Genomic DNA, 55,544 nt, shown 5'->3' on the forward strand with positions numbered 1-55,544 from the left:
GGCCCTCGGCAGCGGCGCGCCAGGTCTCGTCGGCGATGTCGATGCTGTCGGCAACGAGGTAATGGGCAATGCCGGCGTCATCCAGCGCGCGCTTCATCGGCGCGACTTCAGGCGGCGGCGGGGGCAGGCGCTTGCCGCTCAGCTCGCCGAGCTGGGTCTGGGCTCTCGCTGCCTTGTCGCTGGCGCGGGTGTAGTCGGCGCGCAGGCGCTCGCGCTCGCTGGCCAGCTCCTGCATCTTGGCCGTCAGCGCGGCGGCGTCGGCCTCGACGTCGGCCAGTGCCTTGAGTTCGTCCTCACGCTTGACCAGCGCTTCGGCCGGCCGCTCGGCTTCACGGGCGGCATCGAACGAAGCCCGCGCTTCGCGGCGCTCGCCGTCCAGCGCCTTCATGCGCTCCTTGGCCGTTTCCTGCGCGGTGAACAGGCCATGCAAGGCCGCGCGCTTCTCGCTCAGCGCCTTCGCGTCGCCCGAGGCGAACAGGCGCTGGCGGTGCAGCTCGCGCGCATCGCGGGTGATGCGCTCACGCGCCTCGCTCCAGCGCAGCACGGGCAGCACCTCGGTGGCCAGGCGTTCGCGCTCCTGGATCTTGAGCTGGTACTGGCGGTGGCTGTTGACGCGGTTGGCCAAGTCGCTGAGCTGGGCCTGGGTATGCGCCAGCTCGGCGCCGGCCTGCTCCACTTCCTTGCCCAGCTGCTGCTGGTGGCTGCGCGCCTGCTCATAGCGGTCCAGCACCTCCTGGTCGCCGAAGACCTCGAAGACGAGGCGCAGCAGTTCCTTGGGAGACAGCTCGCAAAGGCGGTCGGTCTGGCCCTGCTCCAGCGCCAGCACGCGGCCGATGGCGCGCGTCAGGCCAGCCGCTTCGAGCCGCTTCTTCCACGCCTCGATGCCCAGCCAGTCGCGGTCGCCGCGCTCGGCCAGTTGCTCGATCTCATGCACGCCGTCGAGGATGACGTAGCGGCGCACCCAGTCGCCGCCATGGCGTTCGATGCGGCAGGCCAGCGTGACCTGGTCGGCATACAGCAGCGACGACGCGAACGGCCGGCTGCTGTTCTGGCGCGAACGCGGGCGGTTGTCCACCAGCGCGCGCAGCCAGGCCGTCTCGGCGTTGGCGTGGCGGGCGTAGGTCTTGTAGGTGCGGCCGCCGGAACACTCCAGACCCAGCAGCGTGCGCATGGCGTCCAGCAGCGTGGTCTTGCCCGAGCCGTTGGGGCCGGCGATGGTGATGATGGCGCCGTCGAGCGGCAGCGTGACGCGCTGGCAGTAGTCCCAGTGCAGCAGTTCAAGCGATTGCAGGTGGAACATCAGTCGTCGAGTTCTTGTTGTTCTGCTTCTTCGGCGCGCGGCAGCGGATGGCCGGCGCGGGCCAGCACGTCGCCGAGCGCACCGTCGAGGATGCGGGGTGCCAGCAGGTCGTAGTCGATCAGCAGGTCCAGCAGCGGACCTTCGGCAATGTCCTCGCCGCGGCGCGTGACGAAGCCGTGGCGCTCCAGCAGCTTGAGGTTGGTGTCCAGGCGCAGCTTCTTGCCGAGCTGGTCACCGAAGTCGGCCAGCAGGCTGCGGTAGCTGATCAGCGGCGCGACGCTGGCGGCCTGCGGCATGGGTTTGTCGGTGGCGAAGAATTCGCCCTGGCCGGCATGGATGGCGTCGCTGCGGGCCACCTGGCGCTGGCGCTTGGGCAGGACGATGAGCGACCACAGCACGACGAGCAGCGCCACGCCGTCGCGCGGCAGGTCGAGGTTGTTGTTGGCGGCCAGGCCCATCTCGCCGAACACGGCGCTCTCGGCCGGGCGCAGCAGCGCGACCGAGATGTGGTCGGCATGCACGTTGTCCACCAGGCGCAGGCCCACGCCGGCCAGGCGGGCGCCGAGCTGGTTCCACAGCTCGGTGTCGATCAGCGCGCGGCGCACGAGGGGGTGGCTGCGCGGCAGCCAGCGGCGCGCGAGCAGCTGGGCCGCGAGTTGCGCGGAGTCGTCGAGGGCTTGGCTCATGAGGAAGAAGATTCAGGTGAGAGGACGCCGCGGCTCATCCATTTGACGAACTCGTCGTCGACGGGGCCTTGCTCGGCGGACCAGCGCACCGACCAGGGCTGGCGGGCCATGTCGCCGGTAGCGCCCTTGAGGTGGCGGGCCTGGGCATCGCCCAGCAGCGGCAGCAACTGGGCGCGGTAGGCAGCGCGGGCATAGCTGTCGCCCAGGATGGCCGGCGCCAGGTCGCGTTCCACGGGGTCGGCGGCGGCCCAGGTGGTCAGCAGGGCCTGCATCTGGTCCATGTCGGGCGGCAGCTGCATCACGGCCAGCTCGCCGGTCGGCGCGGCCTGGCCTTGCGGCAGCACGGCGGCTTCGGCAGGCTTGGGCCGGTCGCGCTCGAACTCGGCCTCGGCGGTGTCGACGAGGTCGTACTGGGCAACCAGCACCGGGTGCACCGGCCGTTCCCAGGCGCCATTCAGCAGGGTGGCCAGGTCGCCCTGGCTCTGCAGCCAGCGGCGCACATCGGTCGTCGTGATGCCGGTGGAGCCCAGCGTCACTCGCTGGCGGTCTGCCTGCTGCAGGGCTCGGTTGAACTGGCTGGCCATCGCCAGCAGCCGTGCCTGGGCCAGGCCCAGCTCGCGGGCCAGGCGCTCCAGGCGGGCGTCGCCGGCGGCCTCGGCCTGGGCAATGATGGCGCCGAGGGCTTCGCCGGCACGGTCCACCAGCGTCAACGCCTTCTCGAAACGGGTGCGGGCCCGACGCAAGGCGAACTCGCTGCCGCTGGCGATGGCGTCGGCGAACTCGTCGTAGAGCCGCGAGAGCTGGGCCAGCAGATGCTGCAGCTGGGCCGGCTGCAAGGTGCCGAGCTGGTGGGCGCCAGCGACGCCGGCCAGCAGCGAGGCCAGGTCGCCGTCGGGCGCCTGCTCCTGCGTCAGCGGCTGCAGCAGGCCGACGAGCTGCTGGGCCAGCGGCGTGACGGCATAAGTCTGGGCGGTGGCGTCCCAGGCCAGCAGCTCGGCCTCGCGCAGGCGCTTGAGCACGTTGTCCAGCACCTCGTCGCGCAGCACGTGGAAGGCCTGGTTCAGCGCCTCGCGGGTCAGGCGCGACTCGCGCAAGGCCATCAGCTCGAAGAACACCCACAGCCGCAGCCGGGTGACGCCCGCCGGGCCCTGGAACAGCGCCCGCAGCGCAACCTGCAAGGCGTCGTGTCGTTCGAGCTGCCACCACAGCAGCGCGTCCGCCGGCACGGCGCCGTCGCGGAAGTAGTCCTCCACGCGGTCGGGGCGCAGCGCGTCGTCGGTGTCCAGGGGTGATATCAGCATGGGGCGCGGATTATCGACGGCGCCTCAGATGCCTCTCGCCGCCGACAAACTAGGGGGTGTCGACGGCTTTGACAGCCACGCGACGTCGTCAGATGCCGTGGCAGCACCGCGCCCATGCAGCCGTCCCGATGGCACCGAACTTGCGTAGTCTCCTGCAACAACCGGAGGAGATGCCATGACCCGCCACTCGCTGCTCGCCATCGCTGCTTTAGCCCTGGCCGCGGCCGCGCCTCAGGCCCAGGCTGCCCTCGTCATCGACTACGCCAACTTCACTGGCGCCTGCGGCTCGACGCTGACCTGCGTCGGCGCTACGGCCCCCACCGGTGGCGGCGACCTGCGGTTGACGCCAGCGGCCGCCTTTGTCGGCGGCGCCGGTTACAGCACGACGGCCATCTCCCTCGGCGCCGGCGCGACCTTCAGCACCAGCTTCCAGTTCCGCATGAGCGAAGCCGGGGGTATCGACCCTGCCGACGGTTTCACCTTCGTGGTAGCCAAGGCCACTGCGGGCCTGGGCGGGCTGGGCGGCGGAATGGGCTACGCTGGCGTGGGCAACAGCGTCGCCATCGAGTTCGATACCTATGACAACGGCGAAGTAGGCGGCAGCAACCATGTGGCCGTGGACGTCAACGGTTCGCTGGCCAGCCTGGTGACGGCCTCGCCCTACGGCAACAGCAACTGCCACCTCGGCAACCACCTGGCGGCCGGCTGCATGAGCAACGGCAAGGTCTGGTCGGCCTTCGTCAACTACGACGGCACGACGCAGAAGCTCAACGTCAGCGTCCAGGAAGCCGGTTCTGCGCTGATTCAACTCATCACCGACTTCAGCATCGACATTTCCGGTGCCCTGGGCACCAACGACGCCTTCGTCGGCTTCACGGCCGCCACCGGCTCAGGTATCGAGAATCACGACATCCTGAACTGGCAACTGGCCAACGACACCTCCATCGTCGGCCCCGGCAACCGCCTGCCCGAGCCGGCCAGTCTGGCCCTCCTGAGCCTGGCCGGCGTTGCCGCCCTGGCCGCCAGCCGCCGTCGCCGCCAGGCCTGATCGACGTTCGAGTTTTGCGAATGCCGGCGTCAAGCCGGCTGAAACCAGGCCCGCTCAAGCGGGCCTACGCTTTGGGGCATGCAAAACACTCGCCTGCCCAGCTTCTTCCTGTCCCACGGCGGTGGCCCTTGGCCCTTCATGGACGGTGACTATCGCCGCGCCCACGCCAAGCTGGAAGCTTCGCTGCAAGCCTTGCCCGCCACGCTGCCGGCCAAGCCGAAGGCCATCCTGATGCTGTCGGCCCACTGGGAAGAGGCCGCCTTCACGGTCATGACCTCGCCAGCGCCCGGCATGCTCTACGACTACGGCGGCTTCCCGGCCCACACCTACGAGGTGGTCTATCCGGCCCCCGGTGACCCGGTGTTGGCCGAACGCGTCGTCGCGCTGATCCAGGCGGCCGGCCTGCCCGCCGCACGCGACGCCCAGCGCGGCTTCGACCATGGCGCCTTCTGCACGCTGGTGCCCATGTACCCGGACGCCGACGTGCCCGTCGTGCAGCTGTCGCTCAAGCGCGGCCTGAACCCGGCCGAGCACCTTGCCCTGGGCCGGGCGCTGGCACCGCTGCGCGACGAAGGCGTCCTCATCCTCGGCAGCGGCTTCAGCTTCCACAACCTGCGCCTCTACGGCGCGGCGGGCCGCGAACCGTCGGTCGCTTTCGACGCCTGGCTGCAGGCCGCCGTGCCCTCGCCGGACGGCCGCGCCGAGCGCCTGCAGGCCTGGGCCCAGGCCCCCGCCGCCCGCCTCGCCCATCCGCGCGAAGAACACCTGCTGCCGCTGATGGTGGCGGCCGGCGCCGCCGAGGGCGAAGCCGGCGCCTGCAGCTATCACGAGACGGAGTTCATGGGCGGCGTGACCGCGTCCAGCTTCCGCTTCGGCTAGGGCGGGAATGCGCTTGACCTGACGACTGCCGTCACCCTGAGGCTGATGGCTTTTCCCTTCTGGAGAGGCCATGACAGACGAAACCTTCCTGGCAGCCATCGCCAGCGGCGCACTGCCCGCCAGCGACTTCGGCCATCTGCAGCATCTGCGGCTGGCCAGGTTGCATCTACAAAGCGCGCCGCTGGAGGTCGCCATCGAGCGCACCTGCGCCGACATCGCCCGCTTCGCGGCCCACCATGGCGCCCAAGCCAAGTTCCACCGCACCATCACCGAGGCCCTGCTGCGGCTGATGGCAGCCCACGGTCCCAACGATGCGGCCCTGCTGGACGACGCGAGGGGTCTGTTGGCGCGCCACTATTCGCCGACACTGTTGGCCAGCCCGGAGGCGCGGTTGCGCTTCCTTCCACCCGACCTGCTGCCCCTGCCCGCATGAGCCCGCCACTGACGCTCGGTCGCCTGGCCCGCGCCACCGGCCTGGCGCGCTCCTCACTGCTGCATTACGAAGCCCTGGGGCTGCTGAAGCCACTCGCCCGCAGCGAGAGTGGCTATCGGCTCTATGGCGAGGCCGAGGTGCAGCGGCTGCAGGCCATCCGCCGCTACCGCGACGCCGGCCTGTCCCTGCAGGCCATCCAGCAGCTGCTGTCCCGCCCCGCTGCCGGCGGGCCTGCCGCCCTGCTGGAGCAACGCCTGCTCGCGCTGAGCGACGAGGTGCAGCGACTGCGCGAGCAGCAGCAGGAACTGGCCCGGCTGCTCGCCATGCCGGAATTCCATGCACGCCGAAAGGCCCGCGGCAAGGTCGACTGGGTCGCGCTGCTGCGCCAGGCCGGCTTCAGCGACGCGGACATGCGCCGCTGGCACGCTGGCTTCGAGACTGCGGCGCCCGACCAGCACGAGGCTTTCCTGAACTCACTCGGGCTGTCGCCGGCGGAAGTCGCTGCGATTCGTCAAGCGGCTGCGTGATTGCGAGCCGCGGCGTCCGCGACACTGGGGCCATGAGAAACGCGCTGATAGCCCAACTCGTCGCCTGCCATCGCGAAGGCGGCCAGCTCAAAGCCGCCGACTGGGTCGACGCCGTCCGCGACGAAGCCGACGCCTACGCAGTGCAGGACGGCGTCGCGCTGGCCCTGGGTTGGCGCTTCGACCGCTGGAAGTCCGGCGGTGCCAGCGCTCAGGGGCCGTTCAGCCATTCGCCCGTGAATCCCGTGGCGGGCACGGCCCTGCTGGGCGTCGAGGCCGAAGTGGCGCTGCACGTCAACGCGGATGGCGCGCCCGAAGCCATGTGCATCGCCGTGGAACTGGTCGCCTCGCGCTGGGAAGAAGGGCTGGACGCGCCAGCCCTGCTGCGCATGGCCGATCACCAGTCCAATGCCGGCCTGCTGCTCGGCGCCTGGCAGCCCTTTCGCACACTGGACTGGGGCCAGCTCGAATGGCGCCTGGCCCTGGAAGGCCAGCCCGACATCGTCCGCCGCGGTGGCCATTCTCTGAACTACCCGGCCGGCGTGCTGCCCGCGTGGTTCCGTCATGCCACGCGAAACGGCGCCACTGTCGCTGCGGGAACCGTCGTGACGACGGGCGCCTGGGGTGGCCTGCATGCCCTCACCGGCCCGGCCCACGGCAGCCTCGTCATCGAGGGCCTGGGCGAACTCAGCTTTTCAGCAGCGGCGTGAAGACCGCGGCGAAGGCCGCGATGTTGATGACGACCGTCGCCCAGTAGAGGCGCCGGAACGCCGGCTTCACGCTCTTGTGGCGCAGCACCTGCTGGGCCAGCAGCGCCCCCGGCCAACCGCAGGCCAGGGACAGCCCGTGCAGCGTGTTCTCGCCCACACGCCAGTCACCGCGCCGGGCGGCACGCTTGTCGAGCGCATAGACGATGAAGGTCGCCATGCTCATGGCGGAGTAGAGGCCCCAGAGCCAGTTGGGCACACCCCACAGCAGGTGCACGGTGAGCACAAAGCCGGCAAAGGCCGGCACCAGCAGCAACACCCGGCCGCGATCACGCGGCGTGGCGGGCGGCGGTGGCGCCTTGATGGGCCGCACGGCCAGTGCGCGCGGCTTGCCCTGGGCGTCACGGCCCGTCTGGAAGCTCAACCTCTCGCCCACCACCGGCCGCTGCGGGCGGGCCGCAAAGGCCTGGATGTGCACGAAGAGGCGGGCCGCGCCGCCATCGGGCGCGATGAAGCCATAGCCCTTGGCGTCGTCCCACTGGACGAGGGTGCCGGTCTGTCTGTCGCTGGAGCTCATCATGAAAAAAGGGCCCGCACAGCGGGCCCTCCATCATCGCCGGGCGGCAACTGCCGCCGCGGGATCAGCGGCCGAAGCCACCCTTGCGCGGGCCACTCGGCGGACGGCGGTCGCCGAAGGCCGGCTTGGCACCGAAGCTGGGCTTGGCGCCCGGCTGGAAGGGGCGATCGCCGCGCGGTGCGAAACCACGGTCGTCACGGGGCGCGAAGCCGCGGTCTTCACGCGGCTGGAAGCCACGCTCGTCGCGGTTGGCAAAACCACGGTCATCACGCGGCTGGAAGCCACGGTCTTCACGGGGTTGGAAACCACGCTCGTCACGCGGCTGGAAGGCCGGGGCGTCGCCACGCGGTGCGAAACCACGCTGGTCGCCACGCGGGGCGAAGCCGCGGTCGTCACGGGGCGCGAAGCCACGGTCCTGGCCGCCGGCACCATGATTGAAAGGCTTGCCACCACCATGGAAGGGGCGGCCACCGTCTTCACGACGGAAGGGCTTGTTGCCGAAGCTCGGACGGCCACCGCCGAAGTTGCCACGCGGGCCACGGTCGTCGAAGCTGCCAGCCGGACGCGGCGGGAAGATGCGCGGCTCTTGCGTCTTGGGCTCGAGGCCTTCGATTTGCTGCACCGGAATCGTCTGCGTCGTGAACTGCTGGATGCGGCGGATCATGGACACGTCGTCGCGCAGGCCCAGCGTGATGGCCAGACCCTGGCGACCGGCACGGCCGGTGCGGCCGATGCGGTGGACATAGTCCTCGGCCTTCATCGGCAGGCCGTAGTTGATGACGTGGCTGATGGTCGGCACGTCGATGCCGCGGGCGGCGACGTCGGTGGCCACCAGCACGCGCACCTGCTTGCTGCGCAGGGCCTGCAGCACGCGGTTGCGCTTGCCTTGGGGCATGGCGCCGTGCAGCGGGGCGACCGAGTGGCCGATCTCGGCCAGGCGCTCGGACAGCCAGTCGGCGTCACGCTGGGTGCTGGTGAACACAACGGCCTGCTCCATTTCCGGCAGCGCCAGGATGGATTCCAGCAGCTGGTCCTTGTGATGGGGGTTGTCAGCCCAGTGCAGGCGCTGTTCGATGTTCTCGTGCGTGTCGGTGTGGTTGGCAACCTCGATGCGCTGCGGATCCTTCAACAGGTTCTGCGCAAGGCGGCCGACGTGGCCAGCGAAGGTGGCGCTGAACATCACCGTCTGACGCTCGGCCGGCGTGTTGCCAGCGATCATCGTGATGTCGTCGATGAAACCCATGTCCAGCATGCGGTCGGCTTCGTCCAGCACCAGCATCTCGACATTGCCCAGCACGCACTTGCCGGAATTGATGTGGTCGATCAGGCGGCCGGGGGTCGCGATCAGGATGTCCAGGGGGCCAGTCAGCTGGCGGATCTGCAGCGGGTAAGGCATGCCGCCCAGCACCGTCGCGACCTTCAGGCCGGGAATGAAGCGACCGTAGGTCTGTGCAGCCTTGGCGACCTGCATGGCCAGCTCACGGGTGGGAGCCAGCACCAGGATCTTGGGGCCGTAGATCTTGCCCTTTTCGCGCCGCTTGCTGTCGTCACCGCGGGCGGCCAGGATCTTTTCCAGCGCCGGCAGGATGAAGGCAGCGGTCTTGCCCGAGCCGGTGCGCGCCGAGACCATCAAGTCCTTGTTGGCGATGGCAGCGGGGATGGCGAGCGTCTGCACGTCGGTGGCGTTCTCGTAGCCGGAATCTTTCACGGCCTTCAGGACCACTTCGTTCAGGCCCAGGGTATCGAAACTCATGTCGTTCTTTCAGTCAAAGCCCATCCATGCCGCCCGGAAAACAGTGAGGGCAGACACGCGGGCGCTGAACAGACCATGCCGTTCAGCAGTCAAAGTCGCTGGGAGAAAGCTCGTGTCGGGCGGCTCGGGCTGCTGGTTGCAGTCGGGTGCGGCACGGGGGAACAGTCAAAGCGACGGCTTCATCGCCGCCGACCGATCCACGAGGGGTGTTCGAGAAGCCGTATGAACTACGGGCCGAACGAGGTCAGAGGAGACGTACGAAGCTCGGTTGGAACCGAGCGAAGCTGCGACTGTAGCACAGATCAGGGTTTTCACGGAACTCACCCCTGAAGTGCGGGTGTGCGATCCGGCACGCTTACCGGGCCAACAGTTGGCGCACGCGCGCTTCATCGGCCGGTGTGGCCGGGTGGTAGACGATCATCGTCAGGTCCGGCCGGCCTTCCACGGCCAGGCCGCTGTATTCCAGTGAGATCGGCCCGGCCACCGGATGGTGGATCTGCTTGGCCGCCTCGCCGTAGTTGCCGCGCACGTCCAGCTCCGCCCACATCGCGGCGAACTCGGCGTTGACGGCACTCAGCTCGCTCACCAGCGCCTGCACCGCCGCCGTCGCGCCGGCCCGCGCGGCATCGGCGCGGAAAGCAGCGACGACGAAGCGCGCGTCCTGCGCCCAATTGGGCATGCGCAGGCGCGCGGCGGGGTTGGCGAAGATGTGGCGCAGGATGTTGCGCCGCTCGGGGGGCATGGCTGAGTAGTCGTTCAGCACGGCCGCGCAGGCGCGGTTCCAGGCAACGACATCCCAGGTCGGCGTGCGGATCACCGCCGGGCAGTATTCGAGCGCATCCAGCACGCGTTGCAGCCGCGGCGGCACGTCGGTCGCGGCCTGGTAGCGCACTTCGGGCGGGCGGTTCTGCGCCAGCAGGAAGAGGTGCTCGCGCTCCACGCTGCTCAACTGCAGCGCGCCGGCCAGGCGCTCCAGCACTTCGGTGGACGGCGCGCCGCCGCGGCCCTGCTCCAGCCAGGTGTACCAGGTGGGGCTCACATGGGCGCGCTGTGCCACCTCCTCGCGGCGCAGGCCCGGCGTGCGCCGGCGCGCCAGCGGCAGGCCCAGCGCGACCGGGTCCAGGCGCGCGCGACGTTCCTTCAGGTAGCGGCCCAGCGGGTTGTCTTCGACGACAGACATCGTGATCCTGTTAGTGGCAATACCGGTATGCGCTCACGGCTTCACGCCAGCAGGCGGCGCCGCGACAGTGGCGCCACTTCCACTGTTTCGCAAGGACCTTTCCCATGCATGTGTTCGTGACGGGCGCGACCGGCTTCATCGGCTCGGCCATTGTGCAAGAACTGCTTTCCCACGGTCACCGCGTGACGGGCCTGGCGCGCTCGGACGCTGCCGCTGAAACCCTCGCCGCAGCAGGCGCCGCAGCCCACCGCGGCGATCTGATTGATCTCGACAGCCTGAGGCGCGGCGCGGCGGCGGCCGACGCCGTCATCCACACCGCGTTCAACCACGACTTCTCCCGCTTCGCCGCCAGCTGCGAGGATGACCGCGGCGTCATCACGGCGCTGGGCGACGCGCTGGCAGGCAGCGACCGGCGCCTCGTCGTCACCTCGGGCACGGCCCTGGTGGCCGGCAAGCCGCTCGCGACGGAGACGGACGCGCCTTCCAGCCATCATCCCCGCGCCGCCTCCGAACAAGCCGCGGCGGCCCTGGCCGAGCGCGGCGTGAATGTCAGCGTCGTGCGCCTGCCGCCCTCGGTTCACGGCGAGGGTGATCATGGCTTTGTGCCGCTGCTCATCACCCTTGCGCGCCAAAAGGGCCTGGCCGCTTTCGTGGGCGAGGGGCGCAACCGCTGGCCCGCGGTGCACCGGCTGGATGCCGCCGCCCTGTTCCGCCTCGTGGCCGAACAGGGCCGGGGTGGCGTGAGCTATCACGGCGCCGCCGAAACCGGCCTGCCCTTCGCCGATCTCACGGCCACCATCGGCCGGCGCCTGGGCCTGCCGGTCCAGGGCCTGACGGGCGAGGCCGCGGCGGCCCATTTCGGCTGGTTCCAGCATTTCGCCGCCATGGACAACCCCTGCAGCAGCGAGTGGACGCAGCGCGAACTGGGCTGGCAACCGCGTCGCACCGGCCTGCTGGCCGATGTGGACCAGCCGGGCTATTTCAGCAACTGAGCCGGCAGCCAGCCGCGCAGGCTGTTGAAGAAGGCCAGGCCTGAGGCGCGGGCCAGGTCGTCGCGCGTCAGCCGCGCCTCCTGGACGCGGCCCTGGGCCAGCAACTCGGCGCGCAACACGCCGGGCAGCAGGCCGGCCGCCAGCGGCGGGGTCAGCCAGCGACCGTCGAGTTGCAGGGCGAGGTTGCCGAAACTGCATTCGGTCAGCTCGCCGGCCTCGTTCCAGAGGATGAGGTCAAAGGCTTCGGCCGGCTTGGCCAAGGCATACAGCTCACGACGCGTGGTCTTGTGGGCCAGGTATTCGGCGCGTGGGCCGCGCGTCGGGATGGGGCGGTCCGCCAGCGCCAGGCGCACCGGCTCGGCCGTGGGCGTGAAGGCGGTGAGCGTGTGTGCGACGCGGCCTTCGGCATCGCAGGTCAGGCGCAGCCGCCAACTGCCTTGCGCATGGGCCTCGGCCACGGCCTTCAGATGCGCCCGCGCCTCGGCCAGCGAAAAACGCAGGCCGAAATGACGCGCCGTGCGCTGCATGCGGGCCAGGTGCGCTTCGCCACGGAGGGCCACACCGGCTTCGAGGCGCAGCGTCTCCAGCGCCTCGACGGGCGCTTCGGCGCGCGCCAGGAAGCGCGACTTGGCCCGCCATTCGGCGATCTCGGCGGCGGGCTCGCTGTCCAGCGTGATCGCGCTGCCGATGCCGCAAGTGAGGGCGTCGCCGTGGAACTCGACCGTGCGGATGGGCACATTGAAGGTCGCGACGCCGCCGGGCTGGATCAGCCCCAGCGCACCGCAGTACCAGCCCCGCGCCTTCGGCTCCAGCTCGCGGATGATCTGCATCGCACGGATCTTGGGGGCGCCGGTCACCGAGCCGCAGGGGAAGAGCGCCGCGAACGCGTCCGCCAGCGTCAGCCCGCCGCGGCTGACAGCGGTCACGGTGGACGTCATCTGCCAGACCGTCGGCAGCGCATGCAGCTCGAACAGCCGCGGCACGCGCACCGTGCCGAGCTGGGCGACGCGGCTGAGGTCGTTGCGCAGCAGGTCCACGATCATCAGGTTCTCGGCGCGCTCCTTTTCGCTGGTGCGCAAATGCGCCTGGGCGGCCTCGTCGTCGACGCGGTCGCGGCCGCGCGGCGCCGTGCCCTTCATGGGCTGGGCGGCGAGCAGCCAGCTCGCCTTGGCACCGGGCACGGGGCGCCAGTCGAAGAAGAGCTCCGGCGACACGCTGGCGGCGCCCGCTTCGCGCAGAAACAGGCTGAAGCCACCCGGCTGGCTGGCGTGCAGGGCCAGGAAGAGCTGCTCGGGGTCCAGTGCGCCGGCCGCCGCACGCAGCCGCGTCGTCAGGTTGACCTGATAGCAGTCGCCGTCGCGGATATAGCTACGGATGCGCTCGATGGCGGCCGTCGCGTCGGGCTCAGCATCCTGCCAGCCGAGCAGGCCGGTGTGGGCCGGCGGCAGCTCCGGCCAGGGCTCGGGCGCCGTGTCGTAGACGGCGAACTCGACCAGGAGTGCGCTGGYCGGATGGGTGGCGAGGGCCTTGTCGAAAGCAGCCGCCGCCTCGTAGCGCAGGCCGCCCAGCACCCAGGCGCCGGCGCGCGCGGCGGCCTCGGCTTCGGCGATGACACCGACGACCTCGTCGAGCCGCCCTGCCCTCAGCCAGCGCGCCGGCGGCTGCCCCCAGCAGCCACGCAGGCGCTCGCCGTCCTCGCGGGCCAGCGGGTGGCGGGGGAAGTCGAAAGCGGCGTGCAGCAAGCGCCGTGCAGGCCGATCAGGCCAGGTTCAGGAAGTGGGTGCGGTAGTGCACCAGCTCGTCGATGGACTCGTGGATGTCGGCCATGGCCGTATGCGCCTGGGCCTTCTTGAAGCCCTCCAGCGCCGCCGGCTTCCAGCGCTTGGCCAGCTCCTTCAGCGTGGAGACATCGAGGTTGCGGTAGTGGAAGAAGCTTTCCAGCTCCGGCATGTAGTTGGCGAGGAAGCGCCGGTCCTGGCAGATGCTGTTGCCAGCCATCGGGCTCTTGCCCTTGGGCACGTATTGCTTCAGGAAGGCGATCGTCTGGGCGGCGGCTTCCGCTTCGGAGATCGTGGACGCCTTGACGCGGTCGATGAGGCCGCTCCTGCCGTGGGTGCCCTTGTTCCAGGCATCCATGGCGTCCAGCGTCGCGTCGCTCTGGTGGACGGCGAAGACCGGACCCTCGACGCGCTTTTCGAGGTTGGCGTCGGTGACGACGACGGCGATCTCGATGATGCGGTCGGTGTCGGGATAGAGCCCCGTCATTTCGAGGTCGATCCAGATCAGGTTGTTTTCGCTGAGGGCAAGGGTGTCGGACATGGTGGGCTCTCTCTGAAGAGGCGGAATTCTCGCAGCCTAAACTTGAGGCTTATGTCTCCATTGCTGTTGTCCCTTGCTTTTGCGCTCGCGCTGGCCGCCTCGACCCTCGTCAAATTCTGGCTGTCCTCGCGGCAGATCCGCCATGTCGCCGCCCACCGCGACCAGGTGCCGGCGGCCTTCGCCGGCAGCGTGACGCTGGCGGCCCATCAGAAGGCGGCGGACTACACCGTTGCCCGCAGCCGCTTCGGCCTGCTCGCGCTGGCCTTCAATGCGGCCGTGCTGCTGGGCTGGACGCTGCTGGGCGGCCTGAACGCGCTCAATGGCTGGATCCTCGCCGCCAGCAGCACCCTGCCCGAGGCCTGGCAAGGCATGGGCTACCAGCTCGCCCTGGTCGCCGCCTTCGTGCTGGCCGGGTCGCTGCTGGACCTGCCCTGGGAGCTGTGGTCGACCTTCCGCCTCGAACAGGCCTTCGGCTTCAACCGCACGACGCTCAGGCTCTTCTTCGCCGACATGGCCAAGGGCCTGGCCGTCGGCGTGCTGATGGGGCTGCCCATCGTGGCCCTCATCCTGTGGCTGATGGGTGCCGCCGGACCACGCTGGTGGCTGTGGGCCTGGGGCGCGTGGATGGGCTTCAACCTCCTCATCATGGTCATCTACCCGACCGTCATCGCCCCGCTGTTCAACAAGTTCGAGCCGCTGACGGACCTGGCGCTCAAGGACCGCGTCGAGAAGCTGATGGCCCGCTGCGGCTTTGCGGCCAAGGGCCTGTTCGTCATGGACGGCAGCCGCCGCTCGGCGCATGGCAATGCCTACTTCAGCGGCTTCGGCCCGGCCAAGCGCGTCGTCTTCTTCGACACCCTGCTGGCCAAGCTCAACACTGGCGAGGTCGAGGCGGTGCTGGCCCATGAGCTGGGCCACTTCAAGCACAAGCACATCACCAAGCGCATCGTGTTGATGTTCGCCATGAGCCTGGCCGGCTTCGCGCTGCTGGGCTGGCTGATGCAGCAGCCGGCCTTCTACCTGGGCCTGGGTGCGACACCGAATCTCGCGGCGCCCAACGACGCACTGGCCCTGATCCTCTTCCTGATCGCCGGCCCGGTGTTCGGCTTCTTCGTCACGCCCCTGGCCAGCCACTTCTCGCGCCGCGACGAGTTCCAGGCCGATGCCTATGCCCGCGCCCAGGCCAGCGGCGCCGACCTGTCCTCGGCACTGCTCAAGCTGCACGAGGACAATGCGGGCACGCTGACGCCCGACCCGGTCTACGCCCGCTTCTACTACTCCCACCCACCGGCCGCTGAGAGGCTTGCCGCACTCGCCGCATGAACGATTTGCTGCTCGCCCAATGTGACCCCAAGGCCCCGCTGATGGATGCCGACACGCGCAGCCGCGTGCTGGCCCAACTGCCCGGCTGGCTGCCCGATGCCGAGAACAAGGTGATCGGACGCCGCTTCGGCTTCGCGAACTTCTACCAGACCATGGCCTTTGTCGACGCCGTCGCCGAGATCGCGCATGCCCAGGACCATCACCCCGAGATGCTGGTCGGCTATGACGCCTGCACCGTCAGCTTCACCACGCATTCGCGGGGCGGGTTGACCTTGAACGACGCCATCTGTGCCGCGCAGGTGAGTGCCCTGCCCGAAGCGACCGGTACATGAGCAAATTCCAGGCGCTGGACCTGGGACTTGTCGTGCGCGGCCACGGCCGCCACTACATCGTCGAGGACGCCGACGGCAAGCGCTTCGTCTGCCATCCACGCGGCAAGAAAAGCGACGCGGTGGTTGGCGACCAGGTGCGCTTTGCGGATTCTGGCGACGAGGGTGTCATCGAAGCCGTCGAGCCGCGTCGCAATCTGCTGTTCCGCCAGGACGAGTGGAAGACCAAGAGCTTCGCGGCCAATCTCGACCAGTTGCTGGTGCTCGTCGCCGTCGAGCCGGTGTTCAGCGAAAGCCAGCTCACGCGCTCGCTGATCGCGGCCGAGTCCGCCGGCATCAGCATGGCCATCGCGCTGAACAAGACCGACCTGCCGGGCACCGATTCGGCTCGCGAGCGCCTCGCGCCCTATCGTGCGATGGGCCTGAAGATGTTCGAGGTCGCGCTGAAGGCCGACCCCGAGGGCTCCCGCGCGACGCTGGCGCCCTGGCTGGCCGGCCAGCGCACCTTCGTGCTCGGCCCCAGCGGCACAGGCAAGAGCACGCTGATCAATCTGCTGGTGAAAGATGCCAAGGCCCAGATTGGCGAGATCTCGCAGGCCCTGAACTCCGGCCGCCACACGACGACGACGACGCAGTGGTACTGGACCGATGACACGCGCACGACGGCGCTGATCGACTCACCCGGCTTCCAGGAATTCGGCCTGCGCCAGATCATTGCTTCGGACCTTTGGCGCTACATGCCCGATCTGCGCGAGCACGCCAACTGCCGCTTCGCCAACTGCAGCCACATTCACGAGCCCGACTGCGGCGTGCGCGCGGCCGTGCAGGCGGGGCAGATCAGCGCCAGCCGCTACCGCATCTACGGCGAAATCCTCGAAGAACTGCAGCGCAAGACCTGGTGATGCGCAGACCACTCCTGCTCTGCGCCCTCGCCGCGCTGGTCGGCTGCGCCTCGACCGTCTCGCCCCCACCGGCCGCCCAAGGCTGGCAGCCCCTGGCGCTGCCCGGCAAGAAACCGACGCTGTACAGCTGGACGGAGAAGGACGGCCGCCCCGCGCTGGAAGCAGCGTCGGACCGCTCGGCCAGCATCTGGCGCAAGCGCCTGGATCAGGCGCAGCCCCAGGTCGGCGAGGTCAGCTTCTCGTGGTGGGTACAGAGCCTCATCCCGGGCGCCAATGTCGCCGACATCGACCACGAGGATGCCGTCGCCCGCGTCATCTTCGGCTTCGGCGGCGACATCGACAAACTGCCCTTGCGCACGCGCATGAAGTTCGAGCTCGCCCAGGCCCTGACCGGCGAAATGCCGCCCTATGCGACGCTGATGTATGTCTGGGACAGCAAGCTGCCGGTGGGCACCGTCGTCGTCAACCCGCGCAGCGACCGCATCCGCAAGATCGTGGTCGACTCCGGTCCGGCCGAACTGCGCCGCTGGCGCGACCACCGCCGCGACCTCGCCGCCGACTTCCGCCTGGCCTTCGGTGAGACCCCCGGGCCGCTGACGTCGATGGCCGTCATGACCGACAGCGACAACAGCCGCGCGTCGGCGCGCACCTGGTATGGGCCCGTCGAACTGGAAGCCCCTCGCTCGCTCCCGCCACGCTGAACGCGGGCGAGCCCGATCGGTCTTTGCAGACCGCGCTGCGGCATGTGCCGCAGCTCTTCGGCAGGCACATGACGCCCACTGGGCGCAATGTGTCCGGCCTCAGCCCCCGAGGGGACGGCGATGCTCGCGGCATTGAGCCGCGAGCACATCGCCACAGGCGGGCCGGCTAGGGAGCGGCCCGGCGCTCGGCCCGCAAACTCAGTCCAAGCAATGCCGAATTCAGCGCTGCTCGGGCGAGCGCAGCGACAGCGGTGCTGCATCCGGCACTTCACGTGCCTCGATGTCGACCACATCTCCCGCCGGCTGGCGGCGCTGGGCCCAGGGGTTCTTGTTGACGCGGAACTGCAGATTGGGCTTGCGGCCGGTCAGCAGGCTGAAGAGCAGGAAGGCCAGGAAGGCCAGCACGGCGATCAGGAACAGGCCGAGGCCGATGAGGGCACCGGCGGCGATCATCAGCAGGCGGAGTAGCGGGCGGAACAGCGACATGGCTCTATTCTGAACGCTCGGCGCTCCATCGTCGCCGTGACGATCGTCACCCGTCAGACGCCTCATTGCCGCGCGCCAAAAACGCCAACAAGGCGGCGGCCGCAGCCTTGGGAGAGGCTTGCAACAGCCCATGGGGACCCTCAAGGCTAACCACCTGGAGAGCAGGCAACAACCGGCGAATCTCGGCGCCCGCATGGGGCGGCACGAGGAGATCCTGCCGCGCCTGCAGGTAAAGCACGGGACACCGCAATTGCGCGAGCAGCGGCATGACGTTGACCGCCATCACCGCCTTGAGCCGGGCGCGAAGCACTGCGGCCGGCAAAGCCGAGAGGGCTTGCGTGAGCAACAGGCGCGACTCGGAAGGTGCCTGCGCACCCAGCATCACGCGTGACGAGAGTGCCGCCGGCATGAATGCGGGCGAAGGCAAACTGCCTGTCAGACCACCGAGCCAGGAAAGCCCCGGGCGAGGGTTGCGAGCAAAGCTGCTGCACAGGATCAGCGCCTGTACACGCGGACCCAACTCGCTCGCCAACTGGATGGCGACAGGCCCTGAGAAGGACTCGCCGAGCAGCACCAACAGCCCGTCGGGCGGCAGTGCCGTTCGCGCCAGCGAGGTCAAGGCTTCATATCCCAGCCGGGCATCCGCCGGATAGCCCACCACGATCACCCGCCAATCGGCAGGCAGTTCGCGAACGAAGGGTTGAAACAGCTTGCCGGTGCCGTCCATTCCGGGCAGCAGCACCAGCGTCGTCATGGACAAGCCGTCAACCGCGCCCGACAAAAGGCATGTTCGTCGCCATGACCGTCATCGTCTGCACATTGGCGGACAGCGGCAGGCCGGCCATGTAGACGACGGCGCGGGCGACGTCCTGGACGTCCATGCGGGGCTCGACCGCCAGCGAGCCATTGGCCTGGGGCACGCCGCGCGTCATCTTCTCGGTCATCTCGGTGGCGGCATTGCCGATGTCGATCTGGCCGGCCGCAATGTCGAAGGCACGGCCGTCCAGGCTCAGCGATCGGGTCAGGCCCGTGATCGCATGCTTGGTGGACGTGTAGGGCACCGTGTTCGGCCGCGGCGCATGGGCCGAGATGGAGCCGTTGTTGATGATGCGGCCGCCGCGCGGCGACTGCGACTTCATCAGCGCGAAGGCGGCGCGGGCGCAGAGGAAGCTGCCGGTCAGGTTGGTGTCGACCACCGCCCGCCACTGGGCCACCGTCAGCTCGTCGATGGGCACGGCGGGCGCGGAGATGCCGGCGTTGTTGAACAGCAGGTCGAGACGACCGAAGCGCTCGCGCAGCGTCGCAAAGGCGGCATCGACCTGGGCCTCGTCGCAGACGTCGGTCGGCAGGGCCAAGGCGTCCGGCAGGGTCTCGCGCAGGGCCGCCTCGCGGCGGCCCATCAGCGCCAGCGTCCAGCCTTCAGCGGCCAGCGCGCGGGCCACGGCCCGGCCGATGCCGGAGCCGGCACCGGTGACGAGAGCGACCTTCGTCATCAGCGGCCCGTCGGCGAGACGAGGCTGCGCTGCACCCAGCCGCTGAAGTTGGCGGCATCGACCTTGACGAAGCCATCCTTGACCTCGCCGGTCGCGACGAGTTCGTCGCTGCGGTTCAGCGTCGCGACAACCTTGCTGTCGCGCGACGGCGCGGCATAGGCCTTCACATTGGAGATCTTGGCCACCAGCATCTGGCCGGCCGGCACGGGCGCACCGGCCTGTGTGGAGGCGCCCGCATTGGCGTCGCCCGCGGCGCTGCCGGTGCGGATCAGGCTCTGCTGGTCGCGGATGGTCAGCACGATCTTGTTGTAGTTGTCGAGCAGGCTGGCCGCGATGAGCTTGCCCTCGGGCGTGCTGGTGTAGCCGCCCGCGGCACCGACCAGGCCACCACCATAGCCCCAGCCACCGATGGAGAAGTCGGTCTTGGTAGCCTTGCCTTCGGCGGCCGCGACCTGGATGCTGGAACGCACGTCGGCGATCAGCAGGCTGGTGGTGGCTTCCTTGAACTTCAGGCCGCCGGCGATCGAGCTGATGGCGCCCAGCTTGCCACCCAGCAAGCCGCCGAGGGCACCGCCGACGCCGCCGGTATTGCTGGCGGGGATCAACACATTGGGCGTCATGACGAAGTCGGCCGCCTGCATCTGGCCCTTGCCGATATTGGATTCCTGGCGCATCTCACCGGCCGCCGCCAGGTTGCGCTCCTGCTGGATGTTCTGCATGGCCTGGCCGCGTTCGACAACGTCGAAGCAGCCCGATTGCTGCACCATCATGCGCAGCAGCGCCGCGGGCGAGCCCAGGCCGTAGTGCGACAGGTGGTTCCAGCCATGCTGAGGCTCGGCCACAGCCAGCACGCCGAGCTTCTTAGGGCATTTCTCGACATTGGAGCCAGCGTCCTGCGCCTGGGCGGCCACCGCGGCCAGAGCCAGCACGGTCATGCTGAGAATCTTGTTGTTCATCGTGAACCTCGCGTCGTCGTTATCGGATGGCCAGGATTGTGCCCAGCGCTTGGCCCTCGCGGCGTCCCCATTCCGCTGGAACGGGGTCACCTGGATCAGGGTCTTAATACCAGGCGATGGGTCGTCTCCCCGGGCAGGAAGGGCAGCGGCTCGCCGGCCAGCCAGGCGGCATGGTCGCCGCGGTAGAAAGGCGACATCGGGTGGCCGCTCTGGCCGCCCGGGATGACGAGGATGCCGCTCTCCTCATGCCCGGGCGAGACCACCATGCGCTCGCTCTGGCCGTGACCGTGGTTGTGCACGCGCGGCATGTGGCTGTCGCCGGCCATGCCCTGGGAGGCCTGGTCGAGCCAGCCGGACAGCAAGGGCACGGCGGCGCTCAGCGGATGGCGCATGCTGGTGGCGTTGTCGGCGCCCCAGGTGGCCGCGGCCAGGCTGCCGTATTTGCCGATCAGCTCCTTGCGGCTGTCCAGCACGGCACGCTGCAGCAGCTCGGGCCAGCTCTTGAAGGCGGCCGGCAGGGTGTCGGGCCGCGCGGCCTGGATCAGCGCCCAGCCGGGCGTCTCGGGAACCAGCTTGAGGTCGGACAGCTTCAGCCCCTGGGCTTCGAGCAGGCCGGCCAGCGGGTCGAACAGGGATTTCAGCGCCTGCAGCCGGAAGGAGCGCACCAGCAGATAACCCACGGCGTCGGGCTTGGCCGCGTCGGCGCTCTTCTCGACCTCGATGCGGTAGTCCGCCAGGCCGTTGGCGGTGACGAAGTCGGGCGTCAGCACCTGCTCCAGCAGCAGCTTGCGCCAGTGCTGGTGGAAGAGCGCGCGGTGGTCGAGCTGGACGGCGTGCAGGCCGGCCTCGTCGAATTTATCCTGGGCACGCAGGCCGTCGCGGATCTGCATGCCGCGGGCACCGAGGTCGTAGCCGCCGTTGCCCAGCGTCTTGAGCGCGTCGCCACCCACCATGCGGGCATTGGCCGTCCACAGCCGCCCGTCGACGGGGTCGACGATGCGCGGCTGCTCGGCCGCGGTCAGATAGCCCTGCCAGCGCGAGCGGCCATCGCTCCAGTCCTGCGGCCGGTCCAGGTCGTCGGCAGCAACACGCTTGGGCATGGCGCCAATGACGGTCCAGGCGATGCGCCCAGCGGCGTCGGCCACGAGCAGGTTCTGCGCCGGCAWGCCGGCGCCCGCCGCCAGCTGCACGGCCTCGTCGACATTGCCGGCCGTCTCCATGTGCATCAGGCGCAGATTCATGCCTTCGCGGTCATGGGCCACCCAGCGCAGCGCATAGGCCTGGCCGGCAGGCGCCTTCTGGGGCATCACGGGGCCCCATTCGCTTTCCAGCACCACGTGATCGACGGCCGCCTCACCGGCGACCTCGATGCGCTCGACGGCGCGCTGCAGCGGTTTCTCGGCGCCGCCCACTGCGTAATGCGTGCCGCCCGCGTTGAGCTTGAGCGTGATCACGTCGGCCCAGTCGGAAGTCGTGTTCGTGAAGCCCCAGGCCACATGGCCGTTGCTGCCGACGACGAGCAGCGGCGCGCCGGGCAAGGTCACGCCGGCCACGTCATGGCTGCCGGCGGTGTCCTTCCATTTCATGCGCGCCTTGAACCAGGTGCCGGGCGTGCGCAGGCCCAGGTGCATGTCGTCGGCCAGGATGGCCCGCCCGCTGGCGCCATGCGTGGCGGCAACCGCGAAGTTGTTGCTGCCGAGGTCGCGCGCGTCACGCAGGCTGCAGTCGCTGCAGGCCGTCTTGGCGGCGCTCAGGGCCGGCGGCAGCGGGCCGGCCGGCAGCGGCACCGCGGCCACGCGGCTGTCGTCCATCGCGGCCTGCCAGTCGGCGCTGTGCTGGGTCAGGAAGGCATACCAGTCGGCCGGCACCGCCTCGTGCAGCAGGCCGGTGGCGACGTCGTCGCGCCCCTGGGAGCCCTGCAGGTCCAGGTACATGCCATAGGCGACGAGGACGGTGTCGGCCGCCACCCAGGGCTGGGGCTGCTGGCGCAGCAGCAGGTATTCGGGCGGGCGGGCCGAAAGGCCGGCCAGCCCCGCGTTCACACCGCTCACATAGGCGTCCAGCAGCGCGCGCTCGTCGGCGGCCAAGGCCGCGATGCCGGCCTCTGCACGATGGCGGAAGCGGTGCAGGCGGCGTGACTTGTCCAGCGGCAGCGCCTTGGGCCCGACGATGGCCGACAGCTCACCGGCGGCGTTGCGGCGCATCAGGTCCATCTGGAAGAAGCGTTCCTGGGCGTGCACGAAACCCAGGGCGCGGGCCACGTCCATGCGGTTCTCGGCCGTGATGGTCAGGTAGCCGCGCGCATCGCGCTGCAGTTCGGCCGGTGCGCTGAGGGCAGCGACCGCACGCTCGCCGTCGAGCTGGGCGAGACTGCCGCGCAGCGCCAACCAGATCGTCAAGGCAAGCAGCAGGATGAGGACCAGCAGGCCGACGAGGACGCGCTTGAGCCAGACCATCAGAAGGTTCCCGGGTAGTTGCCGCCATCCAGCAGGATGTTCTGGCCGGTCAGATAGCCGGCCTGGGCGCTGCACAGCATGGCGCAGATGGCACCGAACTCGGCCGCCGTGCCGAAGCGCTGGGCCGGGATGCTCGAGCGCCGCTTGGCGGCCACATCGTCGACCGACTGCCCGGCCTTGGCGGCGCCGGCGGCCAGCGTCTTCTTCAGCCGGTCGGTGTCGAAGGCACCGGGCAGCAGGTTGTTGAGGGTGACATTGGCGCCGGCCAGGCGCGGCTGGCGGGCGAGGCCGGCGACGAAGCCGGTCAGGCCCGAGCGCGCGCCATTGGAGAGGCCGAGCACGTCGATGGGCGCCTTCACGGCGCCCGAGGTGATGTTGACGACACGGCCGAAACCGCGCGCGGCCATGCCGTCAACCGTGGCCTTGATCAGCTCGATGGGGGCCAGCATGTTGGCGTCCAGCGCGGCGATCCACTGCTCGCGGCCCCAGTCGCGGAAGTCCCCGGGCGGCGGGCCACCGGCGTTGTTGATGAGGATGTCGACCCGCGGGCAGACGGCCAGGGCCGCCGCACGGCCTTCAGGCGTCGCGATGTCACCGGCCACCGCGCGCACTTCGACGTCGGGGTTCAGCACCCGCAGCGCGTCGGCCGTGGCCAGCAGGTCGGCCTCGCCGCGCGCCGTGATGACGACGTTGACGCCCTCCCCCACCAGCGCTTCGGCGCAGCCGCGCCCCAACCCTTTGCTCGCCGCGCAGACGAGGGCCCAGTGGCCTTTCAATCCCAGATCCATGTCAGCCCTCCGACGCAGCGAAAGACCACATCATCGCGCGGCCGCGTGCCGGCGTTGCGCGCCGGTCCTAACGCCAGAACTTGCCGTCAGGCCCGACGATGGACACGTCGGTGAACTCCAGGCCGCTGTGGTCCTTCTCGGAGTAGTGCACCTGCAGGCCGCCAATGTCGATGCGCGCGCCTTCGAGCGCCTTGGTGAAGGCCTCGCGACCGATGTCCTTGCCATTGGCGCGCTTGATGGTCTCGACGACGAGCTTGGCAGCCGCAAAGCCTTCCAGCTGGGCCGGCGTCAGCTCGCCGCGGCCGGCCGCCTTGGCCAGGCCCAGGGCCTCGCGCACCAGCGGGTTGGAGGTGGAGCGCTCATAGGGGAAGAGCTGCGTCACGACGATGCCGCGGGCGTTCTCGCCGAGCTGCTTCACGAAGTCGCTGGAGGCATTGTTGGACAGCGTCGCGACATGGGCCGTCGAGCCCGCGGCGCGCAGCGCATTGACGCCCTCGACGACGGCATAGGCCGGGCCGATGAAGACGATGGCCTCGATGCCGGCCTTGGCGATGGCCTGCATCGTCGGCGCGAGTTCGGGCTTGTTGCGGTCGAAGCGCAGATGGGACAGCGCCCGCAGCTTCATGTCGTCCAGGCCCTTGATGGCGCCCTTGCCGGCGTCGTTGCCGAAGGGGTCGTTGACCTGCACGATGGTGATGCGCTTGACGCCGATGCCGGCCAAGTGCCTGACGGCACGCTCGGCCTCCTTCTGGTAGCTGGCGCGCAGGTGGTAGACCCAGGGCTGGACGGGGTCGCGCAGGCTGGCCGCACCGGTGGCCGGTGCGATCAGCGGCAGCTTGTTCTCCTTCAGCACCGGCAGCAAGGCCTCGGTCGGGCCGGTGCCGCGGCTGAGCATCAAGGCCAGCACGCCCTGGCTGGCCAGGGACTTGGCCGCTGCCACGGTGGCGGCCGGGTCGTATTTGTCGTCCTGCGTGAGCAGCTCGATGTTCTGGCCCTTGATGCCGCCCTGGGCATTGACCGAATCGAAATACAGCTTCGCGCCCTCGGCGCTCTCCTGCACGATGCCGGAGACCGGGCCGGTAAAACCGGCCACCATGCCAATGCGCAGCGTGCTCTGCGCAAACGCGCCATTCGTACTGATACAGGCAGCGAACAAGGCCGCCAGGCCAACCCAACGCTTCACTGTTTTTCTCCAGGCCAAGCGCCCACAGGGGCGCGTTATGGCCGCGGATTGTGGGGCCAGCCCCCCCGCCCCCAGCAGCCCCCCTGCCCCAGGAAAAACCCGGGCTTCACCGGGTTCGAATGCGCAATTGCACCGCTTTTGCCGGGCCTACACTCTGGCCGCCTCTGCGCCACCGCCGCGCCACCCCCGCGCCTCGCCCGCGCCCGCCCATGCCGGAAAGCCCATTGCCGCCGCCCGTTGCCCTGCCCCGTACGCCCTCACCTGCGTTGGGTTGGCAGCGCAGTTCCCTGACCTTCGCCGTCGTGCTGGCCCTGCTGCTGGGCCTGCTGCTGCCGACGACCGGCGTGCTGCTCTACGACGGCCAGAAGACCCGCGCCACGGCGATGGAGGACCTCAAGCGCGACCTCGCGCGCGCCACCGAGGTGATGGCCCTGTCGCTGGCCGAGCCGGTCTGGCAGGTCTCGCCCGACCTGGCCGACCCCATGGTCAAGGCGCAGATGGACGACCCGCGCTTCGTGTCCGTGCAGGTCGTCGAACCGGCGTCGTCGGCGCCCTTCCTGTCGCAGCAGCGTGCCGGTGAACCGGGCGACGGCGACCTGGTGCTCAGCCAGACCCGGCCCATCCAGCGCGACGGCCGCGAGATCGCCAAGCTGACGGTGCGCATGAGTGCCGCGCCGCTGCTGCAGGCCAAGCAGGCCGAAGTCTGGCGCACGGTGTGGCGCAGCGTGCTGACGCTGACGCTGTCGCTGGTGCTGATGCTGTGGGTGCTGCAGCGCTATGTGATGCGGCCCATGACCGAGCTCACCGGCGCTGCAGAAGCCCTGGCGGCCGGCCGGCTGGAGCAGCCGCTGCGCGTGGCGGGCGCCGATGAGATCGCACGCGTCGGCGTGGCCATGGAGCGCATGCGCCAGGCCCTGCTGTCGGCCTTCGAGGCGCTGCGCCAGCACAACGTCAACCTGGAAGAGACCGTCACCCAGCGCACGGCCGAATTGACGGCCAGCAATGCCGAGTTGTCCGAGGCGCTGGAAACCTTGCAGAAGGCGCAGCGCGAACTGGTCGAGTCGGAGAAGCTCGCGTCGCTGGGCCGGCTGGTGGCCGGCGTCGCTCATGAGCTGAACACGCCGCTGGGCAATGCGCTGACCGTCGTGTCGGCGCTCGACGACCGCTACAAGCAGCTCGAGCTCATGCTGACCGGTGGCGTGCAATTGCGCCGCAGCACGCTGGAGGAACTGGCGCGCGACACGCGGCGGGGCCAGGACATCCTGCAGCGCAATGTGCAGAAGGCGGCCGACCTGGTGCGCGACTTCAAGCAGGTGGCCATCGACCAGACCAACGACATGCGGCGCGACTTCGACCTGGCCAAGGTCGTCGAGGACGTCATGGTCATGGTGGAGCCGAGCTTCAAGCACACACCCTTCGTCATCGACACCGAGCTCTGCCACGGCCTGGTGATGAACAGCTACCCCGGCKCGCTGGGCCAGGTGTTGACCAATCTGCTGATGAATGCGCTGCTGCACGGCTTTGACAGCGCGGAGCAGGGCCGCGTCAAGGTCTATTGCGCGCGCCTGGACGACGAGCAGGTCGAGCTCACGGTGACCGACGACGGCCGCGGCATGGACGAGTCCGTGCGGCGGCGCATCTTCGACCCCTTCTTCACGACCAAGCTCGGCACCGGCGGCTCGGGCCTGGGCATGCACATCGTGCACAGCATCGTGACCAATGTGCTGGGCGGCCAGATCGAGGTGCGCTCCTCGCCAGGCCAGGGCACGCAGATGCTGATGCGCCTGCCGCTGATGGCGCCTCAGCGCGCCGGCACCGAGACTCAATGACGGCCCCTCGCCCAAACTCGCGTCGCTGAACGCGAGCGCGTCTGGTCGGTCTTGCAGACCGCGCAGCCGGCAGAGCGGCTGCTCTTCGGCAGGCAGGACGAGTTCACAGGACTCGCCGTGTCCGGCCTCAGCCCCCGAGGGGACGGCGATGCTTGCGGCATCGAGCCGCAATCACATCGCCAGTGCGGGCCTGCTCGGGAGCGGCCCAGCGCTTGGCCCGAAAAGTCAGTTGGACGCTGCGGAAGCAGGCGCCGAAGCGCCATCGACCGCAGCCACGGCAGCTGAGGCGGCCGAAGCCGCCGGTTCATGGGCACCCGCCGCCACGTCATGCTTCTCGCCGCTCAGGTCGATATTGCCGCCGCTCTTCATCAGGATGAACAACGCCAGCGCGGCAAAGGCGATGAAGCCAACGATCAATTTCCACATGCTCGGGTCTCCGGGGGTTTGAACTGCCCCGGATTCTGCTCAGCCAGGCTGACGCTCAACTGAAGGCGAAGCGTCCCGGCCCATCACCCTCGGTGCTGTAGCTCAGCTCGTGATCCAGACTTGCAAAGTCCAGGCGCAGGGTCGCCCAGTGGCCGTCCTGCTGCCAGCGCAGGCTGAGTTCCTCTTCGCTGCTGGCCAGCAGCTGGAAGCTGCCGTCAAATGCCGGGTGGCGGTTGCGCAGCTTGATGAGTTCGATCAGGCGGCGCACGACCGGGCGCTCGCACTCGCCAGCGATCTCGTCCTCGCCATAGAAATGGCGATTGATGTCGCGGCCGACCTGGGTGCGGGACAGCAGCACCATGTCGTTGTGGCCGGCCAGCAGGCCGACGTAATAGACCTGGGGCACGCCGGGCAGGAAGAACTGGACGGCGCGGGCCAGCAGATAGGCCGTCTCGTTGCGGCCCATGGCGTCAAAGAAGCTGCAATTGACCTGGTAGAGATCGAGGTTGCTGGCCGCAGCACCCGTGGCGAGCCGGCTCGCGCCGCCGCTGGCCTCGTGGATGCGCTCGACCAAGGCGTCCAATTCCCACGGCGGCACCAGGCCGGGGTGGGCCGTGCGGTCGCTGGCGTCGGCGCCGATGTCGATGATGCCGATGCCGTCATGGGTGTCGAGCACCGTCAACGCGTTGGTCGGCCGGATGGCGATCCAGCGCTTGAGCGCCGCCGCGGTCTTGAAGGCGAAGGCATGCAGCACCAGGGGCGGCAAGGCGAAGTCATAGACCCAGTCGACCCGGGCCGCGATCTCGATCTGGCGCTGGTGGTAGGCGTGGATCTCGACCAGCACCTCGATGCCCAGCGCCCTCGCCTCGGCCGCAAACTCGGCGATGAAGTCAAAGGTCTCCGGCATCATGAAGCAGCTGGCGCCGGCCTTCTTGATGGCATAGCCGACGGCGTCCAGCCGCACCATGCGGATGCTGTTCGCGGCCAGGGTCTTGAGGATGCCGCTCAGATAGGCCCGGCCCTGTGGATGGCGCACGGCGATGTCGATCTGCGCGGCCGTGAAGGTGGTCCACAGGATGCGGCGTTCGCCGTTCTTCAGCATCGCGGTCGTCAGGGGCAGGCCGGGGCGGGGGCGGTACACGGACAGCAGGTCACGCTCGCTGGCGCCGCCGGGAAAGACCGCATCCAGCGTCAGGAACAGGCCCGCATAGGCCGAGGCCTCGCCCTTCTCGGCATAGTCCAGGAACTGCGGCGACTCGCTGGACATGTGGTTGACGATGACGTCGGCCATCACGTCCAGGCCCTCGGTCAGCGCCTTGATGTCGCTCCAGTGCCCCAGGCGCGGGTCGACCTGGGTGTGATCGATGGGGTCGAAGCCTGCGTCGGCGCCGTCGATGGCATGGAAGAAGGGCAGCAGGTGGACGCCGCCGAACACGCCCGCCAGCGGCGAGCCGGGTTGGCCGAGCAGCTTCCCGAGACGGATCAGGTCGGCGCCATCGCGCCGGCCGCCAAGGCGGTCCACATAGGTGATGAGCTGGACTTGGTTCTTCATGAGGACTTGGGACTCTTGACGGCCAGCACGCACAGCGCCGCAAGCGCCAGCAGCACGCCGGCGAGGCGAATGACGTTCTCGGGACGACCCGCCAGCAGGCTGTCGTAGAACAGGGGCAGCGTCATCGCCTGGATCAGCATCGGGATGACGATGAACATATTGAAGATGCCCATGTAGACGCCGGCGCGCTCGGGCGGGATGCTGCCGGCCAGCAGCACGTAGGGGTTGCCCATGATGGAACCCCAGGCCAGGCCAATGCCAACCATGGGCAGGAAGAGCCAGGCTTTGTCCCGAATGCCGGGCAGCGCCCACATGCCCGCGGCCGCACAGGCGAGTGCGAAGGCATGCACCCATTTCGCGCCGAGGCGCTTGGTGAACGGCACCATCGCGAAAGCGGCGACGAAGGCGACGGCGTTGTAGAAGCCGCCGACCTGGCCGTTGAGCAGCGCCGCGTCGCGAAAGCCGGCGCTGTGCGGGTCGTCGGTGCCGAAGACCGTCGCGGCCAGCGTCGGCACGATGTAGATCCAGTAACACATCATGCCGTACCACTGGAACAGCGCCATCCACCACAGCCGCCGCATCGTGGCCGGCATGTCGCGCAGCGCGGCCCAGATCTCCGCGAGTGCCGGGCCAAAGCCATGCGGCAGCGCGCGCAGCCGCGCGATCTCCTCGGCCGGCAGTGGCAGTTCGGGCACCTTGCGGATGGACCACCACACCGTCGTGAACGACAGCAGCGCGCCGATGACGAAGGCCAGCGTGGTGACGACCGGGATGCCGTTGGCGCCCAGCGCGTCCTTGTTCATGCCGAAGAACACGAGCAGGCTGGGTGTCAGATAGGCCAGCGTCTGCGCCAGGCCGGTGAACGAGGCCTGCGTGAGGAAGCCGCTGGCATGCTGCTCTTCGCGCAGGCGGTCACTGACATAGGCGCGGTAGGGCTCCATCGTCACGTTGTTGGCCGCGTCCAGGATCCACAGCAGGCCGGCCGCGAACCACAGCGCCGGGCTGAAGGGCATGGCCAGCAAGCCCAGCGAGCACAGCAGCGCGCCGATCAGGAAGTAAGGCGTGCGCCGGCCCAGGCGGTGCGTCGTGCGGTCGCTCATCGCGCCAATGAGGGGTTGCACCAGCAGGCCGGTGATGGGGCCGGCCAGCCAGAGGTAGGGAAGGCTCTTGCCGTCGGCGCCCAGCATCTGGTAGATCGGGCTCATATTGGCCTGCTGCAGGCCGAAGCTGAACTGGATGCCGAGGAAGCCGACATTCATGTTCACGATCTGGGAGAACGACAGGTGAGGCTTGTGCATCTTCATTCCTCGGCCGGCAGCGCGTGCAGTGCTTCGCGCCAGGCGGCCAACGCTGTCGGATCGGAAGGCAGCGGGCCGCGCACGCCGCAGATCATCGCGGCGTAGCGGTTGGCCAGGGCCAGGGTTGCGCCCAGGTCACGGCTCAGCGACAGGCCGGCCAGCAGCAAGGCGGTGAAGCCGTCGCCCGCGCCGACGCTGTCGACAAAGGCCGGCTGCGGCACACCCTCCCCCGTCGCCAACAACTGGCCCTGCTCGCCGTGCAACGCGTAGCCGGCGGCGCCGCGCGTCAGCACCAAGCCCTGCAGCGCGAAGCGGGCCATCAGCGCTGGCAGCGTGGGCTCGAACCAGGCGAGCAGGCAGCCCAGTTCGTCCTCGTTGAGCTTGACCCAGTCGGCCAGCATCAGCACTTCAGCGGCGAGTTCGGGCGTGTCGCTGCCGGAGCGCAGGTTGAGGTCGAGCAGGCGCGAGCCGGGCGTGCGCTTGACGGTCGCACGGATGGCAGCGCGGGAGCTTGGATGACGTTGGGCCAGGCTGCCGAAGTAGACGATGCCGTCGCCGGCCACCGGTGCCTCGAGATGGTCCCAGGCCGCATCGGCGTGGATCTCGAAACGGTGGTCGCCGGCCACATCCTCATGCACGCTGACGCGGCCGGTGGCGTGGGTCGCGTCGCGCTGCAGGCCGTCGACCGCAAGGCCGAAGCGCGCGGCGCTTTCCAGCACCAGACGGCCGGCCGGGTCATCCGCGCCGATGCGGCTGACGAAACGGACCGGTGCCCCGAAAGCGGCCAACGAGCGCGCGACGTTGAACGGTGCGCCGCCGGCGACTGCGCCGTCGTGGAACTCGTCCACGAGGGCTTCGCCGAGCACGAGGACGGGCGTGGCCATGAGCTTCAGAAGCTGTAGCGCAGCGAAGCCTTGACCGTGCGGCCCGTGTAGGCCCGCGCGGCACCGCGGCCGTCGTTGCTCTCGGTGTAGGCCAGCTCGTTGAAGAGGTTGTTGGCTGCCAGCGAGAGCGTCGCGCGATCGGTAAGCGCATAGCTCGCGAACGCGTTGACGACGGTGTAGGCCGGCAGCGTGATCGTCAGCGCGCCGGTGGGGCCATCGTCCAGGCTCTTGGTCGTGCCGACGATGCTGACGCCCAAGCTCAGCGCATCGTTCAGGTTGACGGTGGGCGTGAGCTGGTAGACGACCTTGGCCTGGCGCTTCGGAGCCCGCCCATCGGCCTGCTTCGCGTCGGTGTAGGTCAGGCCGCCCAGCAGGCTGACGACACCCAAGCGGGCTGAGCCTTCCAGCTCCAGGCCGTTGCTGCGGTAGCTGTTGGCCTTGGCGACGATGGGGTTGGTCGTCACGTCGACGTTGACCTCATCCGTCTTGGCGTGGAAGAGCGTAGCGAACAGGCTCATGCCACCGCCGCGGATCTTCACGCCAGCCTCGGCCTGCCTGACCTTGTTGGTCGGGATGGTCGGGCTCTTGCCGTTGACGAGGTTGGGGTTGTTGAAGAAGGTGATGCGGTCGGCGTTGTAGGCGGCGCCGTCGGAGTAGCGGGCGAACAGCGACAGGTCCCTGTTCAGCGCGTAGTTGCCGCCCAGGGAGTAGGAGGTGCGGCCAAAGTCGTAGTCAATGGCGTTGGGCTTGCCGAGGTCATAGGCCAGGCCGGCGTTGGACTGGTAGTAGGCCCCGCTGGCCTTCTGGTTGTCGCGGCGCAGGCCGATGTCGGCCGACAGCGCGCCGGACTCCAGATTGAGCACCAGGTAGGGCGCGTTGGTCGTGTACTTGCTGTCCTGGGTGTTGCTGCAGCAGCCACCGAAGCCGGGCGAGCCGTTGACGAGGCCGGGCACGTTGAGCACGCGGGCACCCTCGCCGCTGGCCGACAGCGAGTACTGGTTGAAGTTCCACGTCAGGTCCAGCTGCTGCACCGAGGTGTAGAGGCCGGCCACGGCGCTGAGCTTGGCACCGCCGCCGAGGTCGAAGTCACGCGAGAACTTCAGGTCGTTGGCCATCAGGCCGGCGTTGTCGACCTGGGTGTTGAAGACGACGGCCGTGAACTTCGCTCCCGTGTAAGCCGCGCCGGCGTCGGGGCCGGTGGCCAGCGTCGTGCCGGCGGGTGCTGCGGCCACGTCGTCGCCCGGGAAGATGCCGATGAAGCGGCCCGAGTTCTTGCTCCACGAAAACTTGTTCTGCAGGCGAAACCCGCCGCCGGCGTCGAGGTCCATCTCGGCGCCGAAGGCATCGCTCTTGGCGGTCAGGCCGTCGCGGATGTTGCTGGTGGCGCGGCCGTTGCTGTTGGTCAGCGTGCTGTCCATGGGCCAGGCGACGTCATAGAAAGCCGTGCGCCGCGGGTCCAGGCCCGGGATCTGCTGGATGCCGCCGTTCACATAACGCACCGGCGTCGGCATGAAGGTCGGGCTGTGGTCGTCCAGATGCTTGAGGCTCAAGCGCACAAAGCTCCTGCCCTCCAGTTCGAAGGTGACGTTGGCGCGCACCTGGCCGCCGTTTTCGGTGCCATCGGCGCCCTTGCGGCCGCCATCGCCAACACGGTAGAAGCCGCCGATGAAGAAGCGCGTCTTGGGCGCGAGGCGCCCGCCGTAGCCGAAGTCGACACGGGTCTGTTCGAAGTCCAGGCCCTTGGTCAGTTGCAGGCTGCCGCCGGGCTCCAGGCCGGTCTTGCCGATGAAGTTGATGATGCCGCCAGGCGCGCCGGTGGCCAGCAGCGCGGCCGAGCCGCCGCGGACCACCTCCAGGCGCTCGAAGCCGGCATCGGCGCGCATCCAGGTGTCGGGCGTGGCGAAGGCGATGTCGCCGAACTGCAGCACGGGCAGGCCGTCTTCCTGGAACTGGATGTAGCGCGCACCGCCGGCCGAGACCGGGATGCCGCGCACCGCGACGTTGGCGTTGGATTCACCACCGCTGGCCTCGGCACGGATGCCGGGCACGCCCCGCAGCAGGTCCGTCGCGCTGGCGGCGGTGACGGCCGCGACGCCTTCGCTCTCGATGGTCGAGATGGCCACGCTGGAGCGCATCTTGGACTTGGCCGAGGAGGTCCCCGTGACGACGACGGCGTCGAGCTTGAGGCCGTCGGCCGTGTCAGTGGTGGCGGCTTGCTGGGCCTGGGCGGCGGCAGCGATGACGGCGAGCGCCGCAGCGGCCAGGGGAGTGAAGCGCGCGCGGCGCAGTGCAAGGGTGTGCATGTCGTCTCCTGTTGTCGTATTCCGGGCGCCTTCTTCGAGGCGGGCGGCAGCGCCTGAATCAAGCGCCGTCCGTGTCCTCATTCTGCACTCGATGCAATCGTTTTGCAATCGATTGCAATTCAGTAGAAGCCCTTAGTAATCGACAACCACCCGCACAAATCAATCAATCGTTGGAAACGATATTCAACGGCCCAATGGCCTGCGCACCGAAGGCCCGATGCCCCGGCTCAGCGGGAACGGTCGGGAGCGCTTTCGCGCAACTTCAGGTAGACGGGCAGCGTCTGCGGCCCGGCGCGCTCGCCACGCAACTGGCCCAGCAGGGCCTCGACGAGTTCGGCGCCCGCCTCGGCCACCGGCTGGTGAACCGTGGTCAGCGGCGGATCGCAATAGGCGGCCAGCGGCATGTCGTCGTAGCCAACGACGGCGACGTCATCCGGTACGCGGCGGCCAGTGGCACGCAGGGCCTGGACCATCAGCATGGCCAGCACGTCGCTGCAGCAGAAGACGGCGTCGAAGTCGCGTTGCGCCGCGCAGAACTCGCGCAACTGCCCCGTTGCGACGCTGGGCTCGAAGGGGGCCGGCAGCTCCAGCGCTGGATCGACCTCCAGACCCGCCTCACGCAGCGCCTGCTGATGGCCCTGATGGCGCAGCCAGACCTCGGGCAGGCGGGCGTCGCCGATGAAGGCGATGCGCCGCCGCCCCAGCGCCAGCAGGTGCCCAGTCGCAAGGATGCCGCCCAGCACGTTGTCGCCACCCACGCTGCAGTACAGCTGCTGCGGCATCTCGCCGCCCCAGACCACCAGCGGCAGCTTGCGCGCGGCCATCTCGTTGAGCTGGTCGTGCTGGCGCCACTGCCCGATGAGGATGACGCCGATGGCCTTGCCGGAGTCGAACCAGTGCGAGGCCAGGTCCAGCCGCTCGGCATCGACGCGCGACAGCAGCATGTCGTAGCCGCGGTCGGTCAGCGCATCGGCAATGGCGCCGACGATGGACAGGAAAAAGGGGTCGGAGATGTGCTGGCGGGACTTGGGGTCATAGGGCACGACGACGGCGACCGTTTTGTTCTCCTGCAGGCGCAGGTTGCGCGCGCCGAAGTTGATCGAGTAGTTCAGCGAGCGCGCCAGTTCAGCCACGCGCTGGCGGGTCTCGGCGTTGACGAGCTCGCTGCCGTTCAAGGCCCGCGACACCGTCGACACCGACACGCCGGCCAGGCGGGCGATGTCGACCATCTGCAGCCGCCGCTGCTCGCCGGCGCTGCCGTCGGGGGAGTCTTTGGACTTGGGCATCCGCGGCATCCTCGCAGGGCTGGCTGCAATCGACAAGCAGGGTGACCCAGAAAGGGAAAGGCCGGCYTGCGCCGGCCTTTCGCCTTTCTTCCGGGCCGAGCGCCGGGCCGCTCCCAAGCCGGCCCGCTCTGGCGATGTGCTTGCCGGTCGAGCCGGCAAGCATCGCCGTCCCCTCGGGGGACCGGCTGGGCACGCCCGCGTTCAGCGGCGCGTGACCAGACGAGGGGCTCGTCAGTCCCGGGCGTAGATGTCCACGTCCTTGGTTTCACGGACGAACAGCACGCCGATGACGAAGGTCGCGGCAGCGATGACGATGGGGTACCAGAGGCCGTGATAGATGTTGCCGTTCTGCGCCACCATCGCGAAGGTGATGGAGGGCAGCATGCCGCCGAACCAGCCGTTGCCGATGTGATACGGCAGGCTCATCGACGTGTAGCGGATGCGGGTCGGGAACATCTCGACCAGCATGGCCGCGATCGGGCCGTAGACCATGGTCACGTACAGCACCAGCACGAACAGGATGGCGATGACCATCGGCACATTGGCCTTGGCCATGTCGGCCTTGGCCGGGTAGCCGGCGGCCTTCATCGCTTCGCCCAGGTCCTTCTTGAAGGCGGCGATGGCCTTGGTGCTGGCTTCGTCGAACTTGTGCTCGGTCAGCTTGGCCGCGGTGGGGACGGCGATTTCCTTTTCACCGACGCGCACGACGGTCGGCGAACCGGCCGGCGCCTCGACGGTCTCGGAGCTGGCGGACGAGCCCGTCAGCGCGCGCTTGGCGATGTCGCAGGCACTGGTGAAGTCCACTTCACGGGCAATCGGGCTGCCCTGGAAGGAGCAGCTGGCCACGTTGGTGCTCAGCGTGACCTTGGAGGTCTCCTGGGCCTTGGCGAGGTCGGGGTTGGCCGCGCCGGTCAGCGCCTTGAACAGCGGGAAGTAGGTCAGCGCGGCGAGCAGCAGGCCGGCCATGATGATGGGCTTGCGGCCGATCTTGTCCGACAGCGTGCCGAAGATGACGAAGAAGGGCGTGCCCAGGATCAGCGCGATGGCGATCCAGATGTTGGCGGTGGGCGCGTCGACCTTGAGCACCGACGTCAGGAAGAACAGCGCGTAGAACTGGCCCGAATACCAGACCACGCCCTGGCCGGCCACCAGGCCGAAGAGAGCCAGCAGCACGATCTTCAGGTTCTTCCACTGGCCGAAGGACTCGGACAGCGGTGCCTTGGAGGTCTTGCCCTCGGCCTTCATCTTCTGGAAGGCGGGCGATTCGTTCATCGACAGACGAATCCACACCGAGATACCCAGCAGCAGGATGGAGACGATGAAGGGAATGCGCCAGCCCCACTCGGCGAAGTCCTTCTCGCCCAGCGAGGTACGAACGCCCAGGATGACCATCAGCGACAGGAACAGGCCCAGCGTCGCCGTGGTCTGGATCCACGAGGTGTAGGCGCCGCGCTTGCCGTGCGGCGCGTGCTCGGCCACATAGGTGGCGGCACCGCCGTACTCACCGCCCAGAGCCAGGCCCTGCAGCAGACGCAGGCCGATCAGGATGACCGGGGCCGCGGCACCGATGGTCGCGTAGGTGGGCAGCACGCCGACGATGAAGGTCGACAGACCCATGATCAAGATCGTCACCAGGAAGGTGTACTTGCGGCCGATCATGTCGCCCAGGCGGCCGAACACCAGCGCGCCGAAGGGGCGCACGATGAAGCCCGCGGCAAAGGCCATGAGCGACGCGATGAACGCGGCGCCAGGCTCCAGGCCGGCGAAGAACTGCTTGGCGATGATGGCCGCCAGGGAACCGTAGAGGTAGAAGTCGTACCACTCGAACACCGTGCCCAGCGAAGAAGCGAAGATGACCTTCTTCTCTTCGCGGGTCATCGGCGCCGAGGCCGTTGAAGTCGCAGTTGCCATTGATATGTCTCCGTCGTGTTGCAGGCCGCCCCACAGGCTTCCCTCACCGTGACTATTCACACCGCCTCTGACCCCGTTCTGACGCCAGTCTGAATCGAGGCTGACAAACTCCGCAGGAACCCGCAGTTCGCATTTCTCAATGCGAGATCAGATGACCCTCGCGGGTAAATCCTGAGACGTTTTGAATCAGTGTTTCCGGGTGATGCCGGGTCTGGCCTGAGCCGCCGACTCCCAGACGCCGCTGCGAAACCAGGGGTCGCCCGCCAGCGCCGCGCGCAGCATGGGCAGCGCGTCCTGGCCCCAGAACAGGCGCCCCTCGAACTCGATGGTCGGCACGCCGAACACGCCCAGGGCCAGCGCGCTTTCAGTTTCGCTGCGCAGGCGTTGCTTGACGGCGTCGCCGGCCGGATCCTGCGCAGGCGCGAGACGCTCGGTCAACGCGGCCAGGCGAGCCGCGTCGCTGGCGTCGGCGCCGGCGCCGCGCCAGACATGGTGGAAGAGCTGCTCGACGACCCAACGGCCCGGCGTGTCGCCGGGCTGGCCTTCCGGCGCCGCGCAGGCCCAGGCCAGGCGCAGCAGCGGCAAGGGGTTGAAGGGGTGCTGGGCCGGCGGGTCCAGCACGACGCCCTGGGTGTGCGCCAGCCAGGCTACCTGGCGGAAGGTCCAGCGGCGCTTGGCCTCGATCTCGGCCGGACCCTTCTGCCCGAGGGCCTGAAGCAGGGCCGCGAACAGGATGGGCCGGTAGACGACCTCGACGCTGTGGCCGGCCAGCGCCTCGGGCAGGGCCTCGAAGCCCAGGGCCGCATAGGGCGAGATGGGGTCGAAATAGAAGGTCAGCTGCTTCATCGATCCTGTTCCTCGCTGTGCGGCCAGGGGCCGAGCCACAAACCATGGCGATGCATCTCGACGCGCCGCTCGGGCAACTGATCCAGGATGTGGCGTTGCAGGGTCTCGGGCGCCCCGCCCCAGCCGGCGATCTCGTTGATGCTGCGCGCACAGCCGCGGCACCAGCCGGTGGCAGCGTCCATCTGGCAGACGTTGACGCAGGGAGAAACGACCGCGGGCTTCATGCCTGAACGACGTCGATGACGGGAGCGCCGGTGATCCTCTCCAAATCGCCCGGCGTCAGCTTGAACACGCCGTTCGGATGTCCGGCCGCGGCCCAGATGATGTCGAAGCGGAACAGTTCGCGATCGATGAAGAGCTGGGGGTGGGCCGCGCCGTCGGTCGGTGCGAAGCCGGCGGGCGACACGCCGCCGATGGAGAAGCCGGTGCGGGCCTTGACGAAGTCGGCGTCGGCCCGGCCCAGCGGCCCGGTGTGGGGCTTGAGCTTGGCCTCGTCGACGCGCTTGTCGCCCGAGGTGATGACGAGGACGGCCCCATCTTCAGCCCCTTCGGCCTTGCGGCGGAAGACGACGCACTTGGCGATCTGGCCGAGCGTGACGCCGAGGGCGTCGGCCGCCTCCTGGGCGGTGCGGGCGGCAACGTCCAGCCACAGCGGCGCATGCGGGTGGGCAAGCGCCGTCAGCGCCGCGTTGACGCGCTGAAAGCCTTCGGGTCGGGTGTCGCGGGATTCGGTATCGGGCATGGCCGCAATTGTGTCGCGGCCCTGCCGCGTCAATCGCGGTCCTTGCCCTTGTCCTTGTGCTTGCCATGGCCCTTGCCATGGCCTTTGCCCTGGTCGTTGCCTTCGCCGCGCCGCTCGTAGCGATCCTGGTACCAGTCCTCGCGGACAAAGTAGACCGGCATGCCACAGGCGTTGTAGCGGGCGCAGTGCTTGGCCCAGTTCTTCTGGTGGCCGGGCGGGATGCGCATATAGACGGGCTCGACATGCACGGGCCGACGCTGCACCCAGACGGGCTCGGCCAGCACGACGGGCGGCGGTGCGACGTTGCCGATGTCGATGCGTCCGTAGAAGCCCGGCTGGCCGATCTGCACCGACACGCCGACGTCGGTGGCCCGTGCGGCGCCCGCGAGCAGCATCAGGGCCATCAGGGGGAGGATTTTCGTCATGGCGTCTCCTTCAGTCGGGCAGCGAGAAGTCAAAGTCGTAGAAGTGCTGGTGGCCTTCGACGCGGATGCGCATGCTGCCGGCCAGGCCGGCCAGGGCGCCGGTGCCGGAGTCGGGCACGACGCTGATGTCCAGCGTGGGCTGGCCGCGGCTCATGCGGCCCTGGTGGACCAGGGCGAAGCTGCCAGCGCGCCCCTGCAGGCTGCCCGTCACCGTCTCCAGCGCCACATAGGCCGCCGAGCCGGCCACGCTGCCATGGGTGGCCAGCATCTGGCCGGCACCCTTCGCCTCGAGGGCGCCGTGATACTGCTTGTCGAGCAGCATGCGGCCGATGGCCGGGCTTTCGGGCTGTGCGTCCTGGCCCTTCATGCCGACGCTGAATTCACCGCTGATCGCCGTCATCACCGTTCTCCTTGGAGCTGCGGCTCCGATTCGACCACGCGCAGCGGCTCGGCGGCCAGCGGCGTGAACAAGGGGTTGGCCACGCGCACCGGCACGACGTCGAGCCGGGCACCCAGCACCGTGTAGTCCTCGCTGCCCAGCATCGCGCTGCACCAGCCGACGAGGCCGGGGCCACGCCGCAGGCGGAACTCGAAGCCGATGTCCGGCATCGGGTCGCCCGGCCGGGGGTTGGCCCGGTAGGCCAGGCCGCGCACCTGGGGCGACGGCCCGTCGAGCAATTGGGTCAGCGCTTCGAGGAGGCAACCGTCGCCGAGGATGTCGAGGAAATAGCGGTCGGAGTCCAGGCCCGGCTCGAAGCCCGGGGCGGCCGGTTCGATGCGCGGCTCGCTCAGCTTGTGCGGGGCCGGCGTCGTCACCCCGCTGACGAGGTCGTGGCGGTCGCCATGGTCCAGATAGGACAGGCGGGCGCCACGCAGGTTGAAGGCTGGCAGCGTCGGGTCGTGGGTGGCTTCGCCGAGGTCGACCAGCACGGCGCCGCTGCCACCGATCACCTCGAGCGCGGAGCCCTTGATGACGACCGCGGCGTTCTCGTCCACGCCCAGGCCGAGACGGTAGCCGAGTGCCTGCAGGGCCGGCAGCATGCGGCCGATGCGGCCCCGCTTGAGGAAATGCTGGTCGATGAGGAGGTCGGGGGCGACGAAGCCGAAGCCGCGGTCGTACTCCTGGCCGGCCCGCCACTGGCCGCGCAGCACGGCGAGGTTGTCCATCGCGTCGCGGAACATCAGCCGGCTCATGACGGCCGCACCCGCGCTGGTGCCGGCAATGACACCACCGGCCGCGAAGACGGCACGGATGGCGCCGAGCATGGCCGTCGGCTGGCCACCGGGTTGCAGCACGTCGACGAGGTATTCCTGGGCGCCGCCCGAGAAGAACACCGCCCGCGACGCCGCAACGCGGGCGATCAGCGCCGGGTCGTTCAGCGTGGCGGCCAGGTCTATCCCGTCGAGATGAGGCGCGAGCGGGATGGCCTCGGCGCGGGCGCCGCAGCGGTTCAGCGCCGCGACGATCTGGGCCGCGATGCGCTCAGGTTCGTAGGCTGCCGTCGGGAAGACGGCGATGGGCGCGCCAGCGCCACCGGCCTCGTCGACGATGCGCTGCCAGACAGCGTCGCTGTCAGCTTTGAGTGCGCCGCCAATGACGATGACGGTGCCGGCGGGGGCGTGGGAGACCAAGGTAGATGAAAGAGCCCGGCGAAGGGGCCGGGCCGGCAGGAATCACAGGCCAGCCATCATGGCAGCGCGGCGGCGGCCGCAACAGCGGGTCAAGCCCGAGGAAGCGCAAGCAGCCGTGAGCAAACGCTGCAAGCCGTCACGGCCGGGCCGCCGAGGCGGCCGACGCAGCGGCAGGTGCTGGCGGAGGGGGCGGTGTCGCAGCCGCCTTGGGCGGCGTCCAGCCGCCATACAGCGGCATGGGCAGGCGCACCGGGCTGATGTCGAGGTAGAGGTTGGTGACGGTGAACTGCTCGCCGCCGAACTCCTCGGTGCTCCAGCCCAGCGAATCCGAGCCCTTGTAGAGGCGGAACAGGAAGCCCAGCTCGGCCAGCGGGTCGTTCTGGCGCGGCAGCACGTCGAAGGCCAGGCCCTTGACCTCCTTGCGCATGCTGTCGATCAGGCGGCTCATGGCACCGGAGATGGTCGAGTCGCCCAGCATGTCGAGGTGGAAGACGTCGTCGGTGTAATAGGGCTTGAAGTTGGGCGACTCGGCGTCGTGCAACTCGCCGCGCAGCTTGGGCGCCGAGGGCGTCGTCGAACGTGCGCGCAGGTGGTAGCGGTCGCCGTGCTCCAGGTAGGACAGGCGCGCGCCCTGCACATTGAAGGCGCCCAGCGTGGCATCCGTCTTGGCTTCGCTCAGGTCCACGACCAGGGCGCCACGGTCGCCGATGACCTCGATCTCGTCGCCACGAATGATGGCGGCGGTGTTCTCGTCCACGCCCAGGCCGATCTTGTAGCCCTTGGCCATCATCAGCGGGATCATGCGGCCGAAGCGCCCGCGCTTGAGGAAATGCTGGTCGACGAAGAGATGCGGGCCGACGAAGCCCAGGCCGCGGTCGACCTGCTTGCCATCGACGAAGCGGCCCTTGAGGATGTTGACGACGCTGGGCGCGTCGCGAAACATGACCGTGCTCATGATGGCCGCGCCGGCCGAGGTGCCGGCGACGACACCGCCCTTGCGGTAGACATCCCAGATGGCCTCCAGCATGGGCGTGCTCTGGCCGCCGGGCTGCAGCACGTCGACGATGCGCTCCTGCGTGCCACCGGTGAAGAAGATGCCCTTGGCGGCCTTGACCTTGGCGATCAGCGCCGGGTCGCGCACGACCTTGGTCAGGTCCACCCACAGGAATTTGGGCGCCACGGGCAGGGCCTCGGCGATGGCACCGCGGCGCTGCAGCAGGTCGACGACCTGCTTGGCACTGGCTTCGGGATCCTCGCTGGCGGTGCCGAAAACGACGAAGCGCGCGCCCTTGCCGCCGGCCAGTTGGACGATGCGCTGCCAGACTTCCTCGTTGTCGGCCTTCAGGGCGCCACCGATGGGCACCGCATAGCCGCGGATGGCGGGCTCGGTCTCGACGACGGCCGAGGCAGGCGCCGGGGCCGATGCGGGTGCGTGGACCGGGGCCGCCGCCTTGGCCGGTGCCGGTGCATTCGCACGCGGGCCCGAGGCCGGCGTGGCGGGTCGAAACAACCTGAAACCCTGGGGCGCACTCGCCGCCGGTGCTGCGGGGGTGGCCGCCTGCACGCTCATGGCCATCGCCATCGCTGCCATTCCGGCCCAGATCCTTGCCCTCATGCCCACTACCCTCCTTGGTCAGACCGCGCATGATGACAGAGCCCCGATGACCATTCGCCCCTAATTCAAACGACGAGGGGCGTGGCGCGGGCGAGACGAATCCACAGCTGGCTACCGGCGGCTAGCGCCACCGTGCCTAGACTCGCGCGAACCACGGAGGCCACCCCAATGAAAACGCCCTGCCCTTCCCGCATTGCCGCCGCAGCGGCGCTGCTCGCGCTGAGCTATGTCGCTCAGGCCCAGGCCCAGTCGACGCTGGAGCGTGTCGAGATCACCGGCACGGCCATCAAGCGCATCGAGGGCGAGACGGCGCTGCCGGTGCAGGTCATCACGCGCAACGAGATCGACAAGGCCGGCGTGACGACGGCCGCCGAGCTGATTGCCCGCATCAGCGCCAGCGCCAACAACCTGACCGACGGCGGCAGCATTGGCTACGGCGGCTTTCGCGACCAGATGGGCCTGAACGCCGCCAACCTGCGCGGCCTGGGCGTGTCGTCCACGCTGGTGCTGCTGAACGGCCGGCGCATGGCCAACTTCGCCTCGCCGGGCGACGCCGCCGGCGTGGACCTGAACAGCATCCCGGCTGCGGCCATCCAGCGTGTCGAGATCCTGCTGGACGGCGCCTCCTCGCTGTACGGCTCTGACGCCATCGGTGGCGTCATCAACTTCATCACGCGCAAGGATTTCAACGGCGCCGAGATCAGCGTGCTGGCCGGCAACACGACCGAGGGCGGTGCCAGCAAGCGTTCGGCGACGCTGGCCGGCGGCTTCGGCGACTACGGCCGCCAGGGCTTCAACGTGATGGCCGTGCTGGACGTGCAGAAGACCACCAGCCTGAATGCCTCGCAACGCAAATTCATCAAGGAGCTGGACATCCCCGGCCGGCTGCCGGACCTGCTGTCCAGCGCCAGTTATCCCGGCAACATCCTGCTGGACCAGAACCTGCCGGCCTCCGAGCAGCGCGACACCCTGATCGCGGAAGGCTACAAGGCCAATGGCAAGGACGTCATCAGCACCTACCGGGTCAACCCTCTGGCCGCCACTGGCTGCAATCCGGCCAACGGCAGCCTCTACCTGCCCGACGGCATCGGCGGCGTGGACGGCTGCACCTTCGACTACATGCGGGACATCGAGCTCTATCCCAAGGCGAAGAAGAGCAGTCTGTTCACCCGCGGCGTGTTCAACCTCGGCGGCGGCCACCAGCTCTTCGCCGAGGCTTCGCTGGCGCGCGCCCGCACCTTCTACACCGGCACGCCCAACCGCGTGGACGCCGAGATCGACATCTCGCGCATCCCGGCCCTCGCCTTCAGCTCGCTGAACGCGCTGCCGGCAGACGACGAGCGCCGCATCATGGTCGTGCGCACCCGCCTCACCGAGTCAGGCCTGCGCACCAGCGAGGTGGTGTCTTCGGCCGACCGCTTCGTGCTGGGCACCAACGGCTTGCTGGCCGGCTGGGACTACGAATGGGCACTGAACCACAGCCGCAGCAAGGTGTCCGACCGCGACTATCAGGGCTATCTGAACGAAGCGATGATCATGGACGGCTTCGCCGCCGGCACGCTGAATGCGTTCGGCCCGTCCAGCGCGGCGGGCCTGGCTCTCTACGAGAAGGCCCAGATCCGCGGCGAGGTTCGCCAGGCCACTGGCACGATGGACGCGCTGGACTTCAAGGCCTCCAAGGCGCTCACGCAGCTCGCCGGCGGCGACCTGGCCGTTGCCTTCGGTGGCGAACTGCGCCGCGAGAAGCAGAACTACCATCAGTCCGATGCACTGAAGCAGGACCTCATCCTGGGTGAATCCTCGCAAGGCCCGGACTCCGATTTCGGCAAATCGCGCAAGGTCAGCGCCGTGTTCGGCGAGATCAGTGCGCCCGTCACCAAGCAGCTCGAGCTGCAGGCGGCGCTGCGCTATGAGCACTACCAGGTGAGCGGCGGCGCGGCCAGCCCGAAGGTCGGCCTGAAATACGTGCCCATGCCGGAGCTGCTGCTGCGCGCCTCGGTCGGCAAGGGCTTCCGGGCCCCGAGCATGTCCGACCTCTACCGCCCGCTCACGCAAGGAAATTCCGCCACGCTGGTCGACCCGGTCTGCCTGGCCGCCGACCCGGACAACACGCCCACCGACTGCTCCGACATCTGGACCACGCTGAACTACAGCAACGCCAAGCTCAAACCGGAGAAATCGCGCCAGTTCTCGCTCGGCGCCGTCTTCGAGCCGCGGCGGGGTGTCAGCGTCAATGTGGACTACTGGAACATCGAGAAGACCAACCTGATCAGCACGCTGGGCGTGGACGTGATCCTTGGCAACCTCGCCAAATACGGCGGCTTCGTGCATCGCGATGACGACAACGACATCGAGGCCATCGACCTGATCAAGGAGAACCGCGGCAAGCAGCGCATCTCCGGCCTGGACCTGGGTGTGTCGCTGACCAACCTGAAGACCGGCTTCGGCCAGTTCGGCCTGCGCCTGAACGGCACGCTGACGCTGAAGTCGCAGCAGCAGACCGGTGACGGCGATCCCTTCGTCAGCAACCTCGGCGTCTTCATCAACGACGGCGTCGTGCAGCGCTGGCGGCATACGCTGAGCCTGGACTGGGAGCACGGCCCCTTCTCGGCCACCGTGTCCAACAGCTACCTGCAGGGCTACGACGACCAGCACATCATCGGCAAGTCGGACATCAAGGTCGGCGCCTATTCGCTGTGGAACCTGTCAGGCGGCTGGGACGTGACCAAGTCGCTGACCCTGCGTGCGGGGGTGCAGAACGCCTTCGACAAGTCGCCGCCTTTCTCGCAGCAGGCCTACTTCTTCCTGTCCGGCTACGACCCGAGCTACACCGACCCGCGCGGCCGCTACGCCTACATCAGCGCGAAATACACCCTCAAGTGACCAACGCCCGCACCCACTCCGGCAGGGCAATCGCCTTGTCGGTCTGGGCGTCGAACCACAGCGTCGTCGCGCCGCCCTCAGCGTAGATGACGCCGGGCGCGTCGGCGCGCTCCAGCGTGATCCAGGTCTCGAAGCTGGTGCGGCCCGGGTCGCTGACGTAGTGCTTGGCCAGCACCTCACCCGGCACCTTCAACTGGCGATAGAAGTTGCAGAAGGCGTTGACGATGACCGGCCCCTGCCCGCCCGGGTTGGGCGGCGCACCGATGGCGGCGAGCCAGTCCACGCGTGCCATCTCCAGGTAGCGAAAGTAGAGCGTGTTGTTGATGTGGCCCATCGCGTCCATGTCGCCCCAGCGCATCTGGATGCGCAGCTCGAAGGTGAGCTTCTTCTCGGCCGGGACGAGGTATCTCATGGGGTGATGCCGAGTTCGGCCGCAATGCGGTTGACGAGTTGGCGCAGCGAGGCGACTTCCGCGCGCAGCAGGGCCACTTCCTCATCACGGGGCATGGCCACCGCGGCGGCCTGCTCGATGGACGCCACCGGTCCGCACAGCAACTGCGCCCAGCGCGCCTCGCGGGCGCCGGGAGCCTTGGGCAGCTTGATGGCCATGGGAGGCTCGCGCTCGGCCAGTTCTTCCAGAAAGCCCTCGACCGACGACACATCGGCAAAGCGGTGCAGGCGCTCGGTGTTCTGGCGCAGCTCGGCCGCCGTCTGCGGGCCACGCAGCATCAGCTGGGTCAGCAGGGCCATCGCGGCGCCGGGCACACCCACGCCGCGCGCGAAGTTGTGCTCATAGCGCACCACGCGGCTGCCGCTGACCGTGTTGACGAGGCTCAGCGCCTTCAACTCCTCCACCGTCGCCAGCACTTCGGCTTCGCTGACGTCCATGACCGGGTCGCGTGCCGTCTTCTGGTTGCAGCCCGACGTGAGGGCATTGGCCGACAGCGGGTAGCTGTCGGGCACTGTGCTTTCCTTTTCGACGAGGACGGCGAGGACGCGGGCTTCCAGCGGGGTCAGGTCTCGCTTCAACATCAGACTCCGAAACCGTCGTCGGCCTGGATCACCGCGCCATTGATGAAGTGGCTCTCGTTGGCGCACAGCATCAGCAGGGCCGTGTCGAGGTCCCTGGGCTGGCCCACGCGCTTGCGCGGCAGCAGCTCGACGAGCTTCTTGCCCTGCTCGGTGCCCCAGTGGTGGTGGTTGATCTCGGTGTCGATATAGCCCGGGCAGATGGCATTGACGTTGATGCCGTACTTGCCCCACTCCAGCGCCATCGCCCGAGTCATGTGGATGACGGCGGCCTTGCTCATTGCATAGACGCCGATCTGGCCCAGCACGCGCAGGCCGGCCATGGAGGCGACGTTGACGATGCGCCCACCGATGAAGGTGCCCGGCGCCGAGCCGCGGGCGCGTGCCAGCATGCGCTTGCCCACCTCCTGCGCGACGAAGAAGGCGCCACGCGTGTTGGTGTCCATCACATAGTCGTAGTCGTTCTCGGTGACGTCGGTGAGGCGCTGCGTCGTGCTGACGCCGGAGTTGTTGATGAGGATGTCCAGCGTGCCGACCTCGGTCTCGGCGTGGGCCACCGCGGACTTGATGCTGTCCACGTCGGTCACGTCCAGCTGCACGACATGGGCGTCGCCGCCGTTGCCCTCGATCTCGGCGCGCAGGTCCTTCAGCCGCTCGACGCGCCGGCCGGCCAGCACGACGCAGGCGCCGGCCTGCGACAGGGTCTTGGCGAACTGCGCGCCCAGGCCGCTGGATGCACCGGTGATCAGGGCCACGCGGCCTTCGAGGTTGATGGCGTAACTCATGAGACTGCTTTCTGAGTGGGTTGCGTCCATCCTACCGGGCCAGGAGGCTGTCAGGCTTGGGGACGGGTGCGCGCCGCAGCGAGTTGCGATGCGAGACCAGGCGCGGGAGAGGCGTGTGGCGGGCCACACAACGAGCCCGCAACGCCGGATCGCCTCGCAAATCGCTCCGGCCCTTCGGGTTGGGCCTGCAAGGGGCCGCTTCAGCGTTGCAAATGCTCGCCGTAGCACCGCTACGCCTGCGCTTTGCGCCTTGTCTCGGCCCCTTGCAGGCCCAACGCGCACCCGTCCCCAAGCCTGACAGCCTCCTAGACCGCGCAACCTAAAAAAGCACGATCGTTCGATTCGCAATCCAGCCTCTCTAGAATCGCGCGCAATTCAAAGCTGACGGAGACCTGCATGACATCCGAAGAAATCCTCGCCCAGTTCGGCCCCCGCGAGTCCATGGAATACGACGTGGTCATCGTCGGCGGTGGCCCGGCGGGCCTGGCCACGGCCATCCGCCTGAAGCAGATCAAGCCCGACGCCAACATCGTCGTGCTGGAGAAGGGCTCGGAGCCCGGCGCCCACATCCTGTCCGGCGCGGTGATGGACCCGCGTGCCATCACCGAGCTGTTCCCGAACTGGAAGGAACTCGGCGCACCGCTGAACCAGGCCGTGACCGGCGACGATGTGCTGATGCTGTCCGAGACCGGCAGCACCCGCACGCCCGACTTTCTCGTGCCGCGCAACTTCCACAACGATGGCTGCTACGTCATCAGCCTGTCCGACGTCGTCAAGTGGATGGCCGGCCAGGCCGAAGCCCTCGGCATCGAGATCTTCCCCGGCTTTGCCGCCGCCGAGGTGCTCTACGACGACCAGGGCCGCGTCAAGGGCGTGGCCACCGGCAATATGGGCCTGGGCAAGGACGGCGAGCCCACCGACCACTTCCAGCTCGGCATGGAGTTGCTCGGCAAATACACCGTCTTTGCCGAAGGCGCGCGTGGCCATCTCGGCAAGCAGTTGCTCGCCAAGTACAAGCTGACCGACGGCAAGGACACCCAGACCTATGCCATCGGCATCAAGGAGCTGTGGGAGATCCCGGCGGACAAGGCCCAGCCCGGCAAGGTGGTGCACACGGCCGGCTGGCCGATGGAGGGCGACACCTTCGGCGGCGGCTTTCTGTACCACCTGGCGGACAACAAGGTCACGCTCGGCTTCGTCATCGGCCTGGACTACGACAACCCCTATCTGAGCCCCTTCGAGGAGATGCAGCGCTGGAAGGCCCACCCGGCCATCCGCGCCCACATCGAAGGCGGCAAGCGCATCGGCTACGGCGCCCGCGCCATCAACAACGGCACGCCGCAAGCCCTGCCCAAGACGGTCTTCCCGGGCGGCTGCCTGATCGGCTGCGACGCCGGCTACCTGAACGCGGCCCGCATCAAGGGCAGCCACGCGGCCATCAAGAGCGGCATGCTGGCCGCCGAAGCCCTGGCGCCGGCCCTGGACGCCGGCCGCGCCCAGGACGAGCTGAGCGCTTACCCCGAAGCCTTCGAGAAGAGCTGGCTGAACGAGGAACTGCAGCAGAGCCGCAACTTCAAGCTCTGGTTCAAGAAGGGCCAGCTGACCGGCAAGCTGATGACCGGCATCGAGCAGTGGCTGCTGCCCAAGCTGGGCGTCAAGAACCCGCCCTGGACGCTGCACAACCACAAGGCCGACAACGCGTCCCTGCGCCCGGCCGCCGAGTGCAAGCCCATCGCCTATCCGAAGCCGGACGGCAAGCTGACCTTCGACCGCCTGTCGTCGGTGTTCATCTCCAACACCAACCACGAAGAGAACCAGCCGGCCCATCTGACGCTGAAGAGCGACGCGGTGCCGGTGCAGGTCAACCTCGCCAAGTACGCCGGACCTGAGGCCCGCTACTGCCCGGCCGGTGTCTACGAGTTCGTGCCCAACGAGGCCGGCGGCGGCGAGCGCCTGCAGATCAACGCGCAGAACTGCGTGCACTGCAAGACCTGCGACATCAAGGACCCGACGCAGAACATCGTCTGGGTCACGCCCGAAGGCGGCGGCGGTCCGAACTACGCGGGCATGTAAGCCCGCTTGCGTTGAACGCACCCTGGCCGATAGACTGTTTTTTCATACAGCCATCAGCCAGGAGTCGGCGTGAGTGCAGCAAAGATCAGGGTCGGTATCGGCGGCTGGAACTTCGAGCCGTGGCGCGACAACTTCTACCCCAAGGGCTGGCCGCAGGCGCGTGAGCTGGAATATGCCAGCCAGCACCTGACGGCCATCGAGATCAACAGCACCTACTACGGTGCACAGAAGCCAGCCACCTTCGCCAAGTGGCGGGACACCGCGCCCGATGGCTTCATGTTCTCGCTGAAGGCCATCCGCTTTGCGACGCAGCGCCGCGTGCTGGCCGATGGCGCCGACTCCATCAAGCGCTTCATCGACAGCGGCATTGCGGAACTCGGCGACAAGCTCGGGCCCATCGTCTGGCAGCTGGCGCCGACGCATAAATTCGACGCCGGCGACCTGCGCGCCTTCCTGGAGCTGCTGCCCGCCGAGGTGGGCGGCCTGAAGCTGCGCCATGCGCTGGACGTGCGCCACGCCAGCTTCCAGTGCCCCGAGTACCTCGCGCTGGCGCGCCAGTACAAGGCCGCCACGGTGTTCACGGAGTCCGACGACTACCCGCCCATCGCCGAGCCTACCGGCGACTTCGTCTACACGCGCATCATGCGCACGCACAGCGACGAGCCACTGGGCTGCAAGCCCGAGGTCTTCCCACAGCTGGCGGCGTCCGCCCAAGCCTGGGCCGAAGGCGGTGAGCCGGACGGCGTGCCACGCATCGAAGCCCCCGGCGCGGGTGCGCCGCGCGACGTCTTCGTCTATTTCATCAGCGGCGCCAAGGAGCGCGCGCCACATGCCGCCATGGCCCTGCGTCGCGCGCTTGGCGAAGACGTGCCCGCCTAGGCTTGCCGCCGTGCCATGCGCTTGACCGCGGCGCCAGCGCGCCACGGAGCGGCTTCTATCATTGCCACCATGCAATCTGAGGCCGCGCTGCGCACATTGAGACCCCTGAACACCGCGGCCGACGAAGAGGTCGCCGTGGAGGTGCCGATCGCGCTGACGGTCAACGACATCTCGCAGGCCGTGATGCTGGCCACGCCGGCCGATCTGGAGGACTTCGCGCTGGGTTTCGGTCTGGCCGAAGGCTGGTTCACGTCGCGGCGCGAACTGCTCGACATCGAGGTCGAGACCCGCCCGGAAGGCATGGAACTCTCGCTGACCGTCACGGCGGCCTGCGAGCAGCGCCTGAAGGCGCGCCGCCGCACGCTGGCCGGCCGCACCGGCTGCGGGCTGTGCGGCGTCGAGAGCCTCACGCAGCTCGCCGCGGTGCAGCCCTCGCCGGTCCAGGCCCCCGCGCTGGCCGCCGACGCACTGGACCGGGCGCTGGCCGCCCTGCCCGCGGCCCAGGTGCTGAATGCGCGCTGTGGCGGCCTGCACTCCGCGGCCTGGTGCCGGCCCGACGGCGCCCTCGTGCTGGCGCGTGAGGACATCGGCCGCCACAACGCGCTGGACAAGCTGATTGGCGCCCTCTCCCGCCGCGACGTCGATCGGCACGACGGCTTCGTGCTGATGTCCAGCCGGGCCAGCTACGAACTGGTCCACAAGACGGCGATGGCCGGCATCGGCCTGCTGGCCTGCGTGTCGGCGCCCAGCAGCCTGGCGATAGCGACGGCGCGCGGCCTGGACCTGCAGCTCTGGGCTTTCGTGCGCGAGGGTCGCGCGACGCGCTACGCCTGACGAGGGCCTAGCGGGCCGCCGCGGCGGCCCGCGTTTCGTCCTCGCCCTCACCGGCCAGGAAGCAGCGCATGACGACCTGGTCGCGCCCGCCGCGCTTGGCCTCGTACAAGGCCTCGTCGGCCGCGGCGTACATGACCTCGGGCGTCAGGCTGGAACTCGGTGCGGCCCACCAGGCCAGGCCGAAGCTGGCCGTCACCACCCGCTGCGGACTGCCTTCGTGCGGCAGGGCCAGCGCGTGCAGGGCGACATTGAGCTGACTGACGAAATGCAGGGCCGTCTCGGCCGACGTGGCCGAGAAGATGACGCCGAACTCCTCGCCGCCCAGACGGAACAGCGCATCGGTCGAGCGCTTGATCGAGTCCTTGAGCGTCTGTGCCAGCGCCTTCAGGACGGCGTCGCCCGCCTGGTGGCCGTAGCGGTCGTTGTAGGCCTTGAAGTGGTCCACGTCCAGCATGCACAGGGCCACGGCCTGGCCGCGCTGTGCACCGGCCAGGGCGGCCAGGCAGACATCATTGAAATGACGCCGGTTGAAGGCGCCGGTCAGCGCGTCGACGATGGCCAGATCGCGCAACTGGCGGTTGGCGGCCTCCAGCGCACGGGCGTCGTCTTGCAGACGCTGCTCATCGCCCTTGCGGCGCGAGATGTCCATGTGCGTGCCGGCCAGCCGCAGCGGACGGCCCTCCGCGTCGCGCTCGAAGACGCTGCCATTGCTCTGCACCCAGATCCAGTGGCCATCGGCATGGCGCATGCGGAACTCGGCCGTGTAGCGCTCGTCCGCACCGCTGAAATGACGCTTCATGGCCAGGCTGGCCTCGATGAGGTCGCCCGGGTGGCAGAGCCGCTCCCAGGTCGTGCCCGTCACCGGCTCGAGCTCGGCGCGGCTGCGGCCCAGCATCTGGGCCCAGCGCTCGTTGATGTCCAGCTGGCCGCTGTCGATATGCCAGTCCCAGGTGCCGGCGGCAGTGCCGTCCAGCACATTGGCCATGCGCTGGCGGTCCTCGGCCAGGATGGCTTCCGTCCTCTCCAGGCGACGCCTGACGACGAGGCTGCGCGCCACCGCGAGCGCGACGAGCAGGCTCGCCAGGCCGCCGGCGGCCAGCGCCAGCAGCGGTGTCCGGTCGGTTTCGGCGGCCAGCGCGCCGGCCCTGGGCCTGAGCACCAGCTGCCAGGGGCGCCCGCCCACGTCGACGCTGAGCGCCGTGTCGCGCTCATCGGACTGGAAAGGCTCGCTGCCGGCCGATGAATAGATGAGGCGGTGCTTTTCCTCCTGGTCGAAGACGAAGACGTCCAGGCCATTGGCATCGGCCCGCAGCGCCGCCTCGGCCATCAGCGCCGGCAGCTCGATGACGCCGGCGAGGAAGCCGGCCAGCTCGCGGCGCCGCTCCTCGACACCGGCCGGCCGCGCCGTGCGGTAGACCGGTGCGGACACCGCGAAGCCGCTGATGGCCGTGGCCTGCTGGCCGCGCCGGATCAGCGGGAAGGTCTCGGAGGCGATGGGCACGCCCGCATCGCGCGCGAGCAGCTTGGAGCGCATGCGGCGCGGGTCGAAGGCCATGTCCACGCCGACGGCTGCGCCGTTCTCGGGCCAGGAATAGCGCACCGGCACATGCACCTCGCGCTCGCGCGCAGGGACGAAGCCTTCGCCCTGGTAGTCCGGCGCCGGCTCGACGACGCGGTAGCCCGGCTGCTCCAGGTTGGCCTGCGCCTCGAATTCGGCCAGCCTCGCATGAGGCACGACGGGCTGCCACTCCAGCAAGCTCAAGGCCGACGAGTCGGTCACCAGGCCGGTGCCATAGCGCGCGAACTGCGCACGCGTCAGCTCGGAATGCGCCGACATCATCTGGCTGGCCGCCTGCAGCGTCTCCACCACCCTCACCAGTTGCAGGTCGAAGGCAGCGACCACGCTCTGGCCCATCGCATTCAGCAGCTCGCGCTGCTGGCCCGCGGCCTTCAAGGCCAGCGACCGGTAGGCGCCCACGCTGCCGGCCAGGCCCACCACCAGGATGAGAGCGACCAGCGTCGCGTCCACGATCCAGGGCCAGAGACGGCGGCGCGGCGGCGTGCTCATGGCCGGGCCTCCAGCGTCGTCACGAGGCGCTCGTAGAACTGCCCCTGCTGGCGCAGGTAGAGCGCCGGGTCCTTGATCGCGTGGATGCGGGCCGACGCGCCCAGCGCCTCGGTGCCGGCCTGCCATTCGGCATCGGCGGCCACCTTGTCGAGCAATGCACGCCAGCGTTCAACCGCCTCAGGCGGCATGCCTGCCGGCCCGAGCAGGGCCGACCAGCCCTGCAGCTGCTGCATGTCCCGCAGGCCGAGCTCGGCCGCGTTCTGCAGCCGCGGCAGCGCCCGCAGGCGCCCCTGGGCCGTCGTCATCAGGCCGCGCAGGGCACCCGATTGCACCGCGGGCACGATGGTGCGTGCGTTGTTGCAGCTGAAATCCACCTCGCCGTTGATCAGGGCCTGCGTGGCCAGCGAGCCCTGGCCGAAATGCAGGGGCTTGGCGGCGTCGTCGGGCAGCCCGTTCAGCGCCAGCAGATAGCGCACGGCCAGGTTCTGCAGCGTGCCGGCGCCGGCCGTGCTGTAGCGCAGCTTGCCAGGCGTCGCGGCGATGGCCGCCAGCAGCTCCCGCATGGACAGGATGGGCATGCCGCTGCGAACGGCGCAGATGAGCGGCGCCTGGTCGAGCACGGCCAGCACGGTGAAGTCGCCCACGGGCGCGGCCGTGCGCGGCGACAGCGCCGGCAGGATGGCGACGCTGCCCGTGCGACCCAGCAACAGGGTTTGGCCATCGGGCGCGGCCTGCTTGACCGCCCGCCCGGCCGCGGCGCCCGATTCGGCCGTCAGGTGGACGATCTCGAAGCGCTGGCCGCCGATACGTGTCGCGCTCTGCACGAAATTGCGCGCGGAACCGTCGGCCTCGCCGCCGGCCATGAAGGGCACGAACAGGCGCACGCTGGGCGCTGCCGCCGGCAATTGGGCTGGCGGCTGCGCGGCGCACACGCCCGCAGCGGCCAGCAGACCGCCAGTCAACACCAGCAGAATGACGAGGCTCTGTCCCATCCGATTTATTGTCATGCTCGCTATGCAGCGATCATAAATAAGCGGATTGGCGCCTGATTTGGCAAATTTGGACGCGAAACGATCAATTCGTGACGAATCGCCCGGAAGCACGCCGTTTGAACGCCGGAAAAGAAAAAGCCCGTCACGAGGACGGGCTTTGGTGTGTTCTGGAGGAGACGGAGGGATTCGAACCCTCGATTCGCGTTTTAGCGCAAATACTCCCTTAGCAGGGGAGCACCTTCGGCCACTCGGTCACGTCTCCAGCACAGCCCCGCATTCTATACCAGCGCGGAAGGCTCCCAGAGAAATCGGTCAGCCAATTTATGTCGCAGCTTCAGCGGGCCGAGCGCCGGGCCGCTCCCTAGCCGGCCCGCCTTGGGCGATGTGCTTGCCGGTCAATCCGGCAAGCATCGCCGTCCCCCCGGGGGACCGGCCAAGGTACTCCTTGGACGAGGGGCCTACTTCAGGCGGCGGCTTCCTGATCGAGATCGAAAGCCTTGTGCAGCGCGCGCACCGCCAGCTCCATGTACTTCTCGTCGATGACGACGCTGGTCTTGATCTCGCTGGTGGAGATCATCTGGATGTTGATGCCCTCTTCGCTCAGTGCACGGAACATCTTGCTGGCCACGCCGACATGCGAGCGCATGCCGATGCCGACGATGGAGACCTTGCAGATCTTGGGGTCGCCGACGACCTTGCTGGCATTGGTGGCCGGGCCGACGGTGTTCTGCAGCAACTCCATCGTGCGCGCGTAGTCGTTGCGGTGCACGGTGAAGGAGAAGTCGGTCTTGCCGTCGTGGGAGACGTTCTGGATGATGACGTCGATGTCGATGTTGGCCTCGGCCACCGGGCCCAGGATCTGGAAGGCGATGCCGGGCTTGTCGGGCACGCCGAGCAGCGTCACCTTGGCCTCGTCACGGTTGAAGGCAATGCCCGAAACGACGGCTTGTTCCATGTTCTCGTCCTCTTGTTCGAAAGTGATCAGCGTGCCGGAGGCGGCCTCTTCAGTGATGTCGATATCCCAGGGCGTGAAGCTGGACAGCACGCGCAGCGGCACGCGGTACTTGCCGGCGAACTCCACGGAGCGGATCTGCAGGATCTTGGAGCCGAGCGACGCCATCTCCAGCATTTCCTCGAAGGTGATGGTGCTCAGGCGCCGTGCCTCGGGCACCACGCGCGGGTCGGTCGTGTAGACGCCGTCCACATCGGTATAGATCAGGCACTCGGCCGCCTTCATCGCCGCGGCGATGGCCACGGCCGAAGTGTCGGAGCCGCCGCGGCCCAGCGTCGTGATGTGGCCCTCGGGGTCGATGCCCTGGAAGCCCGTGATGACCACCACCTTGCCAGCGGCCAGGTCGGCGCGCACGCGGACATCGTCGATGCTCTCGATCCGGGCCTTGGTGAAGGACGAATCGGTGGCCACCGGCACCTGCCAGCCGGCATAACTGACCGCCTCCAGGCCTTCGGCCTGCAACGCGATCGCCAACAGCCCGACAGAGACCTGCTCGCCGGTGGCGGCGATGGCATCCATCTCGCGCATCACGGCCGCGGTCTGGCTGGCGGGCGCCAGTTCCTTGGCCAGGCCGAGCAGGCGGTTGGTTTCGCCGCTCATGGCCGAGGGCACCACCACCATCTGGTGGCCGGCGCGCACCCATTTGGCGACGCGCTTGGCCACGTTGCGGATGCGATCGGTGGACCCCATCGAGGTGCCGCCGTACTTGTGGACGATCAGAGCCATGTGTTTGAGCGAAGGCTGAAGATGGAGCCGCCGGGACGGCATGCTCGCAAACCCCTGATTTTATGCGGCAGTCCCGCCCTCGCCTTCGCTCTGCGGCAAGGCTGAATCCTCCAGCCAGCGCAAAGACAGCTGCGGCTCATCTTGATTGACGAAGGCACGGGCGTCCATGCCCAGCCCGGCCGCGGCCACGAGGCGCTGCTGGGCATCGAAAAGCAGGGGGCCGCCGCGCCGCCACGGCGGCAGTCCGGCCTCCTGGCAGGCCTTCTTCAAGCTGCGCGGCAGGGAGGCGGGGGCGCGCTGGAATTGCTCGCCGCCGTCGCGGCCGCGCTGGGTCAGCCGCGCAAGCCGTTCAGGCGCGATGCCGGGTGAGGCCGGCTCGACGAGCCAGGCTCCCTGCCAGCCGGCCTGTGGGTGCAGGCCGGGGCGGCTCAGGTCGATGGCCGACGGCGGCGCCGACGACACCGATGCCGCGGCCCAGTACAGGCCATCGCGGTAGGCATGCAGGGCGCCACCGGGCGCGGGCCATGACAGCGTCGCCTCCGGGCGCCATTCGGCCAGCAAGCGCCCGACGAGGCTGGCCGGCGCCGCGGTGAATTGCGACAGCCAGGCCCGCAGCGCATTGCTGGCGCGGGCGGGCGAAAGACGCGACAAGGCCGGCAGATCCAGCCGCTCGACGCTCGCAATACCAGCGAGGTCGGACGCCGCGACCTCGGCCGCCAATTCGCTCGCCTGCTGGGCCCATCGCGCCGACAGAGCCAACGCAGCCTCGGCCGCCGGGAAGGCCGGCCACAGCGTCTGGCGCAGCCGGTTGCGGGCGTAGCGCGGGTCGGCGTTGCTCGGATCCTCTATCCAGCTCAGCCCCTGCTGCTCGGCATAGGCGCGGATCGCGGCGCGGGGCTGGTCCAGCCAGGGACGCGCCCAGCAGAGGCCGTCGCGCCATTGCGCCTTCGGCATGCCCGCCAGGCCCGCCGGGCCGGCACCCCGCAAGGCCTGCAGCAGAAAGGTTTCCGCCTGGTCCTGGCGGTGGTGGGCCAGCAGCAGCAGATCGGCGCCGGCGTCGACGGCCATCTCGTGCAGCGCGCGGTGCCGGCCCTCGCGGGCCCAGGCTTCGACGCTGTCACCGCGGGCGGGCGCGCCGCTCAGTCGCGTGCTGGCGAAGCCGGCACCCAAGCCGCCGGCAACCCGCTCGCAATGCGCG

Annotated in this window: 51 protein-coding genes and 1 tRNA gene (1 of these 52 running past the window's edge); 15 read left to right on the forward strand and 37 right to left on the reverse strand. The window is 68.9% G+C overall.

Features of this window, described 5'->3' with window-relative positions:
- The 3 genes from AC1D2H_RS22970 to AC1D2H_RS22980 all read right to left on the reverse strand — a co-directional run.
- Window positions 1-1,300: ATP-binding protein (locus AC1D2H_RS22970; protein WP_478012590.1), on the reverse strand; the 1,300-nt coding region annotated here is incomplete at its 3' end.
- On the reverse strand, window positions 1,300-1,986 hold the full coding sequence (locus AC1D2H_RS22975; RefSeq protein WP_477928280.1) for a hypothetical protein: 687 nt from the start codon (window positions 1,984-1,986) through the stop codon (window positions 1,300-1,302). The genes AC1D2H_RS22975 and AC1D2H_RS22970, both read right to left, overlap by 1 nt.
- Entirely contained in the window at window positions 1,983-3,287 is a 1,305-nt protein-coding gene (locus tag AC1D2H_RS22980; protein WP_478012591.1) for a hypothetical protein, read from the reverse strand. The genes AC1D2H_RS22975 and AC1D2H_RS22980 overlap by 4 nt, the downstream gene beginning before the upstream one ends.
- A gap of 175 nt (window positions 3,288-3,462) precedes the next feature.
- Here AC1D2H_RS22980 and AC1D2H_RS22985 point away from each other — a divergent pair, with 175 nt between their 5' ends.
- The 5 genes from AC1D2H_RS22985 to AC1D2H_RS23005 all read left to right on the forward strand — a co-directional run bounded on the left by AC1D2H_RS22985 (window position 3,463) and on the right by AC1D2H_RS23005 (window position 6,881).
- Complete coding sequence (locus AC1D2H_RS22985) at window positions 3,463-4,335, forward strand: L-type lectin-domain containing protein (RefSeq protein WP_478012592.1); 873 nt, start codon at window positions 3,463-3,465, stop codon at window positions 4,333-4,335.
- A gap of 78 nt (window positions 4,336-4,413) precedes the next feature.
- Entirely contained in the window at window positions 4,414-5,214 is an 801-nt protein-coding gene (locus tag AC1D2H_RS22990; protein WP_478012593.1) for a DODA-type extradiol aromatic ring-opening family dioxygenase, read from the forward strand.
- 70 nt (window positions 5,215-5,284) lie between these two features.
- Window positions 5,285-5,647 (forward strand): hypothetical protein, encoded by a 363-nt coding sequence (locus tag AC1D2H_RS22995; RefSeq protein ID WP_478012594.1) that lies wholly within the window; start codon window positions 5,285-5,287, stop codon window positions 5,645-5,647.
- A complete protein-coding gene (locus AC1D2H_RS23000; protein WP_477928290.1) occupies window positions 5,644-6,174 on the forward strand; it encodes a MerR family transcriptional regulator in 531 nt (176 codons plus the stop codon). Before AC1D2H_RS22995 ends, AC1D2H_RS23000 begins: the two co-directional genes overlap by 4 nt.
- A gap of 32 nt (window positions 6,175-6,206) precedes the next feature.
- The gene (locus tag AC1D2H_RS23005; RefSeq protein WP_477928292.1) at window positions 6,207-6,881 is read left to right on the forward strand and encodes a hypothetical protein; all 675 of its coding nucleotides are present in this window, start codon (window positions 6,207-6,209) and stop codon (window positions 6,879-6,881) included.
- Here the strand turns inward: AC1D2H_RS23005 and AC1D2H_RS23010 are convergent.
- The 3 genes from AC1D2H_RS23010 to AC1D2H_RS23020 form a co-directional block, all read right to left on the reverse strand.
- Window positions 6,859-7,455 (reverse strand): DUF1294 domain-containing protein, encoded by a 597-nt coding sequence (locus AC1D2H_RS23010; RefSeq protein ID WP_477928293.1) that lies wholly within the window; start codon window positions 7,453-7,455, stop codon window positions 6,859-6,861. The genes AC1D2H_RS23005 and AC1D2H_RS23010 overlap by 23 nt on opposite strands.
- A gap of 64 nt (window positions 7,456-7,519) precedes the next feature.
- Window positions 7,520-9,208 carry a DEAD/DEAH box helicase gene (locus tag AC1D2H_RS23015; protein ID WP_478012595.1) on the reverse strand — a complete coding sequence of 563 codons (1,689 nt, stop codon included), beginning with the start codon at window positions 9,206-9,208 and terminating at the stop codon, window positions 7,520-7,522.
- Between the two features lie 355 nt (window positions 9,209-9,563).
- Complete coding sequence (locus AC1D2H_RS23020; protein WP_477928297.1) at window positions 9,564-10,388, reverse strand: helix-turn-helix transcriptional regulator; 825 nt, start codon at window positions 10,386-10,388, stop codon at window positions 9,564-9,566.
- Window positions 10,389-10,492: 104 nt separating this feature from the next.
- On the opposite strand from AC1D2H_RS23020, the gene AC1D2H_RS23025 reads away from it, so the two are divergent.
- Window positions 10,493-11,380 (forward strand): SDR family oxidoreductase, encoded by an 888-nt coding sequence (locus AC1D2H_RS23025; protein ID WP_478012596.1) that lies wholly within the window; start codon window positions 10,493-10,495, stop codon window positions 11,378-11,380.
- On the opposite strand, the gene AC1D2H_RS23030 is transcribed toward AC1D2H_RS23025, so the two are convergent.
- Both AC1D2H_RS23030 and orn read right to left on the reverse strand, forming a co-directional pair.
- Window positions 11,365-13,122 (reverse strand): bifunctional chorismate-binding protein/class IV aminotransferase, encoded by a 1,758-nt coding sequence (locus AC1D2H_RS23030; RefSeq protein ID WP_478012597.1) that lies wholly within the window; start codon window positions 13,120-13,122, stop codon window positions 11,365-11,367. The two genes, AC1D2H_RS23025 and AC1D2H_RS23030, sit on opposite strands and share 16 nt — an antisense overlap.
- Window positions 13,123-13,138: 16 nt before the next feature.
- The gene (gene orn / locus AC1D2H_RS23035; RefSeq protein ID WP_477928303.1) at window positions 13,139-13,699 is read right to left on the reverse strand and encodes an oligoribonuclease; all 561 of its coding nucleotides are present in this window, start codon (window positions 13,697-13,699) and stop codon (window positions 13,139-13,141) included.
- 51 nt (window positions 13,700-13,750) lie between these two features.
- On the opposite strand from orn, the gene AC1D2H_RS23040 reads away from it, so the two are divergent.
- The 4 genes from AC1D2H_RS23040 to AC1D2H_RS23055 are packed head-to-tail and all read left to right on the forward strand — an operon-like array spanning window position 13,751 to window position 16,954.
- Entirely contained in the window at window positions 13,751-15,022 is a 1,272-nt protein-coding gene (locus tag AC1D2H_RS23040) for a M48 family metallopeptidase (RefSeq protein ID WP_478012598.1), read from the forward strand.
- Window positions 15,019-15,354 carry a 4a-hydroxytetrahydrobiopterin dehydratase gene (locus AC1D2H_RS23045; protein WP_478012599.1) on the forward strand — a complete coding sequence of 112 codons (336 nt, stop codon included), beginning with the start codon at window positions 15,019-15,021 and terminating at the stop codon, window positions 15,352-15,354. The genes AC1D2H_RS23040 and AC1D2H_RS23045 overlap by 4 nt, the downstream gene beginning before the upstream one ends.
- A complete protein-coding gene (rsgA, locus tag AC1D2H_RS23050; RefSeq protein ID WP_478012639.1) occupies window positions 15,309-16,253 on the forward strand; it encodes a ribosome small subunit-dependent GTPase A in 945 nt (314 codons plus the stop codon). Before AC1D2H_RS23045 ends, rsgA begins: the two co-directional genes overlap by 46 nt.
- Window positions 16,253-16,954 carry a DUF3047 domain-containing protein gene (locus AC1D2H_RS23055; RefSeq protein ID WP_478012600.1) on the forward strand — a complete coding sequence of 234 codons (702 nt, stop codon included), beginning with the start codon at window positions 16,253-16,255 and terminating at the stop codon, window positions 16,952-16,954. The genes rsgA and AC1D2H_RS23055 overlap by 1 nt, the downstream gene beginning before the upstream one ends.
- A gap of 219 nt (window positions 16,955-17,173) precedes the next feature.
- Here AC1D2H_RS23055 and AC1D2H_RS23060 read toward each other — a convergent pair whose 3' ends face one another.
- From AC1D2H_RS23060 to AC1D2H_RS23090, 7 genes are all read right to left on the reverse strand, one after another.
- Entirely contained in the window at window positions 17,174-17,440 is a 267-nt protein-coding gene (locus AC1D2H_RS23060) for a hypothetical protein (protein ID WP_477928312.1), read from the reverse strand.
- Between the two features lie 46 nt (window positions 17,441-17,486).
- The gene (locus tag AC1D2H_RS23065) at window positions 17,487-18,194 is read right to left on the reverse strand and encodes an alpha/beta fold hydrolase (protein WP_478012601.1); all 708 of its coding nucleotides are present in this window, start codon (window positions 18,192-18,194) and stop codon (window positions 17,487-17,489) included.
- A 10-nt stretch (window positions 18,195-18,204) separates the two neighbouring features.
- Entirely contained in the window at window positions 18,205-18,933 is a 729-nt protein-coding gene (locus AC1D2H_RS23070) for an SDR family oxidoreductase (protein ID WP_478012602.1), read from the reverse strand.
- Entirely contained in the window at window positions 18,933-19,889 is a 957-nt protein-coding gene (locus tag AC1D2H_RS23075; RefSeq protein WP_477928317.1) for a CsgG/HfaB family protein, read from the reverse strand. Before AC1D2H_RS23075 ends, AC1D2H_RS23070 begins: the two co-directional genes overlap by 1 nt.
- A 95-nt stretch (window positions 19,890-19,984) precedes the next feature.
- Window positions 19,985-22,345: a penicillin acylase family protein gene (locus AC1D2H_RS23080; RefSeq protein WP_478012603.1), complete on the reverse strand. Its 2,361-nt coding sequence runs from the start codon at window positions 22,343-22,345 to the stop codon at window positions 19,985-19,987.
- A complete protein-coding gene (locus AC1D2H_RS23085; RefSeq protein ID WP_478012604.1) occupies window positions 22,345-23,133 on the reverse strand; it encodes an SDR family oxidoreductase in 789 nt (262 codons plus the stop codon). The genes AC1D2H_RS23080 and AC1D2H_RS23085 overlap by 1 nt, the downstream gene beginning before the upstream one ends.
- 67 nt (window positions 23,134-23,200) lie before the next feature.
- Window positions 23,201-24,316 (reverse strand): ABC transporter substrate-binding protein, encoded by a 1,116-nt coding sequence (locus AC1D2H_RS23090; protein ID WP_477928323.1) that lies wholly within the window; start codon window positions 24,314-24,316, stop codon window positions 23,201-23,203.
- 209 nt (window positions 24,317-24,525) lie between these two features.
- On the opposite strand from AC1D2H_RS23090, the gene AC1D2H_RS23095 reads away from it, so the two are divergent.
- Window positions 24,526-26,145, forward strand: a complete 1,620-nt coding sequence (locus AC1D2H_RS23095) for a sensor histidine kinase (RefSeq protein WP_478012605.1) — start codon at window positions 24,526-24,528, stop codon at window positions 26,143-26,145.
- 225 nt (window positions 26,146-26,370) lie between these two features.
- Here the strand turns inward: AC1D2H_RS23095 and AC1D2H_RS23100 are convergent, their stop codons facing one another.
- From AC1D2H_RS23100 to AC1D2H_RS23165, 14 genes are all read right to left on the reverse strand, one after another.
- The gene (locus tag AC1D2H_RS23100) at window positions 26,371-26,571 is read right to left on the reverse strand and encodes a hypothetical protein (protein ID WP_477928326.1); all 201 of its coding nucleotides are present in this window, start codon (window positions 26,569-26,571) and stop codon (window positions 26,371-26,373) included.
- Window positions 26,572-26,626: 55 nt separating this feature from the next.
- The gene (gene gtfA, locus AC1D2H_RS23105) at window positions 26,627-28,123 is read right to left on the reverse strand and encodes a sucrose phosphorylase (RefSeq protein WP_478012606.1); all 1,497 of its coding nucleotides are present in this window, start codon (window positions 28,121-28,123) and stop codon (window positions 26,627-26,629) included.
- On the reverse strand, window positions 28,120-29,421 hold the full coding sequence (locus AC1D2H_RS23110; RefSeq protein ID WP_478012607.1) for an MFS transporter: 1,302 nt from the start codon (window positions 29,419-29,421) through the stop codon (window positions 28,120-28,122). The genes gtfA and AC1D2H_RS23110 overlap by 4 nt, the downstream gene beginning before the upstream one ends.
- Before the next feature lie 2 nt (window positions 29,422-29,423).
- Complete coding sequence (locus AC1D2H_RS23115; RefSeq protein ID WP_478012608.1) at window positions 29,424-30,305, reverse strand: PfkB family carbohydrate kinase; 882 nt, start codon at window positions 30,303-30,305, stop codon at window positions 29,424-29,426.
- Between the two features lie 5 nt (window positions 30,306-30,310).
- Window positions 30,311-32,608: a TonB-dependent receptor gene (locus tag AC1D2H_RS23120; RefSeq protein WP_478012609.1), complete on the reverse strand. Its 2,298-nt coding sequence runs from the start codon at window positions 32,606-32,608 to the stop codon at window positions 30,311-30,313.
- Between the two features lie 227 nt (window positions 32,609-32,835).
- Window positions 32,836-33,894: a LacI family DNA-binding transcriptional regulator gene (locus tag AC1D2H_RS23125; RefSeq protein ID WP_477928335.1), complete on the reverse strand. Its 1,059-nt coding sequence runs from the start codon at window positions 33,892-33,894 to the stop codon at window positions 32,836-32,838.
- Window positions 33,895-34,125: 231 nt separating this feature from the next.
- Window positions 34,126-35,805 (reverse strand): MFS transporter, encoded by a 1,680-nt coding sequence (locus tag AC1D2H_RS23130; protein ID WP_478012610.1) that lies wholly within the window; start codon window positions 35,803-35,805, stop codon window positions 34,126-34,128.
- Window positions 35,806-35,991: 186 nt separating this feature from the next.
- Window positions 35,992-36,651: a DsbA family protein gene (locus AC1D2H_RS23135; protein WP_477928339.1), complete on the reverse strand. Its 660-nt coding sequence runs from the start codon at window positions 36,649-36,651 to the stop codon at window positions 35,992-35,994.
- Complete coding sequence (locus tag AC1D2H_RS23140; protein WP_477928341.1) at window positions 36,648-36,875, reverse strand: DUF1289 domain-containing protein; 228 nt, start codon at window positions 36,873-36,875, stop codon at window positions 36,648-36,650. The genes AC1D2H_RS23135 and AC1D2H_RS23140 overlap by 4 nt, the downstream gene beginning before the upstream one ends.
- Window positions 36,872-37,393, reverse strand: coding sequence for a YbaK/EbsC family protein (locus tag AC1D2H_RS23145; RefSeq protein WP_477928343.1), 522 nt, complete (start codon window positions 37,391-37,393; stop codon window positions 36,872-36,874). Before AC1D2H_RS23145 ends, AC1D2H_RS23140 begins: the two co-directional genes overlap by 4 nt.
- 29 nt (window positions 37,394-37,422) lie before the next feature.
- Window positions 37,423-37,818: a hypothetical protein gene (locus AC1D2H_RS23150; protein ID WP_477928345.1), complete on the reverse strand. Its 396-nt coding sequence runs from the start codon at window positions 37,816-37,818 to the stop codon at window positions 37,423-37,425.
- A 10-nt stretch (window positions 37,819-37,828) separates the two neighbouring features.
- Window positions 37,829-38,218 carry a DUF3224 domain-containing protein gene (locus tag AC1D2H_RS23155; protein WP_477928346.1) on the reverse strand — a complete coding sequence of 130 codons (390 nt, stop codon included), beginning with the start codon at window positions 38,216-38,218 and terminating at the stop codon, window positions 37,829-37,831.
- Complete coding sequence (locus AC1D2H_RS23160) at window positions 38,218-39,450, reverse strand: cyanophycinase (protein WP_477928348.1); 1,233 nt, start codon at window positions 39,448-39,450, stop codon at window positions 38,218-38,220. The genes AC1D2H_RS23155 and AC1D2H_RS23160 overlap by 1 nt, the downstream gene beginning before the upstream one ends.
- Before the next feature lie 136 nt (window positions 39,451-39,586).
- Entirely contained in the window at window positions 39,587-41,041 is a 1,455-nt protein-coding gene (locus AC1D2H_RS23165; protein WP_478012611.1) for a cyanophycinase, read from the reverse strand.
- Between the two features lie 192 nt (window positions 41,042-41,233).
- On the opposite strand from AC1D2H_RS23165, the gene AC1D2H_RS23170 reads away from it, so the two are divergent.
- Window positions 41,234-43,948 carry a TonB-dependent receptor gene (locus tag AC1D2H_RS23170; RefSeq protein WP_477928351.1) on the forward strand — a complete coding sequence of 905 codons (2,715 nt, stop codon included), beginning with the start codon at window positions 41,234-41,236 and terminating at the stop codon, window positions 43,946-43,948.
- Here AC1D2H_RS23170 and AC1D2H_RS23175 read toward each other — a convergent pair.
- From AC1D2H_RS23175 to AC1D2H_RS23185, 3 genes are read right to left on the reverse strand one after another with little or no spacing between them, the layout of a single operon-like run.
- Window positions 43,941-44,360 (reverse strand): acyl-CoA thioesterase, encoded by a 420-nt coding sequence (locus tag AC1D2H_RS23175; RefSeq protein ID WP_478012612.1) that lies wholly within the window; start codon window positions 44,358-44,360, stop codon window positions 43,941-43,943. The genes AC1D2H_RS23170 and AC1D2H_RS23175 overlap by 8 nt on opposite strands.
- Window positions 44,357-44,980, reverse strand: coding sequence for a YceH family protein (locus AC1D2H_RS23180; protein WP_477928354.1), 624 nt, complete (start codon window positions 44,978-44,980; stop codon window positions 44,357-44,359). Before AC1D2H_RS23180 ends, AC1D2H_RS23175 begins: the two co-directional genes overlap by 4 nt.
- Window positions 44,980-45,762: an SDR family oxidoreductase gene (locus tag AC1D2H_RS23185; RefSeq protein ID WP_478012613.1), complete on the reverse strand. Its 783-nt coding sequence runs from the start codon at window positions 45,760-45,762 to the stop codon at window positions 44,980-44,982. Before AC1D2H_RS23185 ends, AC1D2H_RS23180 begins: the two co-directional genes overlap by 1 nt.
- Window positions 45,763-46,158: 396 nt before the next feature.
- Here AC1D2H_RS23185 and AC1D2H_RS23190 point away from each other — a divergent pair, with 396 nt between their 5' ends.
- The 3 genes from AC1D2H_RS23190 (at window position 46,159) to fdhD (ending at window position 49,548) form a co-directional block, all read left to right on the forward strand.
- Window positions 46,159-47,835, forward strand: coding sequence for an electron transfer flavoprotein-ubiquinone oxidoreductase (locus AC1D2H_RS23190; protein ID WP_478012614.1), 1,677 nt, complete (start codon window positions 46,159-46,161; stop codon window positions 47,833-47,835).
- A gap of 69 nt (window positions 47,836-47,904) precedes the next feature.
- Window positions 47,905-48,714, forward strand: a complete 810-nt coding sequence (locus AC1D2H_RS23195) for a DUF72 domain-containing protein (protein ID WP_478012615.1) — start codon at window positions 47,905-47,907, stop codon at window positions 48,712-48,714.
- A 69-nt stretch (window positions 48,715-48,783) separates the two neighbouring features.
- Entirely contained in the window at window positions 48,784-49,548 is a 765-nt protein-coding gene (fdhD, locus tag AC1D2H_RS23200) for a formate dehydrogenase accessory sulfurtransferase FdhD (protein ID WP_478012616.1), read from the forward strand.
- A 7-nt stretch (window positions 49,549-49,555) separates the two neighbouring features.
- Here fdhD and AC1D2H_RS23205 read toward each other — a convergent pair whose 3' ends face one another.
- The 5 genes from AC1D2H_RS23205 to tilS form a co-directional block, all read right to left on the reverse strand.
- A complete protein-coding gene (locus tag AC1D2H_RS23205; protein ID WP_478012617.1) occupies window positions 49,556-51,616 on the reverse strand; it encodes a diguanylate cyclase in 2,061 nt (686 codons plus the stop codon).
- Window positions 51,613-52,608 (reverse strand): tripartite tricarboxylate transporter substrate binding protein, encoded by a 996-nt coding sequence (locus tag AC1D2H_RS23210; RefSeq protein WP_478012618.1) that lies wholly within the window; start codon window positions 52,606-52,608, stop codon window positions 51,613-51,615. The genes AC1D2H_RS23205 and AC1D2H_RS23210 overlap by 4 nt, the downstream gene beginning before the upstream one ends.
- Window positions 52,609-52,776: 168 nt before the next feature.
- A tRNA-Ser gene (locus tag AC1D2H_RS23215) sits at window positions 52,777-52,870 on the reverse strand.
- Window positions 52,871-53,071: 201 nt separating this feature from the next.
- Entirely contained in the window at window positions 53,072-54,346 is a 1,275-nt protein-coding gene (locus AC1D2H_RS23220) for an aspartate kinase (protein ID WP_477928367.1), read from the reverse strand.
- A 60-nt stretch (window positions 54,347-54,406) separates the two neighbouring features.
- A protein-coding gene (gene tilS, locus AC1D2H_RS23225) for a tRNA lysidine(34) synthetase TilS (RefSeq protein WP_478012619.1) crosses the window boundary here: on the reverse strand, window positions 54,407-55,544 show its 3' portion. Its footprint extends 167 nt past the window's final position; only the last 1,138 of its 1,305 coding nucleotides appear in the window; its start codon lies off the right edge, out of view — the gene reads right to left on this strand; its stop codon occupies window positions 54,407-54,409.

The organism is Roseateles sp. P1_C1_2, from assembly GCF_056406535.1.

What these genes read in the sequence shown, in the direction of transcription:
- AC1D2H_RS22975 (WP_477928280.1), bottom strand. Translation starts at nt 1,986, where the DNA reads ATGAGCCAAGCCCTCGACGACTCCGCGCAACTCGCGGCCCAGCTGCTC.
- AC1D2H_RS22980 (WP_478012591.1), bottom strand. Translation starts at nt 3,287, where the DNA reads ATGCTGATATCACCCCTGGACACCGACGACGCGCTGCGCCCCGACCGC.
- AC1D2H_RS22985 (WP_478012592.1), top strand. Translation starts at nt 3,463, where the DNA reads ATGACCCGCCACTCGCTGCTCGCCATCGCTGCTTTAGCCCTGGCCGCG.
- AC1D2H_RS22990 (WP_478012593.1), top strand. Translation starts at nt 4,414, where the DNA reads ATGCAAAACACTCGCCTGCCCAGCTTCTTCCTGTCCCACGGCGGTGGC.
- AC1D2H_RS22995 (WP_478012594.1), top strand. Translation starts at nt 5,285, where the DNA reads ATGACAGACGAAACCTTCCTGGCAGCCATCGCCAGCGGCGCACTGCCC.
- AC1D2H_RS23000 (WP_477928290.1), top strand. Translation starts at nt 5,644, where the DNA reads ATGAGCCCGCCACTGACGCTCGGTCGCCTGGCCCGCGCCACCGGCCTG.
- AC1D2H_RS23005 (WP_477928292.1), top strand. Translation starts at nt 6,207, where the DNA reads ATGAGAAACGCGCTGATAGCCCAACTCGTCGCCTGCCATCGCGAAGGC.
- AC1D2H_RS23010 (WP_477928293.1), bottom strand. Translation starts at nt 7,455, where the DNA reads ATGAGCTCCAGCGACAGACAGACCGGCACCCTCGTCCAGTGGGACGAC.
- AC1D2H_RS23015 (WP_478012595.1), bottom strand. Translation starts at nt 9,208, where the DNA reads ATGAGTTTCGATACCCTGGGCCTGAACGAAGTGGTCCTGAAGGCCGTG.
- AC1D2H_RS23020 (WP_477928297.1), bottom strand. Translation starts at nt 10,388, where the DNA reads ATGTCTGTCGTCGAAGACAACCCGCTGGGCCGCTACCTGAAGGAACGT.
- AC1D2H_RS23025 (WP_478012596.1), top strand. Translation starts at nt 10,493, where the DNA reads ATGCATGTGTTCGTGACGGGCGCGACCGGCTTCATCGGCTCGGCCATT.
- orn (WP_477928303.1), bottom strand. Translation starts at nt 13,699, where the DNA reads ATGTCCGACACCCTTGCCCTCAGCGAAAACAACCTGATCTGGATCGAC.
- AC1D2H_RS23040 (WP_478012598.1), top strand. Translation starts at nt 13,751, where the DNA reads ATGTCTCCATTGCTGTTGTCCCTTGCTTTTGCGCTCGCGCTGGCCGCC.
- AC1D2H_RS23045 (WP_478012599.1), top strand. Translation starts at nt 15,019, where the DNA reads ATGAACGATTTGCTGCTCGCCCAATGTGACCCCAAGGCCCCGCTGATG.
- AC1D2H_RS23055 (WP_478012600.1), top strand. Translation starts at nt 16,253, where the DNA reads ATGCGCAGACCACTCCTGCTCTGCGCCCTCGCCGCGCTGGTCGGCTGC.
- AC1D2H_RS23060 (WP_477928312.1), bottom strand. Translation starts at nt 17,440, where the DNA reads ATGTCGCTGTTCCGCCCGCTACTCCGCCTGCTGATGATCGCCGCCGGT.
- AC1D2H_RS23065 (WP_478012601.1), bottom strand. Translation starts at nt 18,194, where the DNA reads ATGACGACGCTGGTGCTGCTGCCCGGAATGGACGGCACCGGCAAGCTG.
- AC1D2H_RS23070 (WP_478012602.1), bottom strand. Translation starts at nt 18,933, where the DNA reads ATGACGAAGGTCGCTCTCGTCACCGGTGCCGGCTCCGGCATCGGCCGG.
- AC1D2H_RS23075 (WP_477928317.1), bottom strand. Translation starts at nt 19,889, where the DNA reads ATGAACAACAAGATTCTCAGCATGACCGTGCTGGCTCTGGCCGCGGTG.
- AC1D2H_RS23085 (WP_478012604.1), bottom strand. Translation starts at nt 23,133, where the DNA reads ATGGATCTGGGATTGAAAGGCCACTGGGCCCTCGTCTGCGCGGCGAGC.
- AC1D2H_RS23100 (WP_477928326.1), bottom strand. Translation starts at nt 26,571, where the DNA reads ATGTGGAAATTGATCGTTGGCTTCATCGCCTTTGCCGCGCTGGCGTTG.
- gtfA (WP_478012606.1), bottom strand. Translation starts at nt 28,123, where the DNA reads ATGAAGAACCAAGTCCAGCTCATCACCTATGTGGACCGCCTTGGCGGC.
- AC1D2H_RS23110 (WP_478012607.1), bottom strand. Translation starts at nt 29,421, where the DNA reads ATGCACAAGCCTCACCTGTCGTTCTCCCAGATCGTGAACATGAATGTC.
- AC1D2H_RS23115 (WP_478012608.1), bottom strand. Translation starts at nt 30,305, where the DNA reads ATGGCCACGCCCGTCCTCGTGCTCGGCGAAGCCCTCGTGGACGAGTTC.
- AC1D2H_RS23120 (WP_478012609.1), bottom strand. Translation starts at nt 32,608, where the DNA reads ATGCACACCCTTGCACTGCGCCGCGCGCGCTTCACTCCCCTGGCCGCT.
- AC1D2H_RS23125 (WP_477928335.1), bottom strand. Translation starts at nt 33,894, where the DNA reads ATGCCCAAGTCCAAAGACTCCCCCGACGGCAGCGCCGGCGAGCAGCGG.
- AC1D2H_RS23130 (WP_478012610.1), bottom strand. Translation starts at nt 35,805, where the DNA reads ATGGCAACTGCGACTTCAACGGCCTCGGCGCCGATGACCCGCGAAGAG.
- AC1D2H_RS23135 (WP_477928339.1), bottom strand. Translation starts at nt 36,651, where the DNA reads ATGAAGCAGCTGACCTTCTATTTCGACCCCATCTCGCCCTATGCGGCC.
- AC1D2H_RS23140 (WP_477928341.1), bottom strand. Translation starts at nt 36,875, where the DNA reads ATGAAGCCCGCGGTCGTTTCTCCCTGCGTCAACGTCTGCCAGATGGAC.
- AC1D2H_RS23145 (WP_477928343.1), bottom strand. Translation starts at nt 37,393, where the DNA reads ATGCCCGATACCGAATCCCGCGACACCCGACCCGAAGGCTTTCAGCGC.
- AC1D2H_RS23150 (WP_477928345.1), bottom strand. Translation starts at nt 37,818, where the DNA reads ATGACGAAAATCCTCCCCCTGATGGCCCTGATGCTGCTCGCGGGCGCC.
- AC1D2H_RS23155 (WP_477928346.1), bottom strand. Translation starts at nt 38,218, where the DNA reads ATGACGGCGATCAGCGGTGAATTCAGCGTCGGCATGAAGGGCCAGGAC.
- AC1D2H_RS23165 (WP_478012611.1), bottom strand. Translation starts at nt 41,041, where the DNA reads ATGGCAGCGATGGCGATGGCCATGAGCGTGCAGGCGGCCACCCCCGCA.
- AC1D2H_RS23170 (WP_477928351.1), top strand. Translation starts at nt 41,234, where the DNA reads ATGAAAACGCCCTGCCCTTCCCGCATTGCCGCCGCAGCGGCGCTGCTC.
- AC1D2H_RS23175 (WP_478012612.1), bottom strand. Translation starts at nt 44,360, where the DNA reads ATGAGATACCTCGTCCCGGCCGAGAAGAAGCTCACCTTCGAGCTGCGC.
- AC1D2H_RS23180 (WP_477928354.1), bottom strand. Translation starts at nt 44,980, where the DNA reads ATGTTGAAGCGAGACCTGACCCCGCTGGAAGCCCGCGTCCTCGCCGTC.
- AC1D2H_RS23185 (WP_478012613.1), bottom strand. Translation starts at nt 45,762, where the DNA reads ATGAGTTACGCCATCAACCTCGAAGGCCGCGTGGCCCTGATCACCGGT.
- AC1D2H_RS23190 (WP_478012614.1), top strand. Translation starts at nt 46,159, where the DNA reads ATGACATCCGAAGAAATCCTCGCCCAGTTCGGCCCCCGCGAGTCCATG.
- fdhD (WP_478012616.1), top strand. Translation starts at nt 48,784, where the DNA reads ATGCAATCTGAGGCCGCGCTGCGCACATTGAGACCCCTGAACACCGCG.
- AC1D2H_RS23205 (WP_478012617.1), bottom strand. Translation starts at nt 51,616, where the DNA reads ATGAGCACGCCGCCGCGCCGCCGTCTCTGGCCCTGGATCGTGGACGCG.
- AC1D2H_RS23210 (WP_478012618.1), bottom strand. Translation starts at nt 52,608, where the DNA reads ATGGGACAGAGCCTCGTCATTCTGCTGGTGTTGACTGGCGGTCTGCTG.
- AC1D2H_RS23220 (WP_477928367.1), bottom strand. Translation starts at nt 54,346, where the DNA reads ATGGCTCTGATCGTCCACAAGTACGGCGGCACCTCGATGGGGTCCACC.